Genomic DNA, 55,989 nt, shown 5'->3' with positions numbered 1-55,989 from the left:
GCCGGACACCGCAACACCCACGGCGAGCCGTTCCGCTACATCAACCGGCTGGTGCCCGGGGATCCCGTCGTGGTCGAGACCCGGGACGCCTACTACACGTACGAGACGACCTCGTCGCTCGCGCAGACACCGCCGACGAACGTGGCGGTGATCAAGCCCGTGCCGGAGGGTTCGGGATTCACATCCGAGGGCCGGTACATCACGCTGACCACCTGCACCCCGGAGTTCACCAGCACCTACCGGTTGATCGTATGGGGCAGGATGACCGATGAACGCCCCCGCAGCCAGGGCCCGCCGCCCGCGCTGACCAGTTAAGGACGAATCAGCAGTGTCTCGTGCCCGCCGCCGCGCCGCGGCCCCGCCCGTCGGCAACCGCAGTGTGCTCGCGGGCTTCCTGAGCCTGCTGGGCGAGGTCCTGATCACCGTGGGCCTGGTGCTGGGCCTGTTCGTGGCCTACTCGCTGTGGTGGACGAACGTGCTCGCGGACCGGCAGGCGTCGGCGCGCGGGGACGAGATCCGCCGGCAGTGGCAGGCCCCGTCCCCGCAGGCCGCCCCGCCGGGGGCGCTGGACACCCAGGACGGCGTCGGCTTCCTGCACGTACCGGCGATGAGGAACGGCGAGGTGCTCGTCAAGGCGGGGACCGACCCCGACACCCTCGACGACGGCGTGGCCGGGTACTACACGGAGCCGGTGAAGTCGGCGCTGCCGTGGGACGAGAAGGGCAACTTCTCGCTCGCCGCGCACCGGGACGGCCACGGGGCGAAGTTCCACAACATCGACAAGGTGAAGAACGGCGACGCGATCGTCTTCGAGACCCGCGACACCTGGTACGTCTACAAGGTCTTCGCGGAGCTGCGCCAGACCTCGAAGCTCAACACCGACGTGATCAACGCGGTCCCCAAGGACTCGGGGAAGACCGCCCCCGGCCGGTACATCACGCTCACCACCTGCACGCCGGTCTACACCTCGAAGTACCGGTACATCGTGTGGGGCGAGCTGGTCCGCACGGAGAAGGCGGACGCGAAGCGGACCCCGCCGGCCGAGCTGCGCTGAGCGGGCGGGACCTGATCGGCCTGGCGCCGTCAGGGCCCCGGAGGGCCCTTCTGGGAGGCGCCGGCGCCTCCTGGGCCCCACGAGACCCACCCGTCCCGGATACGGCCGCAGGCGGCCGTACAGCGGCGGGACGCACGAAGGTCCGGCACGCACGAAGGTCCGGCACGCACGAAGGTCCGGCCTCCTTCCCGGGAACGGGGAGGAGGCCGGACCTTTCGGTCGCTCCGGTGGCCGGGGCCACCAGGGCGGTCGCGTCAGCGGTTGTCGCCCAGGCCGCCGATCAGGCCGCCGTTGTTGTTGCCGCCCTGCTGCTGGCCGCCACCGCCGAGGGCGATGACGTTCACGGTCTGGCCCGTGGCGACCGGGGTACCCGGCAGCGGGTCGGTGCGCACGACGACCGCGTTGCCGTCCGTCGAGCCGTTGACGACGCCGAGCCGGAGGTTGGCGCGCCGCAGCTCTTCCTTGTACTGGTCCACGGTGAGGCCGTTGAAGTTGGGCACCGTGGTCTGCGCCGAGGCCTTGGCGATGGTGATGTTCACCGTCTTGCCCACCTCGATCTCCTGGCCCGCCTCGAACTGCTGGCTGACGACCGTGCCGGGAGCGGCTCCGGGAGACTCGGTCTCCGTCACGCTGCCGAGCCGGAGCTTGGCGTCCGTGAGGGCCTTGACCGCCTCGTCCTTCTTCTTGCCCCTGAGCTCCGGCACCGTGGCCTTGGAGATCTCCTTGGCGACGGTCAGCATGACGACGCTGTTGCGCTCCGCCTCGGTGCCGCTCTTCGGGCTCTGCTCGAGGACGGTCCCGGCCGGCCGGTCGGACTCCTGCGGCTTGCGGTCGACCTGGAAGCCCTTCTCCTTGAGCTGCTTCTCGGCCTCCTCGAAGCTGAGGCTCTGCACGTTGATGACCGTCACCTTGGGCGCGCCCGAGGAGATCGTCACCGTGACGGTCGATCCGTTGTCGACCTTGGTGTCGGCCGCGGGATCCTGCTTGCAGACGTTGCCCTTGGGCTGGTCGTCGCAGGGTGCGTCGGGGCCCTTGACCACCTTGAGGCCGACGTTGTCGCCGCTCTTCTGCGCCACATCGAAGGTCTGGCCGATGAGCTTGGGCACGGCGGGCCGGTTGTCGGCGCCCTCTCCGAAGAGGGAACGACCGATGAGGATCGCACCGACCAGGACGAGGATGCCCGCCGCGACGAGCAGGACGGTGGACGCCTTGCTCTTCTTCTGGCGGCGGCCCGGGCCCTGGTCGTAGCCGCCGTGGCCGTATCCGCCGTCGCCCGGGGGCATGGGCGGCATCATCGACGTCTGGGCACCGGGATCGGTGGTGCGCAGGGCGGTGGTGGGCTGGTCGTAGCCCTGGTGCCCGTAGCCGCTGCCCGGGTCGGGGTAGCCGTAGCCGCCGGCCGCGCCCATGGTGGCGGCGGCGGCGACGGGCTGGCCGTCGAGGCAGGCCTCGATGTCGGCGCGCATCTCGTCGGCCGACTGGTAGCGGTAATCGGGGTCCTTGACCAGTGCCTTGAGGACGATGGCGTCCATCTCGGGCGTGATCTCGGGGTCGAAGTTCGACGGCGGCTGCGGCTCTTCCCGTACGTGCTGGTAGGCGACGGCCACGGGGGAGTCGCCGACGAACGGGGGCCGGACGCTGAGGAGCTCGTAGAGCAGGCAGCCCGCGGAGTAGAGGTCGGAGCGCGCGTCGACCTGCTCGCCCTTGGCCTGCTCGGGCGAGAGGTACTGGGCGGTGCCGATGACGGCGGCCGTCTGCGTCATGGTCATGCCGGAGTCGCCCATGGCGCGGGCGATGCCGAAGTCCATGACCTTGACCTGGCCCGTGCGGGTCAGCATCACGTTGGCGGGCTTGATGTCGCGGTGCACGATGCCGGCGCGGTGCGAGTACTCGAGGGCCTGGAGGATGCCGATGCACATCTCCAGCGTGCGTTCGGGCAGCAGCTTGCGGCCCGAGTGCAGCAGCTCACGCAGCGTGGAACCGTCGACGTACTCCATCACGATGTACGGGATGGAGATGTTGTCGACGTAGTCCTCGCCGGTGTCGTAGACCGCGACGATCGCCGGGTGGTTCAGCGACGCGGCCGACTGGGCCTCGCGCCTGAACCGGGCCTGGAAGGACGGATCACGGGCGAGATCGGCACGCAGGGTCTTGACGGCGACGGTACGGCCGAGCCGGGTGTCGTGGGCGAGGTATACCTCGGCCATGCCACCACGGCCGAGCACGTGGCTCAGCTCGTACCGGCCGCCGAGGCGACGCGGCTCTTCCATAACGTTGCAGCCCTCTCCGTCAGTCCCGACCGCACCTGTGTGTGGTCCGGCGGTGTGCTGTTCGCGCAAAGGCTACCGGCCGATCGTCCGTGATCGGTTCGTGGCCACAGGCTGATACTGGACCGGTACCGTACGCTCGGACCCGGCCGAAATTCTGTGATGTGAGTCACTGAACTCCGGGCCGTGATCCCTCGGTCACTTCTGGCTGTTCAGCACCGCTTCCATGACCGCCTTGGCGACGGGAGCGGCCAGACCGCCACCGCTGATGTCCTCGCGGTCCGCCTCGCTGTCCTCGATCACGACGGCGACGGCGACGGGCGAGGTGCCGTCGGCGTTATCGGCGTAGGAGATGAACCAGGCGTACGGGCGCTTCTTGTTGCCCTCGCCGTGCTGGGCGGTGCCGGTCTTGCCGCCGACCGTCACACCGTTGATCCTGGCCTTCTCGCCGGTGCCCTTCGCGACGACGTTGACCATCATCTGCTGGACCTTCTGCGCGTTGCCCGCGGACAGCGGCCGGCTCATCTCCTGCGGCTCGTGCTTCTCGATGACGTCCAGGTTGGGCGCCTGGAGCATGTCGACCATGTACGGCTTCATCAGCTTGCCGTCGTTCGCGATCGCGGCCGTGACCATGGCCATCTGCAGCGGGGTGGCGGCGGTGTTGAACTGACCGATGGAGCTCTGGGCGTTGCCGTCCTTGCCCATCTTCTTGTCGTAGATGCTGGCGAACGCGCGGATCGGAACGTCGATCTTGTCGTTGTTGAAGCCGAACTTCTCCGAGGTCTCCACCATCTTGTCGCGGGTGACCTTGTCGCCCATGTTCGCGAAGACCGAGTTGCAGGAGATGCGCAGCGCCTCGTTGAGGCTCGCCTTCTCGCAGCCCTTGGCGTGGTTGACCATCTCGGTCTTGGTGCCCGGCAGGAAGTACGGGTCCGGGGTGTCCGTCGGAGCGTTGATGTCCTGGACGACGCCGTGTTCGAGGGCGGCCGCCGCGGTGACCACCTTGAAGGTGGAGCCCGGCGGGTACGTCTCGCGCAGGGCGCGGTTCACGAGGTTCTTGTCCTCGCTGTCCTTCAGCTCGACCCAGGCCTTCTCGTCGTCCTTGGAGTTGCCCGCGAAGCGCGAGGGGTCGTACGAGGGCGTGGAGACCAGGGCCAGGATGGCGCCGGTGCGCGGGTCGATGGCCGCGACGGCGCCCTTGTTCTTGCCGAGCTTCTCGAAGGCGGCCTTCTGGGCCTCGGGGTTGAGCGTGGTGACGACGTTGCCGCCCTGCTTCTTCTCCCCGGTGAACATGCCGATGGTGCGGTCGAAGAACAGCCGGTCGTCGTTGCCGGTGAGGATGCCGTCCTCGAGGGATTCCAGCTGGGTGGAGCCGAAGGCCTGCGAGGCGTACCCGGTGACGGGAGCCCAGAGCTCACCGTTCGTGTAGGTCCGCTTGAACTTGTAGTCGCTGCCGTCGGTCACCTTGGAACCGGTGATCGGGTCGCCCTTGACGATGATGTTGCCGCGCTCGGTCGCGTACTGGGCGATCTGGACCCGGCGGTTCTCCTTGCGCGTGCTGAGCTCCTCCGCCTGCACGTACTGCAGCCAGTTGGTGCGGATCAGCAGGGCGAGGACGAGCAGCCCGCAGAACAGCGAGATGCGGCGCAGGGGCTTGTTCATGACGGACGGACCACCTGGGTCATCTCGGAGTCGGGGGACGGGGCGGGGGCCGGTGCGGGGCGGCGTGCGGTGTCGCTGATCCGGATGAGGATGGCGATGAGGATCCAGTTCGCGAGGACGGAGGAACCGCCGGAGGCGAGGAAGGGCATCGTCATGCCGGTGAGGGGGATGAGGCCCATGACTCCGCCGGCGACCACGAAGATCTGGAGCGCGAAGGCGCCGGAGAGGCCGATGGCGAAGAGCTTGCCGAAGGGGTCGCGGGCGGCGAGGGCGGTGCGCACGCCGCGCTCGATGATGAGCCCGTAGAGCAGGAGGAAGGCCATCACTCCGGCGAGGCCGAGTTCTTCGCCGACGGTGGAGAAGATGAAGTCGGAGTTGGCGGCGAAGCCGATCAGGTCGGAGTTGCCCTGGCCCCAGCCGGCGCCGAGGACCCCGCCGGAACCGAAGCTCATGATCGACTGGCCGACCTGCTCACAGGCGCCCGAGGTGGTGTAGCAGGCGAAGGGGTCGAGCCAGGCGTTGACACGGGCCTGGACGTGGCTGGCGAAGGTGCCGACGACCACGGCGCCGCCCACCGACATCAGCAGGCCGATGACGATCCAGCTGGTGCGCTCGGTGGCCACGTACAGCATGATCACGAACATGCCGAAGAAGAGCAGCGAGGTGCCGAGGTCGTTCTCGAAGACGAGGACGAGCAGGCTCATCGCCCAGATCATCAGGATCGGGCCGAGGTCGCGGCCACGCGGCAGGTAGAGGCCCATGAAGCGGCGGCTGGCCAGCGCCAGCGCGTCGCGCTTCACCATCAGATAGCCGGCGAAGAAGATCGCGATGACGATCTTCGCGAACTCACCGGGCTGGATGGAGAAGCCGCCGACGCTGATCCAGATCTTGGCGCCGAAGACGTCGGCGCCCAGGCCCGGGATGACGGGCAGGATCAGCAGGACCAGGGCGCCGGCCATGGAGATGTACGTGAACCGCTGCAGGACGCGGTGGTCCTTGAGGACCAGCAGGACGGCGGCGAACAGGGCGATGGCGACCGCCGTGTACATCATCTGGCGGGGCGCGGAGGGGGAGAACCCGCCGAAGGCCCGCTTCGCCAGGTTCTGCAGGCGCTCGGACTGGTCCAGGCGCCAGATCAGGACGAGGCCGAGCCCGTTGAGGAGCGTGGCGAGGGGGAGCAGGAGCGGGTCGGCGTACTTGGCGTACCGGCGCACGACCAGGTGCGCGATCCCGGCGAGGGCGCCGAGGCCGAGGCCGTAGAGCACCATGCCGGGGGGCAGGGAGCCGTTGATCGCGAGGCCCACGTTGGCGTAGGCGAACATCGGGATGAGCACGGCGAAGCCGAGCAGCAGGAGCTCGGTGTTCCGCCTGCTCGGCAGCTCGATGGCGCCGATGGTGGTGGTATTGGTGACAACGCTCATGGTGTGGCAGGCCCCCTGCGCCCGCGTATGTCTACTACTTGCCGCACAGCCCGACCAGTTGCTGCTCCTCGGGAGTCAGACTGGGGGCGGGCGTCTGGCTGTTCTGCGCCTCGGCTTTGCGGCGTTCCTCGTCCTTCTTGCAGGCGGACGTCTGGACGCCGAGATCATCGAGCTTCTTGCGCGCCGCGTCGAAGCTGTTCTCGCTGATGGTGGCCTCGACCAGCTTCCGCTTGAAGGGCGGCAGGTACTTCAGTTCGATGTCGGGGCGGTCGGTCTCCACCTTGGAGAGCTCCAGCGGCCCCAGCTTCGGGCTGATCCCGCGGAAGAGCGCGACGTGCTCACCCTTCACGCCCACGTAGAACTGGGTCTGGGTCCAGCGCCAGCCGGCGTAGAGGCCACCGCCGACGACACCGGCGACGATGAGCAGGGTCAGCGTACGCGTGGTCCACTTGCGCCCTTTGCTGCGGCGCCTGCGGGGGTGGTCGTACGTGTCCTCGTAGCCGGGGTCGGCGGTGTAGGCGTCGGCTTCGCCGAAGGTGCCGTACGCGCCGGCGCCCTTGCCCTGGTCGGCGGAGTACCCGTAGCCGGTGGCGTCGCCGCTGCCGGGGGGGCCGAAGGCGCCGGCGGGGGGCCGGCCCTGGCGGCCGAGGCCCGAGGCCCGGCCGGCCGGGGTCTGCATGGCGTTGCCGCCGTCGAAGAGCTGGTGCTGGTTCTCGGCGACCGCGCCGACGACCACCGGGGTGTCGCTGACCTGGGCGGCGAGGGTGTCACCGCTGTCGGTGTCGAGGACGTCGGCGACGATGCAGGTGATGTTGTCGGGTCCGCCGCCGCGCAGGGCGAGCTGGATCAGCGCCTGCACGGTCTCGCGCGGACCGTGGTAGTCGGCGAGGGTCTCTTCCAGGGTCTGGTGGGAGACGACGCCGGAGAGCCCGTCGGAGCAGATCAGGTAGCGGTCACCGGCCCGGACCTCACGGATGGAGAGGTCGGGCTCGACGATGTCGCCGCTGCCGAGCGCGCGCATCAGGAGGGAGCGCTGCGGGTGGGTGGTGGCCTCTTCCTCGGTGATGCGCCCCTCGTCGACGAGGCGCTGCACCCAGGTGTGGTCCTGGGTGATCTGGGTGAGGACGCCGTCGCGGAGCAGGTAGGCGCGGGAGTCGCCGACGTGGACGAGGCCGAGGCGCTGGCCGGTCCACAGCAGGGCGGTCAGGGTGGTGCCCATGCCCTCGAGCTGCGGGTCCTCCTCGACCATCACGCGCAGCTGGTCGTTGGCGCGCTGCACGGCCGTGGCCAGCGAGGTGAGGATGTCGGAGCCCGGGACGTCGTCGTCGAGCTGCACGAGGGTGGAGATCACCTCGGAGCTCGCGACCTCGCCGGCGGCCTGGCCTCCCATGCCGTCGGCGATCGCGAGGAGCCGGGGACCGGCGTAGCCGGAGTCCTCGTTCCCCTCACGGATCATGCCCTTGTGTGATCCGGCGGCGAACCGCAAGGACAGACTCATGCGCACCTGCCCTGTCGACGAAGCTGCCTCCGGGTACAACCGGTCTCGAGCCACACTGCCCACCCTCCGGTCGGGAACGCGCTCGGGTCCGTGCCCTCGGTGGGACGGATCGCCGCCGCGCGCTCGCTCCGCTCGCTCATTCTCGTACTACTTCCGCAGCTCGATGACGGTCTTGCCGATGCGGATCGGTGCGCCCGGCGGAATGGGCGTCGGGGTGGTCAGCCGGGTCCGGTCGAGATACGTGCCGTTGGTGGACCCGAGATCCTCGACGATCCACTGGCCGTCACGGTCGGGATAGATCCTGGCATGGCGGCTGGACGCGTAGTCGTCGTCCAGCACGATCGTGGAGTCGTGCGCGCGGCCAAGCGTGATCGTCTGGCCGGCGAGGGCCACCGTGGTTCCCGTGAGGATGCCCTCGGAGACGACGAGTTTGGTGGGTGCCCCGCGCCGCTGGCGCTGCTGCGGAGGCGTGGCCTGCCGGCCACCCGCCTGCTGCGGGGCGCCGCCGGCGCCTCCGCCACCACGACGGGAGCCGCGTTGGGTCACGCGCGTCCCGAAGAGATCGCTACGGATGACCTGGACGGCCACGATGACGAACAGCCACAGAACGGCCAGGAAACCCAACCGCATGACCGTCAGGGTCAGCTCTGACATTGCCCCCGCTTCACCCTTCGGCTTGCCGGTAAATGATGGTGGTGCTGCCCACGACGATCCGCGAGCCGTCGCGGAGCGTAGCGCGGGTGGTGTGCTGCCCGTCCACCACGATGCCGTTGGTGGACCCGAGATCCTGGATCGTCGAGGGCGTTCCGGTCCGGATCTCACAGTGCCGGCGCGATACGCCGGGGTCGTCGATCCGCACGTCGGCTTCCGTGCTTCGGCCGAGTACGAGCGTGGCGCGCGAGATCTGGTGGCGGGTGCCGTTGATCTCGATCCAGTGGCGCCGGGGGCCACCCGGGCCGGCCGCGGGGGCCGGTCCGGCGGGTCCGCCCGGAGCGGGCCGCCGAGCGCCGGATCCGCCCGGGGGCGGGGCGCTGGGCATGGGCGGGGCCGCGACCGGGGGGTATCCGTAGCCGCCCGGGGCCGCCTGACCGCCCTGCTGCCCGCCCTGAGGGGCCTGCGGCTGGGAGGTGCTGGAGGCGAGGGTGCGGCTGCGGACCCGGTAGAGCCCGGTGTCGAGGTCGTCGGCCTTCTCCAGATGGACCTTGATGGGGCCCATGAAGCTGTAGCGCTGCTGCTTGGCGTAGTCGCGGACGAGGCCCGCGAGCTCGTCGCCGAGCTGCCCGGAGTAGGGGCTCAGGCGGTCGTAGTCGCCGGCGCTGAGCTCGACGATGAAGTCGTTGGGGACGACGGTCCGCTCGCGGTTCCAGATGGTGGCGTTGTTGTCGCACTCCCGCTGGAGGGCTCCGGCGATCTCCACCGGCTGGACCTCGGACTTGAACACCTTGGCGAAGGTGCCGTTCACCAGACCTTCGAGTCGCTGCTCGAACCGCTTCAGAACTCCCATGGGGCACCTCCTCCGTCGCTGTCGCCCTGTACTGCTTACTGATCGTATCCACGCGTGGCGGATTCGGGTGGTTCCCCATCGTTCCTGTGAGGACGAGTGTTGGTCCTCACAAGGGATCGTAGGGGCGCTCCAGGGACAGTGTCCCGCACCGGGAGCGGAGTGCGGGAGGGGCCGTCCACGGCGGGGTGCGGGGGTGCCGGGAAAGCGATGTGAATCCACCCCGTTCCCCGTGCTAATGTTTCGACGTCGCCAGGGGAAAGGCCCGAAAGGGAAGATCCACTGGGGCGCTGCTCGGGCGAGTGGCGGAACGGCAGACGCGCTGGCTTCAGGTGCCAGTGTCCTTCGGGACGTGGGGGTTCAAATCCCCCCTCGCCCACATCGACGAGACGGTCGTCACTGCGAAAGCGGTGGCGGCCGTTTCGTGTTTTCCCGCCCCGGTCGCGGGTGTGACGTACGTCCCTGTTCGGTGCCCCTGACCTGTGGTCCTGTCGGACGACAGGGTTAGGGTGAGCCAACTGTCCGAATTGTGAGACCAGTTGTGGCCGCCGGATGTGCGCGATCGTGCTCGCCGGTCGGTGCGAGGAGTCGTGCGTGGGTTTCGACGAGGAGTGGGGGCGGCTGCGCGCCGCCGCGACGGAGCGGGCGGACACCGGGACGCCGCCGGCGCCGGCCGAACCGGTGCGTGAGCCGGATCAAGCCGGCGAGGTGGACGTGGAGGCGGCCCGCGAGGCGGTACTGGAGCGGCTGGCGGATTTCCGCAGCCGGGTGGTGCTGGTGCCGCTGGACGACCGCGGCGGCCTGTGGACGGCGGAGCTGGGCGGTCTGGACTGGATCTGCGCGTTCTCGGAGCCGGCGACGCTGGCCCGGTTCGCCGACGCGCGGGGTGAGGCCGAGCGGGAGTGGCCGTACCGGCGGATCGTCGGCGCGCGACTGCTGGACGAGGTGATCCCGGCGCTGGACTTCCCATGCGGGGTGGCGCTGGACGCGGCGGGGCCGGACGGGATCGTCCTCCCGCCGGTGCGGGGGCTGGTGCCGGACGGCGCGGCGCTCGACGGGGACGGACGGGAGGAGCAGGTGTGAGCGGGGACGGGGCGGACGTAGATGTCTCGAAGCAGGCGCTGGGACAGATAGCGAAGGGCATCACCGACACGCTGGGTGAGCTCAAGGAGCTCGGGATGGTGGGCTCGGCGAGCATGGGCCGGGGCTTCACGGATCTGGCGCTGTCGGGGATGGAGAGCGGGAACGAGGGCCTGACGGCCTCGATGAAGACGTTCTGCGAGCGCTGGGAGTGGGGCGTACGGGCGCTCGTGCAGCAGGGGAACCAGTTCGCGTTCGACGTCGGTCTGTCGGCGGGTGTGATGCACGAGCAGGACCAGTACATCCAGGGCAGCTTCAAGGTGCTGACGAACTCCGCGATGGGCAATCCGTACGCGTCGGAGAAGGACGTCATCGACAAGGACTGGGGCGAGGTCCTCTCCGACAACCCGTACACGCAGATCCGGGACGCGGACTACAGCGACGAGTCCTTCGAACGGGCGCGCGAGAACAGCAAGGAGGCCTGGAAGGGCGCGGTGCGGGACGTCAACAGCTCGGACATGCTCCTCGGCAACCAGATCATCAACGCGACGGGGATGCGGGACGAGGTGGACGCGGCGGTCGACGACTGGGTCGGCCCGGCGCCGCAGCCGCAGGTGCAGCCCTCGGGCGGTGAGCGCTGATGGCGGACTGGGGCGGTCTCCTGGACAAGGGTCTGGAGAAGCTGGACGACGGCTGGGAGGGTGCGAAGAAGGTCGTCGGTCAGGGCGTCGACAAGGCCACCGACGGGATCGGCGCCGGCCTGGAGTACGTCGGCGCGGACGACTGGGCGGACAAGGTCGAGGACTGGGGCGACGACTTCGCCTCGGACATGGGTGCTTCGGTCGGCGAGCAGCAGCTCGGCCAGACCGAGCAGGCGAACGAACTGGTGCACGGCAAGCCCGCGAAGATCCGGGAGTCGGCGAAGCACCTGAACGACTTCCAGGGGGCGTTCGACCGGGTCGGCCAGGGCATGCGGGCGCTGGACTCGGGTCACTGGAAGGGGCAGGCGGCCGACGCGTTCCGCGAGAAGTTCGCGATGCACCCCACCGACTGGCTGCACGCCTCCGACGCCTGTGAGGCGGCGGCGGGCGCGCTGACCCGGTACGCGGAAACGGTGGAATGGGCGCAGAAGCAGGCGCAGCAGGCCATCGACCTGTACAAGGCGGCGGTCAAGGCCGCCAAGGACGCCCACGAGTCGTACGCCGCGAAGGTCGAGACCTACAACGCGACGGCGAAGGCCGGCCGGGATCCCGGACCGGAGCCGCAGAAACCGGTCGACGTCGGCAAGGCCGACGGCACGCGGGCCCACGAGATCCTGAAGGAGGCCCGCAGGCAGCGCGACGAGGCCGCAGGGGCCGTGGCCAAGGCGATGGAGGCGGCGCTGGAGCACGCCCCGAAGGAGCCCTCGGCGACGGACCGGGCCCTGGCCGGGCTCACGGACTACTACGGCGGCCAGGCGGTGGAGCTCAACCACTTCGTCGGCGGCGTGGTCAAGGGCACGGCGGGGCTGCTCAACTTCGCGCGCGGCCTGAACCCGATGGACCCGTACAACCTCACCCACCCCGCCGAATACCAGCAGAACCTCAACATGACGCTGGCCGGACTGGTGTCGACGGCCGCCCACCCGGAGCGGATCCCGGGCGCGCTGATCGACAGCTTCAAGAACGACCCGTCGGAGGGCCTGGGCCGGCTCGTGCCGGAGCTCATCGGCACCAAGGGCTTCGGCGGTGCCCGGGCGGGGGTGCGGGTCGCGGAGGCTGCGGCGGCGAAGCCGTCGGCCTGGTCGCATCTGGCGAAGCCGACCAAGGGCGTGACGGAACGGCCCTCGATCCACGCCGACTCGGTCGGGAAGAAGGACGCCCAGAAGTTCATCGACGACCAGTACCCGTGGCTCAAGGACATGAACAACACGAACATGCCGGGCTACCAGTACAACTGCACCAACAACGTGGTCACGCTGGACCGCAGGCTGGACGGTGTGGAGGTGTCGGCCGCGCCGAAGACCGGGCCGGGCGACATCCCGTACAAGGAACTGGGTGTGGAGCCGAGCGCGAAGAAGGTCGTCAGCAGCTACGACGACATCGTCAAGGACCTGGAGGCGCGGGGGCCGGATTCGCGCAGTGTGGTCGCCATCTCGCGCCACGGGACGGCCGGCCACGTCTTCAACGCGGTGAACACGCCCCATGGGGTCGTCTTCCTGGACGGCCAGACGGGGAAGCTGGCCACACTCGAGACACACAACATCAGCGAGATCGCCCATGTCCCCTACCGCTAGCGTCGTCAGGAATCAGAAATGCTCACGTTGAACGAGGCCCTCGAAGCGGCCCGGGCCCGCCTGGAGCAGGCGTTCGCCTCGGAGCCGTGGACGATCGTGCTGAAGCCGGAGCTCACCCAGGAGCACGAGCTGGCCTGGATCGTCCGGTACGACACCCAGGAGAGCATCGACGCCGGGGACCCCATGGTGGGTCCGTTCAACAAACTGGTGATCGTGCCCAAGGACGGGTCCCGGGTCGACTTCCCCCCGACGCACCTGCCCCTCGACGAATACCTGGCCTACGTCCGCCACGGCGGCTGGCAGCGGGCGGGCCTGGCGAAGACCTCGAAGGCCGAGCCGTGGCAGACCGCGCTGGAGTGGCTGCTGTCCACGTACAACGGGCTCGTCGAGCTGGTGAGCATCGAGCCCGTCACGGAGGACGCCGGGACCTGGCTGTTCGCCTGCCGGACCACCGAGCAGCCGGGCTATCCGCGCACGCCGATGCTGGCGGCGTCGCTCGTGGTGCCCAAGGACTACGGGGAGCCGTTCCACCCCGCCTCGTACGATCCGTGGGGCGACGCCTCGGCGTACACGCGCGAGCCGGTCGAGCGCGACCCGCAGGCGCAGGCGAGGCGGCTGAACGCGCGCGGCTGCGTGGTCACGACGGCCGCGGCGATCGCGGGCGGCCCCTCCTCGCCGCTGCCCTGGCAGCCCGCGCACGAGGCGCCCGGCTGGTGGGAGCTGCTGTTGCGCCGCTACTTCCCTGCCGCGCGCGAGCTGCGGTGCGCGAGCTGGGACGAGGTGATCACGCGGGCCGAGGAGACCGGACCGGACACCCAGGGCGTGGTGTGGGTGCGGCGCGTCATCGGCGGCACCGAGGTCAGCGGGCACCTGCTCTACGCGCACAACAACAACGGTCAGGTGGTGTTCCTGGACGGGATGACCGGCGGGCTGGCACGGCTGGACCAGGTCGGTGTGCTGCAGCTGGTCTTCGCCCGGGTCGAGCCCGGGGATCGGGTGCCGCCGGCCGCACCCGATCTGAGGACCGCCCGGCACAAGGCCGAGCGGTGGCTGAGGGACACGTTCGCGGATCCCGTCGAGCTGGTCGAGCCGGCCGCCGAGGACGAGACCGCCCGGGGGTGGCTGTTCGCCTGCCAGACCACCGCCGCGCTGCGCACCGGTGACTGGCGCCACGCGATGCTCGACGCCGCGGTGGTCGTGCCGAAGGGGCCGCAGGAGCCGTTCCTGCTGCCCAACGCCGACCCCTGGGGGTTCCTGGCCGCCTGGGACCGGAACGAGCCCGCGGGGCCGGTGCCCGCGCCGGACAAGGCCGACTGGTTCAGCTCCACCATGGCGGAGCTGGGCCCGGTGCTGTCCGTCTCGGAGCATCCGACCGTGGCCGCGGCGGTCGGGGGCCTCAGGGCCCTGCCGGCCGGGGGCCGGGCCCTGGTGTGGGTGAGGCGGCTGGACGCGCGGGGGCGGGAGAGCACCGGAGTGCTCCTCGCGGGACTGCACAGCGAGTCGGGGATGGTGGGGCTGATCGACTCCTCCGCCGAAGAGCTGCGGGACCTGGACGGTTTCCGCGAGTCCGGTGTCCGGGTGGTCCGGTACCGGTGAGGGAAGGCCGCGGTGGGGCCGCGGTCGACTTTCGTCGTGCGGGGCGAGACGAAAGAGGGCGGCCGGGCCGGGGTGCGGGTGTCTAGGGTCGGGCGCGTGGATGCGAAGGCGAAGACGCGGGCCGGCTGGGACTGGCTGAGGGGCCCGGAGCCGTGGACCCGGCGGATGCTGGCGGGGGACCTGGCGCTCGGCGGTGTGCTGGCCATCCTCGGCCTGGGCGTCGAGGAGGTCAGCAACGCCTCCTGGCGGCGCATGCTGCTCGGAGCCGTGGTCGCGGTCGTGTTGACGTTGACGCGCCGCAGGCTGCCGGGGAGCACGCTCGTGTTCGCCTCGGGCGTGGTCACCTTCCTGCCCGGTGCCTTCTTCGTCCTGCCCCTGCTGGGCTGGTCGGCCGGCCGGCGGATCGTCGGGGTGGGCCGGGCGCTGGCCGCCTTCACGCTGGCCTTCGTGGCGGCGATCGGCTGCAGCGTGGTGGACCAGCGGGCACAGATGCAGCCGCTGCTCGTGATCGTGTTCTCCACGCTGATGTTCCTGGCGACGACCGTGATGCCGGGTCTGGCCAGCCGGTACTGGTCGCAGCGGCGCACCCTGCTGCGCGCGCTCCAGGAGCGCAACGGGCAGCTGCTGCGCGAGCGGGCCATGGTCGCCGGGCAGGCGCGGCTGCGCGAGCGTCAGCGCATCGCCCAGGACATGCACGACAGCCTCGGGCACCAGCTGGCGCTGATCTCCGTGCACACCGGTGCGCTGGAGGTGGATCCGAAGCTCACCGACCGTCAGCGTGAGGCGGTGGGCGTGCTGCGGCAGGCCTCGGTGGCCGCCATGCACGAGCTGCGCGAGGTCGTCGGCATCCTGCGCGACGGGGTGGAGGCGTCCGCGCCCGTGGAGGAGGCCCAGCCCGCGGCGCGCGGGGTGGCCGGTATCGCGGGGGTGGTGGAGGCGGCTCGGGGCTCGGGGACCGACGTCCGGATGACCACGGCGGGCCGGCCGAGGCCACTGGTCGCGGCGTGCGACCACGCCGCGTACCGGATCGTGCAGGAGGCCCTGACGAACGCGTACAAGCACGCGCCGGGGGCGCCGATCGCGGTGGAGCTGCGCTTCGAGGACGACTCGCTGGTCGTGGAGATCGCCAACGGGCCGTCGGCGGGTCCGGCGGCCGACGAGGTGGTGTCGGGCGGGCAGGGTCTGACGGGGCTGCGCGAGCGGGCCCGGCTGGTCGGCGGGATGGTGCACGCGGGCCCCGTCGAGGGCGGCGGGTTCCGGGTGGCCGGGGTCCTGCCGTACGGGGCGGAGCCGGCCGGCGTGGTGGACGTGGCCGACGACTTCGGGCAGCAGGCGCACGCGTACGCGGGCGGTCCGCCGCCGGGGCGGGGCGGCGAGCAGCCGATGGACTGGCAGGCGGTGGACCGGGAGCTGGCCGTCCGTATGCCCAGCCGGTCCGGTGGGGTCGCGGTGGGCTGTGGGATCGCCTTCGCGGCGGTGGTGCTGCTGGTGATCGTGTTCGGGGCCGGGGTGGTGCTGCTGATCGACTCGGCGAGCGACGCGATGATCGACCGGGACGAGTTCGACGCCGTGCACGTGGGCGAGACGGAGCAGTCCGTCCGCGACCGGCTGCCGACCGGGGAGAACTTCATGACCGCCGGGGCCGCCCGGAAGGGGCCGCCCAGGCCCGCGGGCTCGGACTGTCTGGCCCTGCTGGCCGAGGACCAGCCGGGCGCCCTGGGAACGGACCGGATCTTCCGGTTCTGCTTCAGGGACGGCAAGCTCGTGGAAAAGCAGGAGTACGAGGTCGAGCAGTAGGAGCGCGGGGTGACAGCCGAAGTGATCAGAGTGGTGATCGCCGATGACGAGCCACTGATCCGGGCCGGGATCAGGATGATCCTGACCTCGGCGCCGGACATCGAGGTCGTCGCGGAGGCGGCGAACGGCAAGGAGGCGGTGGACCTGGCCCGCTCGCACGCGCCCGACGTGATGCTGCTCGACATCCAGATGCCGGTGATGGACGGGCTGTCGGCGCTGGGCGAACTGCGGCGGGCCGTGCCGGAGGTGCGGGCGCTGATCCTGACCACCTTCGGCGAGAAGGAGAACGTGCTGCGGGCGCTCGGCGAGGGCGGCGCGGGATTCCTGTTGAAGGACTCGGCGCCGGGCGAGCTGATCGGGGCGGTCCGGGCGGCGGCCGCCGGGGACGCGTACCTCTCGCCGGGGGCGACCCGGCACGTCGTGGACCAGCTGGCTTCCGGGAAGGCCGCCGCGCGCGGGGAGGTCGCCCGGCGTCAGGTGGCGGAGCTCAGCGACCGGGAGCGCGGTGTGCTGGCGCTGCTGGGCGAGGGCCTGTCCAACGCGGAGGCGGGCCGACGGCTGCACATGAGCGAGGCCACCGTGAAGACGTACGTGAGCCGGATCCTGGCGAAGCTGGACTGCGAGAACCGGGTGCAGGCGGCGCTGCTGGCCAGGGACGCCGGGCTGTAGATACGGTCAGCCCGTTCGAGAAGCGATCAATGAAGTGAACGGGTGGGGGCGGCGTCGATGGCGGCGATTGCGGGTCAGCGGATTCCGGACGTGGCGGGCTTCGCTCCGAGGGTGGCGGCCGGTTCGCCGAAGGAGGAGGGCAAGGCCCTGCGCGCCCGCCTGCCGCGGTCGGCGCACGCCGCCTTCGTGGCGCCGGCCGGGCGGCCGGACGCCGTGCGGGCGGTGGAGGAGTCGAACGCCGGGCGGGTCGCCGAGCTGACGCCGATACGGGTCGGCCGGATGGCCGCGAACCCCTTCGCGTTCCTGCGGGGCGCGGCGGGGCTGATGGCCCACGACCTGTCCGGTGGTCCGGTGACCGGGGTCGGCGCGCAGATCTGCGGCGACGCGCACGCGGCGAACTTCGGTCTGTACGGGGACGCGCGCGGGCGGCTCGTCATCGACCTCAACGACTTCGACGAGACCGTGTTCGGCCCGTGGGAGTGGGACGTGAAGCGGCTGGCGGCCTCGCTGGTGCTGGCGGGCCGGGTCGCGGGCGCGGACGAGGACACCTGCCGGGCGGCCGCACTCGACGCGGTCGGCGCCTACCGGCGCACCATGCGACTCCTGGCCAAGCTGCCCGCGCTCGACGCGTGGAACGCCATCGCCGACGAGGAACTGGTCTCGCACACCGACGCCCGCGATCTGCTGGGCACGCTGGAGCGGGTCTCGGAGAAGGCCCGCAACAACACCTCCGCGCGGTTCGCCGCCAAGTCCACGGAGATAGGGCCGGACGGCGGCCGCCGCTTCGTCGACGCGCTGCCCGTGCTGCGCCGGGTCGGGGACGGGGAGGCGGCCGCCGTGGCGGCCTCGCTCGGCCCCTACCTGCAGACGCTCCAGGGCGACCGGCTGCCGCTGCTGGCCCGGTACGCGATCCAGGACGTGGCCTTCCGCGTGGTGGGCACCGGGAGCGTCGGCACCCGCTCGTACGTGGTCCTGCTGCTGGACCACCGGGGCGAGCCGCTGGTGCTCCAGGTCAAGGAGGCGCGGCCCTCGGTGCTGCTGCCGCACCTGCCCGGGCTGGGCTTCGCGCCGGCCCCGGAACAGCACGAGGGCCTTCGGGTGGTGGCCGGGCAGAAGCGGATGCAGGTGGTCTCCGACATCATGCTGGGCTGGACCACGGTGGAGGGCCGGCCCTTCCAGGTGCGGCAGTTCCGCAACCGCAAGGGCAGCGTGGACCCGGCGGCTCTGGCCGTCGACCAGATCGACGACTACGGGCGGATGACCGGCGCCCTGCTGGCCCGGGCGCACGCGCACAGCGTCGACCCGCGGCTGCTGGCCGGGTACTGCGGGAAGAACGACGAGCTGGACGAGGCGATGGCGACCTTCGCCGTGGCCTACGCCGACCGTACCGAGGCCGATCACGCCGACCTGGTGGCGGCGGTGCGGGCCGGCCGGATCGCGGCGGAGATCGGGGTCTGACAGTGCTCCACGGATCTTCCGCGGGTGCCCGCGGGTGCTCCGACCAGGGCCTGAGCGGTTCGGTCGGAGCCGTGGCGGGCCCTGCCGCGGCGGGCGATGTTCCACGTGAAACATCGCCCGCGCGGGTGGGCCGTAGGCTGGCCGGGTGAGCGAGCAGACCGAGCAGCCTGAGCAGACAGTCCCCGGTGATTCCGGTGACTCCTCCGTCACCGGTGGGGAGCGCCCGGAGGCGCGCCTGGAGCGGGCCGTGCGGGCCGCCGAGCAGGCGCTGATCGAGTTCGAGATCGCGGTGGAGACCTTCCGGGTGGAGGTGGAGAACTTCTCCCGCCTGCACCACCAGAAGCTCGGCCCCATGTACACGAGGCTCGACGAACTGGACGCCCTGATCGCCGAGGCGAAGGCGTCCCGCAGCGGCGATCCCGAGGACCTGCGGCGGGCGAGGGAAGCGCGCTCGCTGGTCATGCCGATGCCCGGGGTGGACGAGCTGTTCCACGACTGGCTGGGCTCGGACGGGATCTCCGACGACGCCTCCGCGATGCTGACCGACCGGCCCGTGCGGCCGCCGGAGCGGGTGCGGCCCGCGGAGGAGGTGCGCCGCCTCTACCGCGAGCTGGTCCGTCAGGCCCACCCCGACCTCGCCCAGGAGGAAGGCGAGCGGGAGCGGCGCGACGCGTTCATCGCGCGGGTCAACGCGGCCTACGGGCGCGGTGACGAGGGGCTGCTGCGCGAGCTGGCCGAGGAATGGGCGGCCGGACCGGCGCCCGAGGCGGCGGTACCGGGCGAGAGCGACGAGCTGTACGCCCGGCTGGAGTGGCTGGCACGCCGCAAGGAGCTGCTGTCGCTCGTGGCCAAGGAGCTGGAGGACAGCGCGATCGGGTCGATGCTGAGGATGGCGCCCGAGGACCCCGACCGGCTGCTGGAGGAGATCGCGGAGCAACTGCTCGCGCAGGTCTCCGAGCGCGAGACGGAGCTGGCGGCGGAGCTCGCCGCCGAGTGAGCCCGGTCCGCCCGTACCGGGTGGTCGGATAGGTTGGCAGCAGATTCGTGAAGAGAGAAGGCGACAGCTATGAACTTCGGACCGCTTCCCTCGGTGGACGCCACCGCGGTGCCCTCCGAAGGCTTTGTCCTCGACGTCCGTGAGGACGACGAATGGGCGGCCGGCCACGTCGAGGGTGCTCTGCACATCCCGATGAGCGACTTCGTGGCCCGCTTCGGTGAGCTGACCGAGGCTGTCGAGGACGGTCGCCGGGTGTACGTGATGTGCCGGGTCGGCGGGCGTTCCGCGCAGGTCACCCAGTACCTGGTGCGCCAGGAGATCGACGCGGTGAACGTCGACGGCGGGATGCAGGCCTGGGACGGTGCCGGGCGCCCGATGGTGGCGGACAACGGGAACCCGGCCTTCGTCCTCTGACGAGGAGCCGGTTCAGCCGAGGGGGTGGGCGGCCAGCAGGTCGCCCAGGGCCTCCTCGTGCGCGGCGGCCGGGCCGAGCTGGAGCTCCAGCTGCTTGGCCCATGCGTGGTAGCGGTGCAGCGGGTAGTCGGTGTCGGCGCCGAACCCGCCGTGCAGGTGCTGGGCGGTCTGTACGACCCGGCGCACACCCTCCGCGGCCCAGATCTTGGCGACCGCGACGTCACCGGAGCTCGGCAGCGGACCACCGGCGCCGCCGGTCGCCGCGTCGAGCCGCCAGGCGGCCTGCCACAGGGTGACCTCCATGGCGCGCAGGTCGATGTACCGGTCGGCGGCCTGGACGGCGACGGCCTGGAAGGTGGCCACCGGGAAGCCGAACTGCTCGCGCTTGCCGGTGTATTGGCTGGTCATGGTGAGGACGTTCTCGCCGAGTCCGAGCGCCAGCGCGCAGGTCCCGGTGGCGAGGAGCTGACGTAGCCGCTCCCAGGCTCCCGGGGCTTCGATGAGGTGCGTCGCGTCCACCCGCACGCCGTCGAGGGCGAGTTCGGCGAGTCGCTCCCCGCTCGTGGAGACCTGCTCGGCGAGGGCCAGCCCTTCGGCGGCCCGTGGGACGAGCGCGAGGACGGCCTCGCCCTCGCCGGTGTGCGCGGGTACGGCGATCCAGTCCGCGCCGTGCGCCCAGGCGACCGCGGTCTGCGTACCCTCCAGGACCCACGCCTCGCCCTCGCGGCGGGCGATGACGGCGAGTTCGGCCGGGTCGTGGCCGGAGCGTCCGTGGGCGGCGGCGGTGAGCACGAGCGTGCCGTTCCCGGCGCCGGGCAGCAGGGCGGCGGCCAGTTCCGGGCTGCCGTGGGCCTGCACGGCCATGGCGGTGGCGCAGTGCTCCAGCAGCGGGACCCGCGCCAGCACCCGGGCGGCCTCGCGCAGCACCAGGCACAGGGCGACGGCGTCCAGGCCCGCTCCGCCGTGCTCCTCGGCGAGCACCAGGCTCAACAGGTCCGATGAGGCGAGCTTGGCCCACAGCGGGCGGTCGAAGTCGTCGGCGACGGCCCCCGGGGTCAGCGCGGGGCTGGGCACGCCGTCGGGCGCGACATCGGCGAAGACGGCCCGGGCCGCCTCGACGGCGGCTTGCTGCTCCTCGGTGAAGGTGAAGTCCACTGCCTGTCCTCCCGCGCGTTCAGGTCTGACGGTGTCGCGTCTGACGGTGCGTCAAGATAGAACAGGTTCTGGAAAATGGACAGGCCTTGTGGACGGACAGGCAGTGAAGACGGGCAGGCTGTGAAACGGTCAGGCCCCTGTCCTGGGACAGGGGCCTGACCGAAGGGGACGTCGTTCCGCTCAGCGGTCGAAGTCGATCTCCACTTCCTCGGTGACCGGGTGCGACTGACAGGCCAGGACGAACCCGGCCTCGGTCTCCTCGGCCTCCAGCGCGAAGTTCCGCTCCATCCGGACCTCGCCCGAGACCACGAACGCCCGGCAGGTGCCGCAGACCCCGCCCTTGCAGGCGTACGGGGCGTCCGCGCGGTTGCGGAGCACCGCGTCCAGCAGGGACTCGCCGTCCTGGACCGGCCAGGTGCCCGAGCGGCCGTCGAGCCGTGCGGTGACCCGTCCGTGCGCGGGGGCCGCGGAACCGGCCGGGCGGGCCGTCGGCGCGGTGTCCTCGACGTGGAAGATCTCCTCGTGCACCCGGGTCCGCGCGACGCCGAGTGCGCCCAGGGCCCGCTCCGCGCCCTGCACCAGACCGTACGGGCCGCACAGGAACCAGCCCGTCACCTCCGTCACCGGCAGCAGCGCCGGCAGCAGGGACACCAGCCGCTCCTCGTCCAGCCGCCCGGAGGGCAGCCCGGACTCCTGCTCCTCCCGGGAGAGGACCGTCACCAGCTGGAACCGTGCCGGATACCGGTCCTTGAGGTCGGCGACCTCCTCCAGGAACATCGTCGAGGCCGCCGTACGGTCGCTGCGCACGAGGCAGAACCGGGCGTCGGGCCGGGCGGCCAGCAGGCTCGCCGCGATCGACAGCACCGGCGTGATGCCGCTGCCGCCGACGATCGCCGCGTAGTGCCCCGAGGTCGGGGCGGCGGTGGGCTCCAGCACGAAGCGCCCGGCCGGGACCATGACCTCCAGCACGTCCCCGGCGGCGATCTCCTTGTGGGCGAAGGTGGAGAACTCGCCGCCCTCCACCAGCCGCACCCCGACCCGCAGCCGCTCCGGGCCCGGGCCGGCCGCGGACGGTGCCGGGGAGCAGATCGAGTAGGTGCGGCGGACCTCGGCGCCGCCCTCGGGGGCGGCGCGGCGCAGCGTCAGGTGCTGGCCCGGGGCGTGCCGGTAGTCCTCGCGCAGCTCCTCGGGAACCCGCAGGGTCAGTGCCACCGAGTCGTCGGTGAGCCGGTCGACAGCCGCCACCGTCAGCGGGTGGAACGCGCCGTGGCGGGGGGCGGCCATCTAGAGCTCCTTGAAGTGGTCGAACGGTTCGCGGCAGGCGGTGCAGCGACGCAGTGCCTTGCACGCGGTGGAGGAGAAGCGGCTGAGCAGCTCGGTGTCGGTCGATCCGCAGTTGGGGCAGCGGACCGACAGGGTCACCGGGACCGGCCCGCCGGCCGCGTGCGGCCGGGGCGGGGCGATGCCGAACTCGGCCAGCTTGCGCCGGCCCTCGGCGCTGATGTCGTCGGTCGACCAGGCGGGGGCCAACACGGTCGTCACCGTCACCTCGGGGATGCCGTGGCCGATCAGGGCCCGCTCGATGTCGGCGGACATGGCCTCGATGGCCGGGCAGCCGGTGTAGGTGGGCGTGAGGGTGACCTCGGCATGGCCGTCCTCGTGCATCCGCACCCCGCGCACCACGCCGAGTTCACCGAGGGTGAGCACGGGCAGCTCCGGGTCCGGGACGGAGCCGGCCAGCGTGGCCAGTTCCGCCTCCAGGCGGGTCGTTCCGGCGTCGGCGGTCACCATGAGGCCCCCGGGTGGCTGCGGTGCAGGTGCTGCATCTCGGCGAGCATCCGGCCGAAGGACTCGGTGTGCAGGCCCTGCCGTCCGGCGCCCGCCGCCCAGGCGCCGGTGCGTGGCCCCTGGGGCAGGTCGAGGCCGGCCTGCTCCAGTACGCCGGTCAGCGCGGCCAGCCAGCGCTCCTCCACGGCGGTCAGGTCCAGGCCGCCCTGGCCGTCCACCGGCTGGAACATCTCGCCGGTGAACTTCCACAGCGCGTCGAGGGCGGCCCGCATGCGGCTGCGGCTCTCCTCGGTGCCGTCCCCGAGCCGCAGGGTCCACTGCTCGGCGTGGTCGCGGTGGTACGCGGTCTCCTTGACGGCCTTGGCCGCCAGCGGCGCGAACGGGCCGTCCCCGCGGGCGAGCTCCCCGTAGACCTCGTGCTGGTAGAAGGAGAAGTAGAGCTGGCGGGCGATCGTGTGGGCGAAGTCGCCGTTCGGCTGCTCGACCAGCTGGAGGTTGCGGAAGGCCCGCTCCTCGCGCAGGTACGCCAGCTCGTCCTCGTCGCCGACCAGGGACAGCAGGATCCGGGCCTGGCCGAGCAGGTCGAGGGCGATGTTGGCGAGGGCGACCTCCTCCTCCAGGACGGGGGCGTGTCCGGCCCACTCGCCGAGGCGGTGGGAGAGGATCAGCGCGTCGTCGCCGAGCGCGAGCGCCGCCGCGGCGGTGGCACCCGTGAGGCGCGTGGTGTCGGTGCTGGTCACAGGTGGCTCACGCCCTCCGGGATGTCGTAGAAGGTGGGGTGCCGGTACGGCTTGTCGGCCGACGGCGCGAAGAAGGGGTCCCGCTCGTCGGGCGAGGAGGCGGTGATCTCGGTGGAGGGCACCACCCAGATCGAGATGCCCTCGCCGCGCCGGGTGTAGAGATCGCGGGCGTTGCGCAGGGCCATCTCCGCGTCGGGGGCGTGCAGGCTGCCCGCGTGCGTGTGCGAGAGGCCGCGGCGCGAACGCACGAAGACCTCCCACAGGGGCCAGTTCTGCGTCATACCCGTGCCTCCTCGTTCTGTCCGGCGTGCTTCGCCGCTTGTTGTGCCACCTGCTGTGCCGTCTGCTTGCGCGCGTACGCGGCGGCCGCGTCGCGCACCCAGGCGCCGTCCTCGTGGGCCTTGCGCCGCTGGCCGATCCGCTGCTCGTTGCAGGGGCCGTTGCCCTTGAGGACGTCCCAGAACTCGGCCCAGTCGATGGCGCCGAAGTCGTGGTGTCCGCGCTCCTCGTTCCACTTCAGGTCCGGGTCGGGCAGGGTCAGGCCGAGGGACTCGGCCTGCGGGACGGCGATGTCCACGAACCGCTGGCGCAGTTCGTCGTTCGAGTGCCGCTTGATGCGCCAGGCCATCGACTGGGCCGAGTGCGCCGACTCGTCGTCCGGCGGGCCGAACATCATCAGCGACGGCCACCACCAGCGGTCCACCGCGTCCTGGGCCATCGCGTGCTGGGCCTCGGTGCCGCGGGAGAGGGCGAGGAGCAGCTCGTACCCCTGGCGCTGGTGGAAGGACTCCTCCTTGCAGATCCGGACCATGGCGCGGGCGTAGGGCCCGTAGGAGCAGCGGCAGATCGGCACCTGGTTGGTGATCGCCGCGCCGTCCACGAGCCAGCCGATGGCGCCGACGTCCGCCCAGGTCAGGGTGGGGTAGTTGAAGATCGAGGAGTACTTCTGCTTGCCCGAGTGGAGCTTGTCGAGCAGCTCGTCGCGGCTGGTGCCGAGGGTCTCGGCCGCGCTGTAGAGGTACAGCCCGTGGCCGGCCTCGTCCTGGACCTTGGCCATCAGGATCGCCTTGCGGCGCAGCGAGGGCGCGCGGGTGATCCAGTTGGCCTCGGGCTGCATGCCGATGATCTCGGAATGGGCGTGCTGCGCCATCTGGCGCACCAAGGAGGCGCGGTACTCGTCCGGCATCCAGTCGCGCGGCTCCACCCGCTCGTCGGCCGCCACGGCCGCGTCGAATGCCGCCGCGAGCTGTGCGCCCAGGTCAGCAGTCATGCCTGTCCCGTCCGTCCTGTCTGTCCCGAGAGCCGTGTCCGGCCCCGTCTCCGGGGTCACTGCCACCATTCCGGCCCCCTGCCAGAGTCCGCTGTCCGCCCGACCGACCGATCGTTCGGTTCATACGCTTCAATGGTGAGACGGCGGCCCGTAGGGTGTCAACCTCTGAGGTCAACCCTGTGGACGCCGGACGATCGGGTGGGGATGGATTCGAACGAGCACGAGCCCGCCGGAGGGGCCGCTCCGTCACCCCCGCGGGCGCCCGGAATAGCCGGTCTTTCCACCCCGTACCGGGTCGTGACCGCCCTGGCCCTGGGGGTGGTCGCGGTGGCCGCCTGCACGCACCTCGCGTTCGTCTTCCTGCACGTGGCCCCGAGCAACACGGTCAGCCGGCAGCACGCGAAGACGATCGACAGCTGGATCTACCCGGAGTTCGAACAGAACTGGAAGCTGTTCGCCCCCAACCCGCTGCAGCAGAACATCGCGGTGGAGGCGCGCGCGGATGTCAGGGGCGAGGACGGCGAGCTGGTCACCATCCCCTGGCGCGACCTGAGCGCCGAGGACGGCGAGGCCATCCGGCACAGCCTGCTGCCGAGCCACACCCGGCAGAACGAGCTCCGCCGCGCCTGGGACTTCTTCACCGGCTCCCACGACGAGGACAACAAGCCGAACGGCGAGCGCGGGCAGCTGTCCGAGGAGTACCTCCGGCGCATCGCGGTGAACCGGCTCGCCCCCGGGCTGCGGGAAGGAACCATCCTGCGGATCCAGCTGCGCTCGGCGACCACGGCGGTGCCCGCGCCGAAGTGGAGCACCGAGACCACCGACACCCAGACCTACTACCGGGAGCTGCCGTGGTGGACGCTGTGAGGCGCGCCCGCGAGGCGGCGGGCCGGGCGGTCGCGCGGGTCACCGGGCAGGCGCTGGGCCCGTACCAGAGCGCCGTGGTCCGCATCGGCTTCGCGGCGACCTGGCTGTTCTTCCTGCTGCGCGAGTTCCCGAACCGCGCCGAGCTGTACGGGCCGGACGGGCCGTGGAGCTGGGACCTGGCGGAGCGGCTGATCGACTCCAACCACGCCTTCACGGTGCTGATGTGGTCGGACTCGACGCTGTGGTTCGAGCTCGTCTACGCGGTGTCCGTGCTGGCGAGCGTGGGACTGCTGCTGGGCTGGCGGACGCGCGCGACGTCCGTGCTCTTCATGGTCGGCGTGCTGTCGCTGCAGAACCGCAGCGTGTTCATGGGCGACGGCGGGGACAACGTCATCCACCTGATGGCGATCTACCTGGTGCTGACCCGGTGCGCGCAGGTCTGGTCGCTGGACGCGCGCAGGGCCCGTACGCGCGGCACGGCGACGGCCGGGGCGGCCGGGCCGGTGCTGTGGGGTGTGCTCGCAGTGGTGCTCGCCTTCGGCGCGGCGACCGGCCGGTTCGGCTACGGCTGGACGGCGGCGTTCGCGGCGGTGTGGGTGGTCTGCGGGCTGTGGTGGGCGGCCGACCGCTACGAGCCGCAGGGCGAGGGGCGGGCGGCGCTGGACGTCCTGGCCAACCTGCTGCACAACGCGGGCATGCTGGTGATCATGGCGGAGGTCTGCCTGATCTACGCGACGGCGGGCTGGTACAAGATCCAGGGGTCCCGTTGGCAGGACGGGACGGCCCTGTACTACCCGCTGGGGCTGGACTACTTCACCCCGTGGCCGGCGCTGTCGGCGCTGCTGGCGGGGAGCGGGACGCTGGTGATGCTGCTGTCGTACGGCACGGTGGCGGTGCAGGTGGCGTTTCCGTTCACGCTGTTCAACCGGCGGATCAAGAACGTGCTGCTGGCGTTGATGATGCTGGAGCACGCGGGGATCGCGCTGCTGCTCGGGCTGCCGTTCTTCTCCTTGGCGATGATCGCCGCGGACGCGGTGTTCCTGCCGACCGGGTTCCTGGTGTGGCTGGGAGTACGGGTCGCCGCGCGGCGGCGTGCGGTGGAGCCCGAGGCGGACGCCGCCGAGCCGGTGCCGGTTCAGGTGCCCGCGCCGCGCTGACAGCGCCCTGCGGCGCCGCTCCCGGGGCTCCGCCCCGGACCCCGCGCCTCGAACGCAGGCGGGGCTGAATCATCCGGTCCGCGAGCCGTGCGGCGGACCGTAGGGTCGGGGTATGGACGACACGGTGCGGGAATGGCGGGAGGCCGAGCAGGCGGGGGATCTCGTGCTGCTGGACGGGTTCCACGCGCTGAAGCACGCCCTGCGGTTCGGGGCCGACGTACGGATGGTCATCGCCGAGGACCCCGCCGCGGTACGGGCGCTGGCCCGTGAGCTGGCTCCGGATGTCGAGGCCGCCGTGGTGCGCCTCGCGCGGCGGGCCGACCTCAAGGGGGTGCTGACCCGTGTGCACCCCACCGGGGTCGCGGCCCTCGCGGTCCGCCCCGACCGGGCCGCCGGTATCGCCGGGCTGGGGCGGCTGCCCCGGCCGGCCCCCGTCGTCGTCCTCGACAACCCCCGCAATCTCGGCAACGTCGGCGCCGTCGTCCGGCTCGCCGCCGGCTTCGGCGCCACCGGCGTGGTGACCCGCGGCGACCTCGACCCCTGGCACCCGAACGTGGTCCGGGCCGGGGCCGGACTGCACTACGCCACCACCGTCGAGCGCCTCGCCCTGGACGAGCTGCCCCCCGGGCCGCTCTACGCGCTCGATCCCGAGGGCGCGGACATCCGCGCCCTCACCCTCCCGGACGACGCCCTGCTCGCCTTCGGCTCGGAGCGCCACGGGATCTCACCGGAGCTGCGTGCCCGGGCGGACCACCTCGTCTCCCTGCCGATGCGTCCCCAGGTCTCCAGCTACAACCTCGCCACCAGTGTGGCCATGACCCTCTTCCACTGGGGCGGCCCCCCGGCCCACGAACACGGCGGCGAGAGCTCCTAGGACACCCCCGACCAGGATCGCCGCGGCCGCGCCGAGCGTCGCCCCGTCCGGGTGGACCAGCGCCTGGCCGCGCAGCGCCTGCCAGGTCACCAGCGCGAACACCGCCGCGTAGACCCCGGCCGCGACCAAGGTCAACCGCAGGCGTACCCGCTCGCGGCGCAGCGGGGCGAAGCGCCCCGCGAGGGCGGCGAGCACGAGCACGAGCAGCGGGAGCAGCTGTAGGGCGTGCATGCCGAAGAAGTGCGGGATGCGCAGGTCACCGCCGGTGGTGGACCAGCCGGTCAGCGGCATGGCGGGTCCGCCGTCCGCCACTCCCACGCTGTGGGCGCCCACCACCGGTGCGCCGTCGACCGCGAGCTGCGCCTCGGTGGGGGTGGTCATCAGGAAGCCGAGTCCCGCGCCCGCGAGGGCGAGGACGGCGGCGATCCGGATCGCCCAGGTGGTGGCCCGGTCGACCACGCGGGACCGGAAGAGCAGGACGGCGATGACGAGGGTGGCCGTCCACAGCACGACGACGGTGAGGGCCATGGCGCTGTAGACCTGCGCGTCGAGGGGCGTTCGCTGGTTGAAGTGGCTCTGCCGGCCGCGGACCACCTGACCCGTCATGAGCAGCATTTCCACCATGCTCGCCGCGACGACGACCGTGCCGGCCCACCAGGCGGGCCTCGCCAGGCGGGGACGGGCGGCGACTGCCAGGGAGAGCATCCAGGCCAGGCTGAGCGCGTAGCCGACGAAGGAGACGGCGAACTTGAAGGGCTTGGCCCAGATCGGGGCGCCGACCAGCACCCGGTCGTCGACGGCGAGACCCACGGCCGAGCCGACGGCCCACACGACCATCACGCCGGCGAACACGGTCAGTGGACGGTGCCAGGTACGTAACGCAGACATGGATCCCCCAAGGAATGGATAGTGGAGCTCGCCACTATCTGATAGCGCCACTATCTATGATGGGCGGGGACGGGGCAAGGAGAATCGAGTGAACACGTCATGCGCATCGGAGAGTTGAGCCGCCGTACCGGGGTTCCGGTACCGACGATCAAGTACTACGTCCGGGAGGGGTTGCTGCCGCCGGGGGAGCTGAGCAGCCCCAACCAGGCGAGCTACGACGACGGGCACGAACGGCGGCTGCGGCTGATCCGCGCCCTGCTGGAGGTCGGCGGGCTGTCGGTGGCGGCCATCGGGGACGTCCTCGTGGCCATCGACGACAAGGAGCAGCCGGTGCACAAGCTGCTCGGCGCCGCGGCCCAGCGGCTGGTGCCCGAGTACGGCGACGGCGGCGGTCACGACGACGCCGAGGTGGTGTTGGCCCGGGAACGGGTGACGCGGCTGGTCGAGGAGCGCGGCTGGCGCGTCCACCCCGGGAACAAGGCGTTCGGGGCGCTGGAGGCCTCGCTCGCCTCGCTCGCGCGGGTGGGCCACGGCTCCTTCGCCGAGCTGCTCGACGACTACGCCGACGCGGCCGAGCGGGTGGCCCGGGTGGACCTGGAGTACACGGCCCGCCGGGTGGACCGCGAGGACCTGGTCGAGGCGGTCGTCGTGGGCACGGTGGTGGGCGACGCGATGTTCGCGGCCCTGCGCAGGATGGCCCAGGTGGACGCCTCCTCCCGCCTCTTCGCCGAGGAGCGGGCGGAGTAGGAGGAGGGCGCGGTCCACCCGGGCCGGGTGTCTGCCTGCGGTGACGCGGTGCGCGGTTACGCCTGGCGGCGGACCTCCACCACCCGGAAGCGGTTCGCGACGAAGGCGCCGTCGCACAGGGCCGCGTTGGCCGCCGGGTTGCCGCCGGAGCCGTGGAAGTCCGAGAACGCGGCGGTCTGGTTGACGAACACCCCGCCGGTCAGGTTCAGGGAGAGCTGCGCGGACTCCTCCAGGCAGACCTCCTCGATGGCCCGCTCGGTGTCCGCCGACGTGGTGTACGCGCCCACCGTCATGGCGCCCTTCTCCCGCACCGTACGGCGCAGCAGGTCGAGGGCGTCCGCGGTGGTGTCCACGGCCACCGCGAAGGAGACCGGGCCGAAGCACTCGGAGAGGTACGGCGCCTCCGGGTCCGCCTTGGCCGCGTCCAGCTTGACCATGACGGGGGTACGGACCACCGCGTCCGGGAACTCGGGGTTCACGACCTCCCGGGAGGCCAGCGCGACCTCGCCCAGTGCGGCCGCGGCCTCCAGCCGGGACTTGACGTCCGGGTTCACCAGCGCGCCGAGCAGCGCGTTGGCCCGGGCGTCGTCGCCCAGCAGGCCGCCGACCGAGGCGGCGAGGTCGGCGACGACCTCGTCGTAGGTCTTGTGGCCGGCGTCCGTCGCGATGCCGTCGCGCGGGATCAGCAGGTTCTGCGGGGTGGTGCACATCTGGCCGCTGTACAGGGACAGCGAGAACGCCAGGTTGGACAGCATGCCCTTGTAGTTGTCGGTGGAGTCCAGGACGACGGTGTTGACGCCGGCCTTCTCCGTGTAGACCTGCGCCTGGCGGGCGTGGGTCTCCAGCCAGTCCCCGAACTCCGTGGACCCGGTGTAGTCGATCAGCCTGATCTCGGGGCGGACCGCGAGGGTCTTGGCGATGCCCTCGCCCGGGCGCTCGACCGCGAGCGCCACCAGGTTCGGGTCGAAGCCCGCCTCGGCGAGGACCTCCCGCGCGACCTGGACGGTCAGCGCGAGCGGCAGCACGGCCCGCGGGTGCGGCTTGACCAGCACCGCGTTGCCGGTGGCGAGGGAGGCGAAGAGGCCCGGGTAGCCGTTCCAGGTCGGGAAGGTGTTGCAGCCGATCATGAGGGCGACACCACGCGGGACGGCCGTGAAGGTCTTGCCGAGCTCCAGGGGGTCCTTCTTGCCCTGCGGCTTGGACCAGTCGGCCTGACCCGGGACGCGGGTCTGCTCCTCGTAGGCGTAGGCCACGGCCTCCAGGCCGCGGTCCTGCGCGTGCGGGCCGCCCGCCTGGAACGCCATCATGAAGGCCTGGCCGCTGGTGTGCATGACCGCGTGCGCGAACTCGTGGGTCCGGGCGGAGATGCGGGCCAGGATCTCGATACAGACCAGGGCGCGCGCCTCGGGTCCCGCGTCGCGCCAGGCGCCCATGCCGGCCTTCATCGCGGGCAGCAGCACGTCCGGGTCCACGTGCGGGTACTCGACACCCAGCTCCGGACCGAACGGGGACACCTCGGCGCCCGTCCAGCCGTCGGTGCCGGGCTGGCCCAGGTCCAGCCGCGTACCGCGCAGTGCCTCGAAGGCGGCGAGCCCGTCGGCGGGCGCGGTCTCGCCGTACGCCTTGGGATGTTCGGGGTGCGGGGACCAGTAGGCACGGCTGCGGATCGCCGACAGGGCCTGGTCCAGGGTGGGCCGGTGCTTGGCGGACAGCTGGGGGACGGTGAGCTCGGCGGCCATCAGGGACCAACTCCTCGTTGAGCCGGGCGAAGAAGAGCAGACTGGAGTTAGAGTAACCGAACGATCGGTCGGGACAAGAGGGCCCGGCGGACCTGTGGACAAGTGTGTGCGGGAGGATCAGGGCATGACAGCAATCGAGCGGTCCCGCACTGTGGCGGTCGTCGGCGCCGGCACCATGGGGCAGGGCATCGCCCAGGTCGCCCTTCTCGCAGGTCACCGCGTGCTGATCTACGACATCAACACCGCGCTCGCCGCCGACGGCGTCGGTTTCGTCCAGGACCGGGTCGAGCGGATGGCCGCCAAGGGCCGGCTGGACCGCGCCGAGGCCGAGGAGGCGATCGGCCGGATCGCCGCGGCCGGCGACCTCGCGGACCTCGCCGAGGCCGCCCTCGTCATCGAGGCGGTGGTCGAGAACGTCACCGTGAAGCAGACGCTCTTCGCCGCGCTCGAAGAGGTGGTCGCGCCGGACGCGCTGCTGGCGACCAACACCTCCTCCCTCTCGGTCACCGAGCTCGCCGCCGGGCTCGCGCACCCCGGCCGCTTCCTCGGCCTGCACTTCTTCAACCCGGCCCCGCTGCTCCCGCTCGTCGAGGTGGTCAGCGGTTTCGCGACCGACCCGGCCGCCTCCGAGCTCGCGTACCGCACCGTCCTCGACTGGGGGAAGACGCCGGTCCGCTGCGCCGACACCCCCGGTTTCATCGTCAACCGGATCGCCCGCCCCTTCTACGCCGAGGCCTTCGCGGTGTACGAGGAGCAGGGAGCCGACCCGGCCACCATCGACGCCGTGCTCCGCGAGAGCGGCGGCTTCAAGATGGGCCCGTTCCAGCTGACCGACCTGATCGGCCAGGACGTCAACGAGGCCGTGACCCGCTCGGTGTGGGAGTCCTTCTTCCGCAGCCCGAAGTTCACCCCCTCCCTCGCCCAGCGCCGCCTCGTCCAGTCGGGCCGCCTCGGCCGCAAGACCGGGCACGGCTGGTACCCGTACGGTCCGGACGCCGAGCCCGCGCTGCCGCACACCGCCGCCCCCGAGGAGGCCCCGGCGAAGGTCACCGTCGTCGGTGACCTCGGGCCCGCCGCCGACCTGGTGGACCTGCTGGAGGAGGCCGGGATCGCGGTCGTGGCCACCGCGCAGGGCGGCCCGTACATCCAGCTGCCCGGCGACGGCCAGCTGGTCCTCGCGGACGGCAAGACCTCCGTGGAGTTCGCGGACGTCGTCTACTTCGACCTCGCGTCGGACTACCGGGGCGCCACCCGGATCGCGCTCTCCGCGAGCGCGGACACCAGCGAGCGGACCCTCGCCGAGGCGATCGGCCTCTTCCAGAAGCTGGGCAAGCGGGTCTCCGTGATCGGCGACGTCCCCGGCATGATCGTCGCGCGGACCGTCGCGATGCTGATCGACCTCACGGCCGACGCCGTCGCCCGCGGCGCGGCCTCCGCCGAGGACATCGACACGGCGATGCGGCTCGGCGTCAACTACCCGGTGGGGCCGGCCGAATGGCACGACCGGCTCGGCCGGGACTGGGCCTACGACCTGCTGCACAACCTCGACGAACGCGTCCCCGGCGGCCGCTACGCGCCCTCCCTCGCCCTGTTCAAACTGGGCTACGAGGCCGGCGACGACGAGGGCGACCAGGCCGACGAGGGCGACCAGGCCGACCAGGGCGACCAGGGCGACCAGGACGACACGGGGGAGAACGAATGACGACGGCCAAGCGGGACACCTACACCCCCGAGACCCTGCTGTCCGTGGCCGTCCAGGTCTTCAACGAGCGCGGCTACGACGGCACCTCCATGGAGCACCTCTCCAAGGCCGCGGGCATTTCGAAGTCCTCGATCTACCACCACGTCGCAGGCAAGGAGGAACTGCTGCGGCGGGCCGTCAGCCGCGCCCTCGACGGGCTCTTCGGGATCCTCGACGAGCCGGGCGCGGTCCGCGGCCGGGCGGTCGAGCGCGTCGAGTACGTCACGCGCCGCACGGTCGAGGTCCTGGTCGGCGAGCTGCCGTACGTGACGCTGCTGCTGCGCGTGCGCGGCAACACCCGTACCGAGCGCTGGGCGCTGGAGCGCCGCCGCGAGTTCGACCACCAGGTCGCGGACCTGCTCAAGGCCGCCGCGGCGGAGGGCGACCTGCGGGCCGACGTGGACATACGCCTGGCCACCCGGCTGCTCTTCGGCATGGTCAACTCCCTGGTCGAGTGGTACCGCCCGCACTCGGGCACGGGCACCGACCAGCTCGCGGACGCGGTCGTCCACATGGCCTTCGACGGCCTGCGCACCACCCCCCACCCGCCGACCTCCTGAGCCGCACCCCGGCCGGCCGGGGTGCGAGCATGCAGCACGAGCACCTTCCTCCCCACCCTCACCGAACGCCGCTCCCCCTGGGCCACCCTCACGCGATGGTCGACCGCCTCGGCGACCGGCACGGACCCGGGCACGGCGAACAGGACGTCGCCGTGATCCCCGACGCCGGGGAGATCGTGTCCCGGGACGGGGACCTGCGCGGGGCGGTCGTCGACGGGCGGCCGCTCGCCACCCTGACAAATGACGACCGGCCCGGCGGCGACCCGGTGTGCCCGCCGGTCGGCGGGCCCCGGGCGCCGGCGGCCAGGACTCCCGCGTAGCGCGTTCGGCCCAGCGCGGGCCTACTCCTCCGCGATTGTCGGACCGCTCCCCGGGCCCGGGGAGAGGAGATCCGTTTCCTCGAAGACCAGCAGGGTGCGCGTCGAGAGGACTTCCGGGATGGCCTGGAGCCGGGTCAGGACCAGCTCGCGCAGGGTCCGGTTGTCCGGGGTGTGCACCAGCAGCAGGACGTCGAAATCACCGCTGACCAGCGCGATGTGCGCCGCGCCGGGGAGCTCGCGCAGCTGCTCGCGGACCGTGCGCCAGGAGTTCTGGACGATCTTCAAGGTGATGTAGGCGGACGCGCCCTGACCCGCGCGCTCATGGTTGACGCGGGCCGTGAACCCCCGGATCACCCCGTCGTCGATGAGCCGGTTGATCCGGGCGTAGGCGTTCGCCCGTGAGACGTGTACCTGCTCCGCCACCGACCGTATCGACGCCCGGCCGTCCGCCTGGAGCAGTCGCATGATCGACCGGTCGATCGGATCCAGGGGGCGGGGTGCGACGGGCGGGCCTGACGTGGCTCCCTGGGCGCCCCCCGGCGCAGCCGGTGCGGAACCCGTTCCGGCCATTTGTTCATCCGGCATTGCCCGATGCCTCCCTCTCCTGGACGTCCTGCATCCATCCCAGGGCCCCGGGGCCCGTTTGTCCACAGCCTGGAGCCGCCTGTAGCCAAATTGCGCGGACAACCGAACAATCGGTAGGTGAGGGGCCTCACATCCGGGGCACCCCCTGCCCGCTTCCCACGAGGAGGTGTACGCCGCCATGACGGTCCAAGAGCTGCCCGGTGCCGGTGCGTCCCACCGTTCCACCCAGCCGCCCGCCTGGAGCCCCCGTACGGACGCCGCTCCGCTGCTTCCGGACCCCGAGCCCTACCGGGTGCTGGGCACCGAGGCGGCGGACCGGCTCGACCCGGAGCTGATGCGCCGCTACTACGCCGAGCTGGTGCGCGGCCGGCGCTACAACGCCCAGGCCACGGCGCTCACCAAGCAGGGCCGGCTCGCCGTGTACCCCTCCACCGTCGGCCAGGAGGCCTGCGAGATCGCGGCCGCACTGGTCCTGGAGGACCAGGACTGGCTGTTCCCGAGCTACCGCGACACTCTGGCGGCCGTGGCGCGCGGACTGGACCCCGTCCAGGCGCTGACCCTGCTGCGCGGCGACTGGCACACCGGATACGACCCGCGTGAGCACCGCATAGCCCCGCTCTCGACCCCGCTCGCCACCCAGCTGCCGCACGCGGTGGGCCTGGCGCACGCGGCCCGGCTGCGCGGCGACGACGTCGTCGCCCTCGCCATGGTCGGCGACGGCGGCACCAGCGAGGGCGACTTCCACGAGGCGCTGAACTTCGCCGCCGTCTGGCAGGCCCCGGTGGTCTTCCTCGTGCAGAACAACGGCTTCGCGATATCCGTCCCGCTCGCCAAGCAGACCGCCGCCCCCACCCTCGCCCACAAGGCCGTGGGGTACGGGATGCCCGGCCGGCTCGTCGACGGCAACGACATCGCCGCCATGCACGAGGTGCTGACCGAGGCGGTCCGCCGGGCCCGGTCCGGTGGTGGTCCGACCCTGATCGAGGCCGTCACGTACCGGATGGAGGCCCACACGAACGCCGACGACGCGACCCGCTACCGCGGTGACGCCGAGGTCGAGGCCTGGAAGGCGCACGACCCGGTCGATCTGCTGGAGCGTGAGCTGACCGCCCGCGGGATCATCGACGAAGCGGCGATCCAGGCGGTCCGCGAGGACGCCGAGGCGATGGCCGCGGCGCTCCGCGAGGGGATGAACGCGGACCCGGTGGTGGACCCGATGGACCTGTTCGCGCACGTGTACGCGGAGCAGACGGACCGCCTGCGGGAGCAGGCGGCCATGCTGCGCGCAGAGCTGGAAGCCGAGGATCAGGCGTGACGACGGTGGCGGCGGCGAAGTCCGCGAAGACGGGGGCCAAGCCCGCGACGATGGCGCAGGCGCTGACCCGCGCGATGCGTGACGCGATGGCCGAGGACCCGACGGTCCACGTCATGGGCGAGGACGTCGGGACGCTGGGCGGGGTCTTCCGGATCACGGACGGGCTCGCGAAGGAGTTCGGCGAGGAGCGCTGCACGGACACCCCTCTCGCGGAGGCGGGCATCCTGGGCGCGGCGGTCGGCATGGCCATGTACGGGCTGCGGCCGGTGGTGGAGATGCAGTTCGACGCCTTCGCCTACCCGGCGTTCGAGCAGCTGATCTCGCACGTGGCGAAGATGCGCAACCGCACCCGCGGCGCGATGCCGCTGCCGATCACCATCCGCGTGCCCTACGGCGGCGGGATCGGCGGTGTGGAGCACCACTGCGACTCCTCCGAGGCGTACTACGTGGCCACGCCCGGCCTGACGGTGGTCACCCCGGCGACGGTCGAGGACGCGTACGGGCTGCTGCGCGCGTCGATCGCGAGCGACGACCCGGTGGTCTTCCTGGAGCCGAAGCGGCTCTACTGGTCGAAGGCCGACTGGCGGCCCGAGGCGCCGACGGCCGTGCCGGGCATCGGCAAGGCGCTGGTCCGGCGGGCCGGCACGAGCGCGACCCTGATCACCTACGGACCCTCGCTGCCGGTGTGCCTGGAGGCGGCCGAGGCGGCGCGCGAGGAGGGCTGGGACCTGGAGGTCGTGGACCTGCGCTCCCTCGTTCCCTTCGACGAGCAGACGGTCGTGGAGTCCGTACGCCGCACCGGTCGTGCGGTGGTGGTCCACGAGGCCGGCGGCTTCGGCGGCCCGGGCGCGGAGATCGCCGCCCGCGTCACCGAGCGGTGCTTCCACCACCTGGAGGCGCCGGTGCTGCGGGTGACGGGCTTCGACATCCCCTACCCGCCGCCGATGCTGGAGAAGCACCACCTGCCGGGAGTGGACCGGATCCTGGACACCGTGGCACGCCTGCAGTGGGAGAACTGATGCCGCAGGTAATGGAATTCAAGCTTCCCGATCTCGGGGAGGGCCTGACCGAGGCCGAGATCGTCCGCTGGCTGGTCGCGGTGGGCGATGTCGTCGCCATCGACCAGCCGGTGGTCGAGGTCGAGACGGCCAAGGCGATGGTGGAGGTTCCGTGCCCCTACGGCGGTGTGGTCACCGCCCGTTTCGGGGAGGAGGGCACGGAACTGCCCGTCGGAGCACCGCTGATCACCGTGGCGGTGGGGGCGTCGTCGCTCCCGGAGGCCCCGGCCGCGCCGGCGGCCGAGGCCGAAGGCTCCGGCAACGTGCCCCGGCCCCTGATCGGCTACGGCGAGGACCACTCGCGCCCGGCGCGTCGGCGACGGGTGCGACCCGTCACCGCCGCGGTCTCGGCGCCCGTCGTGGTGGCCCCGGTTGCCCCGGTTGCCCCGGTGGTTCCGGCGGTGCCCGCCGGTCCGGTGCCCGTGATCTCGCCGCTGGTGCGCAAGCTGGCCAAGGACGGCGGGGTCGACCTGCGCGCGCTGAAGGGGTCGGGGCCCGAGGGGCTGATCCTGCGGGCCGACGTCGAGGCGGCGCTGGCCGCGCTGCGGGCGCCCGAGCCGGCCCCGGCCGCCCCGGTGGCCCCGGCGGTGGCGGCGCAGGGCGAGCGGATCCCGCTCAAGGGGGTGCGCGGGGCGGTCGCCGAGAAGCTGTCGCGCAGCCGCCGGGAGATCCCGGACGCCACCTGCTGGGTCGACGCCGACGCCACCGAGCTGATGGCTGCCCGGGCCGCGATGAACGCGGTGGGCGGGCCCAAGATCTCGGTGCTCGCGCTGCTGGCCCGGATCTGCACGGCCGCCCTCGCCCGGTACCCGGAGCTCAACTCCACCGTGGACCTGGCGGCCAAGGAGATCGTCCGGCTCCCGTCGGTGCACCTGGGCTTCGCCGCGCAGACCGAGCGGGGCCTGGTGGTCCCGGTGGTCCGGGACGCGCAGCACCGCAACCCGGAGTCCCTGTCGGCGGAGTTCGCCCGGCTGACGGAGCTCGCCCGGGCCGGGAAGCTGGCTCCGGCCGATCTGACCGGCGGCACCTTCACCCTGAACAACTACGGGGTGTTCGGGGTCGACGGCTCCACGCCGATCATCAACCACCCCGAGGCGGCGATGCTGGGCGTGGGCCGGATCATCGACAAGCCGTGGGTGCACGAGGGCCAGCTGGCGGTCCGCAAGGTCGTCCAGCTGTCGCTGACCTTCGACCACCGGGTCTGCGACGGCGGCACGGCGGGCGGCTTCCTGCGCTACGTGGCCGACTGCGTCGAATCCCCGGCGGTCCTGCTGCGCAGCCTGTAGCCGTGCGGCGCGGGGCGGGTGCGGCGCCGTTGCCGGGGCTCCGCCCGGACCCCGCGCCTCCAACGCCGGCGAGGCTGTTCTTCAGCCCGTCCGGCGTTCGAGGACCGGGGGTTCGGGGGCAGTGCCCCGCAGTGGCGCCGCCCCCGGCCCTCACACCGTGAGCAGCAGCTTGCCCACGTGGGCGCTGGATTCCAGGACCCGGTGGGCCTCAGCGGCATCCCGCATCGGGAACGCCGCGTGGACCACCGGCCGGATCCGCCCCGCGGCCACCAGCGGCCACACGTGCTCGCGTACGGCGGCGACGATGGCGGCCTTCTCCTCCAGCGGGCGGGCCCGCAGCGAGGTGGCGGTGATCGCCGCCCGCTTGGCCAGCAGCGCGCCGAGATTCAGCTCGGCCTTCACCCCGCCCTGGAGCCCGATCACCGCGAGCCGCCCGTTCACGGCCAGGGCGTCCACGTTCCGGGCGAGGTACTTGGCGCCCATGATGTCCAGGATCACGTCCGCCCCGGCCCCGCCCGTCGCCTCGCGCAGCTCGGCCACGAAGTCCTGCTCGCGGTAGTCGATCAGGATGTCCGCGCCCAGCTCCTTGCAGCGCGCCAGCTTCTCCGGGCCGCCCGCCGTCACGGCGACCGTCGCGCCCACCGCCTTCGCCAGCTGGATCGCCATCGTCCCGATCCCACTGGACCCGCCGTGCACCAGCAGGGTCTCGCCGGGCCGCAGTCCGGCCACCATGAAGACGTTGGACCACACCGTCGAGACGACCTCGGGCAGCGCGGCCGCCGTCACCAGGTCCACGCCCGCCGGGACCGGCAGCAACTGGCCCGCCGGCACGGCCACCCGCTCCGCGTAGCCGCCGCCGGCCAGCAGGGCGCACACCTCGTCGCCCACGGACCAGCCGGACACTCCCGGCCCCAACGCGGCGATCCGCCCGGAGCACTCCAGCCCCGGATGGCGCGAGGCGCCGGGCGGCGGATCGTAGAACCCCTGTCGCTGGAGTACGTCGGCGCGGTTCACGGCGCTCGCCGCGACCTCGACGAGGACCTCGCCCTCGCCGGGCACCGGATCGGGTACGTCGGCCCAGACGAGGGCCTCGGGGCCGCCGGGCTGCTCGATGGTGATCGCATGCATGGCCCGGAGGCTACGCCACGGCGCGGCTACTCGGCGGGACCCAGTCGCACCGCGGGCGAGGTGGGCGGTACCGCCCGCACGATGGTGATGAGACGATCCGTCAGCTGGATCGGGCTCGCGTGCGGGTCGTCGTACGCGAGCAGCCGGTGCCCGCGCAGCACGCTCACCACCAGGTCCTCGGTGTCCCGTACCGACTTGCCGACCTCGGCCTTGCGGGCGGGGCGTTCGATGAGGTCGAGCCCGCTGCCCTGCTGGATCAGGTCCTCCATCACGGTGCCCGCGCTCGGGCTGAGCACCGACAGGCCCAGCAGTCGACCGGCCGCGCTCGCGCTCGTGATGACGGCGTCGGCCCCGGACTGGCGCAGCAGCGGGGCGTTCTCCTCCTCGCGCACCGCCGCGACGATCTTCGCCCCGCGGTTGAGCTGACGGGCGGTCAGGGTGACCAGGACCGCCGTGTCGTCCCGCTGGGTGGCGATGACGATCTGACGGGCCTTCTGCAGCTCGGCGCGGAGCAGGACGTCGGAGCGGGTGGCGTCGCCGACCACGCCCGTGAACCCCTCCGCGTTGGCCGTGTCGATCACCTTGGCGCTGGGGTCGACGATGACGACCTGTTCCTTGGAGAGGCCGGTGGCCAGCAGCGTCAGAAGGGCCGAGCGGCCTTTCGTGCCGAAGCCGACGACGACCGTGTGGTCACGCAAGTTCTTCCTCCAGCGCTTGAGCCGCCACTCTTCCCTCGTCCGTTCCGTCAGGACTTCCAGGGTGGTACCGACCAGGATGATCAGGAACAGCACGCGCAGGGGCGTGATCACCAGGATGTTGATCAGCCGGGCGCTGTCGCTGTACGGCACGATGTCGCCGTAACCGGTCGTGGACAGCGTCACCGTCGCGTAGTAGAAGCAGTCGAGGAGATCGACCGTCTCGTTGGCGTTGTCGTGGTAGCCGTCACGGTCCAGCCACACGACGAACACCGTGAGGAAGAGCACGAACAGGGCCATCAGCAGACGCTTGCCGACCTGGCTCAGCGGAGCCTCGACGACGCGTTTGGGCAGCTTGATGCGCCGGGAGACGAGTTTCTCGTCGGCGCCGCGGGCCATGGAGTCCTGGCCGTGCAGTTTCACGTGAAACATCCTCCAGAAGCCCAGGGCAGATCGAGAATCTCCAGTTCCTGTCCCGACCGCGCGCCCTTGGGCGGTACGACGGCCAGCGCGTCGGCGGCGGCCACACCGCGCAGCATCGCAGGTCCGTGGTAGCGCAGCGGCACCGCGTGCTCGTCGCTCAGCAGGACCGGCACCAGCCGGGTGTCGTACGGGTGGCCGGGTACGTCGCCCTGCACCGGCGCCGTGTAGCGGGGGCGCCTGCGACGGCCGGCGAGGGCGCGCAGCAGCGGTTCGGCGAGGGTCAGCAGCCCGGAGACGGCGGCCAGCGGGTTGCCGGGCAGCCCGACCACATGGCGCACCGCGTGTTCCTCGGGCGTCCCGGACCCGATGCGGGCCAGCAGCATGGGGTGCCCGGGGCGCACCGCCACCCCGTCGACCAGCAGTTCGGCGCCGGCCCGGTGCAGTACCGGGTGGACGTGGTCGACGGGTCCGCCGGCGGTGCCACCCGTGGTGACGAGGACATCGGCGGTGCTGGTGGTGACGGCCTCCAGCAGGGCCGCGGCCCCCGCCGGGTCGTCGCCGATCCGCCGGGTGCCGATGACCTCGGCGCCGAGGCGGTCGATCCAGGGCCCGAGCATGGGGCTGAGGGCGTCGCGGACCAGCCCCTCGTGCGGGAGGCCCCCGGTGAGCAACTCGTCGCCGAGGACCAGGATCTCCACGCGCGGGCGGGGCCGGGTGGTCAGCTCGTCGTACCCGGCGGCCGCGGCGAGCCCCAGTACGGCCGGGGTGACCAGGGAGCCGGCGGGCAGCAGCAGGTCGCCGGAGCGGCACTCCTGGCCCCGCGGGCGGATGTCCTGGCCGGTGAGGACGGGCCGGTCGGCGAAGAGCTGGGTGCCGGCCTCGCGGCAGTGCTCGCTGCGGATGACGGCGGTGGCGTCAGCGGGGATCCGGGCGCCGGTGGCGATCCGTACCGCCTCGCCGTCCGTGAGGGGCTCCGGCCGCTCGGAGCCGGCCAGGACGCCGCCGCCGGCGCGCACGCTCCAGGGGCCGGGGCCCGCGACGGCCCAGCCGTCCATGGCCGAGGTGTCGAAGGACGGCAGGTCGGTGAGGGCGTCCAAGGGGGCGGCCAGGACCTCGCCGAGGGCGGCCGCGAGGGGCACCCGGTGGGTACGGGGCCGCACTCCGCTCCCGGCGCGGGTGGCGGTGTCCCGGGCCCGCTGCCAGCCGGTCGCGCGGTGGGCGCCCGTGCCGCCGCCGGCACCGCGGCCCGCATTGCCCGAGCTGTCGCCGGCGCCGCCTTCCGGGGCGCGGCTGACCAGTGCCAGGGCCTCGTCGAGGGCCTGCTCGGCGGAGTTCGTGGGGGTCATCCGGAGCCGTTCTGTTCGGCGGAGTCTGCCGCTGCCTCGTCGGCCCACCGCAGCGCCAGGTCGGCCGCCTTGCGGGAGGCCTCGGCGACGGCCTGGGCGGGGTCGGCGCCGGTGGCGGCGGCGTGGGCGGCCGCGTAGCCGACCAGGAAGGTGGTCAGCGGGGCGGCGGGCCGGGCGACGCCGTGGGCGGCGTCCCGGGCGAGGTCGAGCAGGGTCTTGGTGTCGACGGTGAGGTCGATGCCCAGCTCGCTCTTGACGGCGGTGATCCATTGCTCCAGCACGCTTCCATGCTCCCTGATCCGGGCGCGGGCGGCGGCGAGATCGTTCCAGGTGTCGCAGTCGAAGGAGGCGAGCGGCCGGGAGGTGACGCGGGCGAGGTCCAGTTCGGCGGTGAGCGCGCGCAGCGGGAGCCCGGTGAGGGTGCCGTGCTCGGCGGCGAGCAGGGCGATCTCGCGGCGCAGCGGCTCGGCCCGGTAGGCGGCGACCAGCGGCTGGTCCCGGCCGTCGGGGTCCCGCAGCATCGCCCCGTCCTGGCCGGGGGCCGTGGGCGTGGACGGGGCCTCCAGCAGGGCCCCTACGGTCTCCCGGTCGAGGAACGGCAGGTCGGCGGAGAGTACGAGGACCAGCTCGGCGGTGGTCCGACGCAGCCCGGCGTCCAGTGCGGCCACGGGGCCGCCGCCGGGCGGGTCTTCGCGGGTCCAGTGGACCGGGCGCGCGGTGGTGCGGCGATCGCCGACGACGACGGTGGTCCGGGCGTCCGGGCAGGCGTCGAGGACGCGGTCGAGGAGTGCGCGGCCGCCGACGCTCAGCGCGGGCTTGTCGGCCCCGCCGAGTCGCCGAGCGGCGCCGCCGGCCAGCACGATCGCGTCGTAGCTCATGCCCTTGAGTATGCGGCGGCCATGTCCCTGGCCGGGAGCCGCACCTGGTGGACCGTGCGGTGCCGTGCGGTGCGGTGCCGTGCCGGATGCCTGATGCCGGGTGCGGCGCCGTTGCCGGGGGCGCTGCCCCCGGACCCCCGCGCCTCAAACGCCGGCGGGGCTGAAAGAGCGCCTCGAACGCCGGCGGGGCTGAATGGGCGGGACGAGAAACGGGTCCGGGCCTCGCCGTGGGGCGGGGCCGGACCCGGTTCTTCTGTTGTCCGTCGGAGACTAGAGGTAGGGGCCCGAGCGGATCGCGCCGTGGCCGCCGTCCTCGTCGTCGTCGTGCGGCCCGCCCGGCGGGAGGGCGCGGCGCATCTGCTCCAACTGGGCCCGCGCCGCCATCTGCTGTGCGAACAGGGCCGTCTGGATGCCGTGGAAGAGGCCTTCCAGCCAGCCCACCAACTGGGCCTGGGCGATGCGCAGTTCGGCCTCGGAGGGGATGGCCTCCTCGGTGAACGGGAGTGACAGGCGCTCCAGTTCCTCCACGAGCTCCGGGGCCAGGCCGTCCTCCAGCTCCTTGACCGAGGCGGCATGGATGTCCTTGAGCCGGACCCGGCTCGCCTCGTCGAGAGGCGCGGCACGTACCTCTTCCAGGAGTTGCTTGATCATGCTGCCGATCCGCATGACCTTGGCGGGCTGTTCGACCATTTCCGTCACCGGGACCTCGCGCGACTCGTCATCGGCGTCGCCGACCGCCGTCCCGTCCTGTCCCACGATCAGGACGTGCGGGGGGCTGTCCTGCGACCGTTCACTCCTCGGCATCTCCATGCCGTCATTCTCTCGCACACCTCCGTACTCACACGGTGTGCCCCCGTACAGTCGTGATCCACCCTGTACGGGGGCACCAGCCTGGTACCGGTTCCGGGCCTTGGGGCTACCCCGCGGCCCGGCGGGCCAGCGCGCCGCTGGAGCGGGTGACCAGGGCCGCCAGCAGGGCCGCGCCCAGCGGAACCACGACGAGCAGCCCGCCGAGGGTCTCCCACGGCACGGAGATCGGCACGAACGGCACGGCTTCCGTCACCGCCATGAAGCCCTGCTCGATCGACTCCTGGTGGAGCGCCTCCGCCGCCCGCTGCTCCGTCAGGCGCAGGCCGACGGCGGGCAGGATCCCGGCGACCGAGCCCAGGACGACGCCCATCAGGGCGACCACCCCGCACTGGAAGCCGCTCAGCGTCCGCCGTACCCGCGGCGCGGCGCCCACCGCGGCCAGCGTCTTCAGGTCGGCCTCGGCGTCGGCCTGGGCCAGCCCGGTGGCGATGCCGGCCGCGCCGATGGTGACGATCCCCGCGAAGATGGCGAGGGCGAGCATGACGAGGCTGTTGTCGCCCTCGTAGCCCTTCTCGATGCGCAGGGAGGCCTCGACGCCCATCCGGTCGATCTCCCCGTCCAGCTTCTGCCGCTGCTCGCTGGTCGGGATCCCGTCGAGGCTGAAGTACGAGCCCACGGGCGCGGTGGCCAGTCCGGCGGCCTTGGCCGCCGAGGGCGGCAGGATCAGCTCGACGCCCCAGCCCTCGACCGAGTCGGGTGCCTGGTGGACGGGGAGGACCTTGTCCTCACCGGGCGTCTCGTCGTACCGCCCGCGCATGATGTCGTTCTCCCCCGGGTCGGTGATGACCCGCAGGGTGAGCTTGCCGTCCTTGACCTGGCGCTTGTCGAAGGAGATGGCCTGGCCGGCCTTGAGGGCGGCCACGGAGCCCGGGTCGGTGACCGCGAGCACGCTCAGCACCTTCTCGTCGCCGACGAGGACGGAGTGCTGCGTGCCGTGCCGGGACTCCTTGCAGCGCCAGTCCTGGCGCAGTTCCTTCCGCTGCTCCACCGGGAACGCGTCGTCTTCCTTGCTGTCCTCGTAGAGCGGGCAGCGCTGCTCCTTGGGCGTGATGACCTCGACGCGGCCGCAGCCGGGGTCCGAGGAGAAGGACTCGCAGCTCGGCTTGCCGACGACCAGCCGCTCGATGTCCGCCCGCTGCGCCAGCGGCAGCTGCTTGCCGAGGGCCTCGCGCAGGGCGGGCACCTCCTTGTACGCGCCGTTCTCGTTGGCCGCCAGCAGTCCGGTGCCGTGCGGCAGGTCGGCCCGGTACTCCTGGCGCATCTGGACGTCGTTGCTCTGCTCGTACGTCGCCACGGCGACGGTTCCGGCGACGGCGGCCAGTACGGCGGCCACGGCGGGGGCCGTACGCCCGCGGTTGCGCACGGCGTCGCGCAGCGCGAGCCGCGGCGACAGCGGCAGCCACCGGCCGAGCCGGCCGAACAGGCCGACCAGGACCGGGGTGAGGGCGACGATGCCGAGTTCGGCGAGGGCGCTGCCGCCCGCCACGACGGTGCTGCCGAGCTGTGAGGTGGTGCCGTAGAGGGCGATCGCGGCGCCGACGGCGATGGCGATCAGGCCGAGGACGGGCAGCACCCGGTTGGCCTTGCGGATGCCGCGGCGGCCGGTCAGCGAGGCCAGCACGGTCTGCCGGGACGCGGTGACGGCGGGGACGATCGCGGCCAGCAGGCCGGTGATCACGGCGAGCAGGGCGATGCCGGCCAGTTCCAGGGGGCGGAAGTCGAAGCCGCCGAAGCGGTTGCCGAGGGTCTCCTCCAGCACCGGCCGCAGGAGGACGGTGAGCAGGACGCCGATGACGGTGCCGGTCACGGCCGCGACGGCGCCGAGGACCAGGCCGCCGGAGAGCACGATGGAGCGGATGTGGCGCCGGTCACCGCCGTTGGCGCCGACCAGACCGAGCTGGCGGCGCGAGCGGCGGGCGCCGACCGCGAAGGCCGGTCCGGCGAGCAGGCAGATCTCCAGCATGGCCAGGCCCGCGACGGTGGCCAGGATGGCCGTTTCGACGACCTTGTTGCCGTCGCGCTCGAACATCGCCTTCGGCTCGTCCCGGTAGAGCGGGACCTCGGAGTCGGCGGGCGGGTCGAGGATGACGGCGCGCGAGATGACGAGCAGGCCCTTGGCGTTGGCCGCCTTGACGGCGTCCCAGGTGACACCCGCGCCGCCGACCTTGACCAGGTAGGTGTCGTCGGGGGACACCGCGCGGCCGCCGGACTCCGACACCGCCTTGTTCAGCGGGGCGATCAGCGTCCCGGGCGGAGCGATGATCTCGGGACGTTCGAGTTCGTCCGGCAGCTCGTAGGCGCCGACGATCTTGTACGGGGAGGTGGCGCCGCGCGGGGTGACCGACGAGCCGACGAACAGGCCGGAGTCCCCCAGGAAGGCCCGGGTGGCGATGACCTCGCCCGAGCTCTCGGGCAGCCGGCCGCGGTCGAGCGTGATCATGCCCTTCACCAGGGGGCTGTGCGTGTCGAGTTCACGCAGGTGGGTGTCGAGCAGCCCGTGCGTGGTGCGGACCTTGGCGTAGCCGCCGCTGTCCTTGAGGACCTGGGCCCCGGGCGGGAGCGCGGCCTCCACCGGTGCCGGCTTCTCCCGCGGGGACTTCGAGGGGTCGTAGTCCTTGTAGCCGCCGACGGGCGCGGAGGCCGTGCCGTCGGGGCTCTGGTTGATGGCCCCGGACATGTACGAGGCGTTCACCCGGGCGTCGGCGGCGCCGATCATCCGGGTGAGCGACTGCTCGGGGGAGAGTTCGGCGCTGCGCAGCGTGAGGTCGGCGGCGCTCACTCCGATGATCGGCAGGGCGAGCATCGCGAGGACGAGGGAGCTGCGGCCCTTGGCGCGCCAGGCGTCGCGGCGGGCTATGCGCAGGGCCGCGATCCAGGAGTGGTACCAGCCTTGGAGCGGAGAGGTCACTGGCCGGCCGCCTGCCCGGAGAGGAGCGAGTCGGCGTGGCTGCGCAGGGTCTCGTCGACCACGCTGCCGTCGCGCAGGAAGACCACGCGGTCGGCCCAGGCGGCGAACCGCGGCTCGTGCGTGACGAGGATCCCGGCCGCGCCCGCGTCGCAGCGGGCGCGCAGCAGGGCGAGGACGGACTCGCCGGTCTCGGAGTCGAGGGCGCCGGTCGGCTCGTCGGCGAGGACCAGGCGGCGGTCGCCCACGAGGGCGCGGGCGATGGCCACGCGCTGCTGCTGGCCGCCGGACATCTCGTCGGGGAAGCGGTCGGCGAGCTGACCGAGGCCCATCTCCTCCAGCGCGGCGACCGCGGAGGCGCGGGCCTTGCGGGCGGAGATCCCGTCGAGTTCCCGGGGCAGTGCCACGTTCTCGGCGGCGGTGAGGGCCGGTATCAGGTTGTAGTCCTGGAAGACGTACCCGATGCTGCGGCGGCGCAGGGCGGCCAGCTGCTTGCGGCCGGCGGCGGTGATGTCGGTGCCCTCGACGATCACCCGGCCGCTGCTCGGGGTGTCGAGGCCGCCGGCGAGGGTGAGCAGCGTGGACTTGCCGGAGCCGGAGGGGCCCATGACGGCGACGAGTTCACCGGGGAACACGGAGAGGTTGATCCCCCGCAGGGCGTGCACCTCGGTGGCGCCGCTGCCGTGCGTGCGGACGAGTTGGTCCAACTGCAGTACGGGCTGCTGGGACTGGGGCTGGTCAGGCATGGAGTGTCCCCCCTGGAACGGTGGTTCAGCCACGACGCGTACGAGCGGTACGACGGGGCCGGGCGGTGGTGGGCGGGGCCGGGGTCTCGGCCGCGGCGGCCTGGGGCGGTTCGGGTTCGGCGGCTCTCCGGTCGGCCGGCAGGGAGAGCCGGACCAGCCGGGCTTCGCAGTGGTCGAGCCAGCGGGCCTCGGCCTCGGTCTGGAAGATCAGCTGTTCCAGGACGAGCAGCCAGGCCACGTCGTCGCGCTCGCGGGACCGGCCGCTCTCGACCGCGGCGAGCGCCGTGGCCTTGAGCCGGGTGTAGTCCTGCATCGCCTTGATCGTGGCGTGGCGCTGGGACTGGATGACGGCGCGGATGTCCACGCCGGGTGCGCCCACGGCCATGGCGAGCTTGATGGACAGCTCGTCGCGGGGCGGGTTGGCCCGGTCGACGGGGCGCTCGTACCACTGGAGCAGCTCGGTGCGCCCGGCGTCGGTGATGGCGTAGAGGGTGTGGCCGGCGGCGTCCTCGCCGTCGGGGGCGACGAGGCCGTCCCGTTCGAGACGGGCGAGGGTCGTGTACACCTGCCCGACGTTGAGCGGCCAGGTGGAGCCGGTGCGGGATTCGAACTCGGTGCGTAGCTGGGAGCCGTACCGAGGACCCCGTTCCAGCAGGGCGAGTAGCCCGTGACGGATCGACATACTCGGTATGTATACCGAGTATGTTCACTCCCTGCAACCATCCTGAGATGTACGCCGTACGGGGGACGCGCGCCCGGAGCGGACCCGGAGCGCGCCCGGACCGGGTGGTCCGGGTCGCTCAGATCCCGCGGCGCAGGCGCACGCCGAGGTAGCCGAGGCCGAGGCCCATCAGGGCGAATCCGGTGCCGAGCGGCAGTATGTGCGCGGCCAGGTCGGCGGCCCGGTCGTTGGTTCCGGTGCCGAGGGCGGTGACCACCGACGGCGGCGGGCTCGGGGCGGCGACGGCGGTGCCGGTGGGCGGCCGGGGGGAGGGTTCGGCGCGCGGGCGGACCGGCGCCCGGGGCCGGGAGGCCACCACCAGCTCCGGGTTGGCGGGCTCGCCCACAGGCCGCCCGGGGTGCTCGCGGCCGACCCCGGCGAGGCTGCCGGCCAGTTCCTCGTGGGGGTCGTCGGGCGAGGAGGGCGAGGAGGGCGCCGCGACGTGCCGGGACGGGGTGAGGAAGGGGCCGGCGTACGCGGAGGCGGTGGGCGCGAGCGCGGCGGCCGCCAGAGCCGCGCAGGCCAGCCAGTGCGGCGGGCGGAAGCCTTGGATCACGGGGAGCCCCTCCCGTCCCGAGCCACGAGCTGCTCGCTGCGCGTCAGAGATATGCGCCCAGATTTACACAGCGGGGCAAAAGCGGCATCCCGGACACCCCATCGGGTGCCCGGGATGCCGGGGTGTCGGACCGCGGAGCCTGCCGCGCCGCCGCGTGGCGGTGCCTGTCGCGCTATTCGGGGTTGCCGCTCGACACGGTCAGCGTGAACTCCGTGCCTTCCTTGTCGATCTTGTCGCCGGCGGCCGGGGTCTGGAACAGCACCGTGTCCTTGCCGTACACGGCTTCGTCCTTCGTCTCGATCTTGTACCTGCCGCCCGAGGCCTGGATGCACTCCTTCACCGAGAGCAGGTTCTTGTACTTGAAGTCCGGCGCCATGAACTTGCCGGTCTCGCTGTAGTGCTTCACCGGCTCCGTGCACTTCTTCGGGTCGATCGTGCGCGTGGTGTCCGGCCCCTTGAACCCGGCCTTGGCGGAGGCGCCGGCGGACGCGGAGGCCCCCGGGTCCGCGGTCGTGCCCTTGTCCTTGTCGCCGTCGTTCATCGAGAGCGCCGCGATCAGACCGCCGACGGCCAGCAACGCCACCGCGATCGCGCCCACGAGCACCGGCATGTTCCGCTTGCCGCCGCCGGACGCCGCGGTCGTGCCCGCCGTGGACGGGGAGATCGTGTACGGCGGCGGGGTCTGCGGCGCGTACTGCTGCGGCGCCGGCGTGTGCGGGTAGGCGTAGCCACCCTGCGCGTGCTGCTGCGGGGCCGGCGTCGGCGCGTACGGGGCCGGCGTCGGGGTGTGCGGAGCCTGGTACGGCTGCTGCACCGACTGCGGGGGCGCCTGGTACCCGGACTCCACCGGCGGGAACACGGCCGAGGCCACGCCCGCTCCGCTGCTCAGGGGCGACTGGCCCTGGATGATGACCGGCGCACCGGTCTGCCCGGAGCCCAGCACCCGCGCGACCTCGTCGCCCATGGCCGCGGCCGTGGGGAAACGCTCATTCGGGTTCTTCTTCAGGGCCCGCGCCACCAGCGCGTCCATCGCCGGGGTCAGCGACCGGTTGACGGAGGACGGGGCGACCGGCTCCTCCTGCACGTGGGCGTACGCGATGGCCAGCGGCGAGTCCGCGTCGAACGGGATGCGTCCGGTCAGCAGCTGGAACAGCATGATGCCGACCGAGTAGAGGTCGGAACGGGCGTCGACCCCGCGCCCCAGCGCCTGCTCGGGCGAGAGGTACTGGGGGGTGCCGACGACCATGCCGGTCTGCGTCATCGAGGTGACCCCCGACTGCATGGCGCGGGCGATGCCGAAGTCCATCACCTTGACCACGCCGCGCTTGTTCACCATGACGTTGCCGGGCTTGATGTCGCGGTGGACGAGCCCCATCTCGTGGCTGGTCTCCAGCGCGGCCAGCACATCGGCCGTCACCTTCAGCGCCTTGTCGGCCGGCATGGCCCCGTACTGGCGGATGTCCTCCTCCAGCACCGAGCCCAGCGGCCGGCCCTCCACGTACTCCATGACGATGTACGGCATCACCGCGCCGTCACCGGCGGCGGCGCCGCCGAACGTCACTTCGCCTTCGCCCGTATCGAATACCGAGACGATGTTCGTGTGCGACAGTTTCGCTACAGCCTGGGCCTCGCGGCGGAACCGTTCGCGGAAGGACTGCTCGCGGCCGAGGTCGCTGTGCAGCGTCTTGATGGCGACCTGCCGGTCGAGGGCCGAGTCGTACGCCAGGTACACGGACGCCATGCCGCCCGCACCGAGCAAGTCCCTTAGCTGGTAACGGCCACCGGCCAGAGAGCCGCCCGCGTACTGGCCCTGAGTGCCGTCCTGGCTCATGACTGTTGCTTCCCCTCGGGATGTGTCCCCACGCCGCTGGCCGGGCGCATATGGCGCCCAGTCTGCCGCAGGGCAAGCACACGTCAAGCCAGGTACCCGTTCCGTGACCACACGTGCACAGGCGGCCTTGTCCGAACGGTGACCGGTTCCGAGGCTGTAGCGTTCACCGGAGCACCGACGAAGAGGACGACCGCTGAGCGGCGACCGAGAGATACGACGGCGAGGACTGATGGCACCCGAACCCGATGGAAACGGCGCCGGGATGACCGATGGTCCTGAGCACTGGGGCGCCGGCGGCCTGGTGGGAGACGGCCGTTACCGGATGACGCACCGGCTGGGCCGCGGCGGCATGGCCGAGGTGTTCGCGGCCGAGGACGTCCGCCTGGGCCGCACGGTCGCCGTGAAGCTGCTGCGCGCGGACCTCGCCGAGGACCCGGTGTCCAAGGCCCGCTTCACGCGCGAGGCGCAGTCCGTCGCCGGACTCAACCACCATGCCGTCGTCGCCGTGTACGACTCGGGCGAGGACAAGGTTGGTCCGAACACCGTCCCGTACATCGTCATGGAGCTCGTCGAGGGCCGCACCATCCGCGACCTCCTGCTCAGTGCCGAGGCCCCGGGCCCCGAGCAGGCGCTCATCATCACCTCGGGCGTGCTCGAAGCCCTCGCGTACTCGCACCAGCACGGCATCGTGCACCGCGACATCAAGCCCGCGAACGTCATCATCACCGAGACCGGCGCGGTCAAGGTGATGGACTTCGGCATCGCCCGCGCCCTGCACGGCGCCCAGTCGACGATGACCCAGACCGGCATGGTCATGGGCACCCCGCAGTACCTGTCGCCCGAGCAGGCCCTCGGCAAGGCCGTCGACCACCGCTCCGACCTGTACGCGACCGGCTGCCTTCTCTACGAACTGCTCGCGCTGCGTCCCCCGTTCACCGGTGAGACCCCGCTGTCGGTGGTCTACCAGCACGTCCAGGACGCGCCGGTGCCGCCCTCGCAGCTGCCGGAGGGCCGGCACCTCCCGCAGGAGCTCGACGGCCTGGTCATGCGCTCCCTCGCCAAGGACCCGGACGACCGGTTCCAGAGCGCCGAGGAGATGCGCGGGCTGGTCCAGTACGCGCTCCAGATGCTGCACGACCAGGGACCGAACACCGGCACCTGGAGCACCGGTCCGGTCACCATGACCCTGCCGCACGGGCGGGGCGGCGCCTCCGCCACCACGGCCATGCCCCTGCCCGGGAACGGCGCCCAGCAGCAGTACGGGGCGCACGCCTCGACCTCGCAGTTCCAGCAGCCGATGGTGCCGTCGCTGAACCCGGACGACGGCTCGGCCTTCCCCGGCGGCCACGGCCAGGCCGGCAACGGCGGCTACGACGGATACGACGCCTACGAGGAACGCGGCGGCAGCCGCTGGAAGGGCTGGCTGTTCGCGGTCCTCGCGATCGTGGCGGTCATGGGCGGCGTGGCCTACGCCGTCAACACCGTGGGCCAGGGCGACAAGAAGAAGCCGGAGACCACCCAGAGCACCCCGGGCGGTCAGCCGAGCCAGTCCGCGGCCCCGAACGTCACCCAGCCGCCGCAGACGCAGGACAACACCCAGCCCACCAACGACAGTTCGCCCACGGCGACCCGTAGCCGTCAGCAGAGCTTCAGCCCGACGCCGACGCCCACCGCGACGCAATCGCCGACGGGTACGGCCTCGCCGAGCGCCTCGTCGTCGGGGAAGCCCTCGACGAGCCCGTCGACGAAGCCCTCGACGAGCCCGTCGACGAAGCCCACGGACGCGGGCCCCGGCGGCGCCGGCGGCCCCGGCGGTGGCGGCACCACCAACTCGGAGGAGTGAGGCGGATACGGGGACGGGCCCGGCGGAATCAATTCCGCCGGGCCCGTCCCCGTATCCCCACACCGCTGTATCCCCACACCGCTGTATCCCCATGTATCCGCGTGAGCGCGGGTCAGAGCGCGTGCTGGTACTGCCGGTCCGGATTCCGGGCGAGCGAGTGCACGGTGACGAACTGGGGTTCGATACGCATGTAGACGGGGTCGAAGACCTGGCCGTCGATGAAATGCGGAACGGGACCGAAGAGCTCCAGTTCGGCGTTGGTGGGCTCGATGACCTGCGCCGTTCCGGTGAACTGGACCGACCAGAGTTCCACTTCCGGCGAATGGGAATTGTCGGCCCCGTACGCCACCACACTGCCGTTGCAGGCCTGGTGGTAGCCGAAACCGGAATGCATTCTCAGGACCACCCTGCCGTCCACCACGATGTGGCGGGCGAGCGCGAGGAACGGCAGCGCGCGCATGCTGGTGGCCACGCGGCCGTACGGCACCCGGCGCAGCAGTTCGACGGCGTGGAGTTCCTCGGGGGACATGGCGTCCACTCTCGGTCACCGACACCCCGTCGGGGAAGAGCAGCCCGCCCCGAGGGCAGGGGACCTCGGTCCCGCGTGGGGTGTGGGGTCAGCGGCGCTCGGCCTGCAGGCGGGCCACGTAGGCGGCGGCCTGGGAGCGGCGCTCCATGCCCAGCTTGGAGAGCAGGCTGGAGACGTAGTTCTTGATCGTCTTCTCGGCCAGGTGCAGCCGCTCGCCGATGACGCGGTTGGTCAGGCCCTCGCCGATCAGGTCGAGGATCTTCCGCTCCTGCTCGGTGAGGTTCGCCAGGCGGTCGTCGCCCCGGCCGGTCCTGCCGCCGTCGCGCAGCCGCTCCAGCACGCGGGCGGTGGCGATCGGGTCGAGGAGCGACTTGCCGGCGGCGACGTCGCGTACGGCGCTCAGCAGCTCATTGCCGCGGATCGCCTTGAGCACGTAACCGGAGGCGCCGGCCATGATCGCGTCGAACAGTGCCTCGTCGTCGGCGAAGGAGGTCAGCATCAGGCATTTGACGTCCTCGTCCTGCGAGCGGACCTCGCGGCAGACCTCCACACCGCTGCCGTCGGGGAGGCGGACGTCGAGGACGGCCACGTCGGGACGGGTGGCGGGGATCCGTACCAAGGCGTCCGCGGCGGTACCGGCCTCGCCGACGATCTCGATGTCCTCTTCGACCGACAAGAGCTCGTGGACGCCCCGACGTACCACTTCGTGGTCGTCCAGGAGGAATACCTTGATTTTTCCGTCTTCGCGCACGAAGTCAGTTTCACACACTCACCCCTTCCCTGCCGGAGTTACCCGGGATAACGTGCCGTTGTTCCCGGCCCCTGCAAGGCTGTGACCAGTGGTTGTTCCCGTTGCTGCGTTTTTACTAGGAAATCCAAGCAAAAACGCAGGTCAAACGGGGTTTCGCAGTTATGCGGCGCACTGGGTAACGTGCATTGCGCAGGGCACTCGCCGGGACACCTGTCACGCCTGAATCCCCGTACGCGACGCGCACCCACCCCGTGCGCTCGTTACGGATACAGGTGAGCCGCACTGGACCCCGGAGAACCCGGGTGCCGGACCGACGGAGGAGCACACGTGACCGTGGAGAGCACTGCCGCGCGCAAGCCGCGACGCAGCAGCGGCACCAAGCGGGCGGCAGGCGCGGCGAACGCCGCCGCCAAGCCCGCCGCTGCCACCGCGCAGACGCAGGATGTCGTACCTCAGCTCGTACAGCTGCTGACGCCCGAAGGGGACCGCGTCGAGAACGCGGAGAACGCCGAGTTCGCCCCCTTCGTCGCAGACATCACCACCGAGGACCTGCGCGGGCTGTACCGCGACATGGTCATGACCCGCCGCTTCGACGGTGAGGCGACCGCCCTGCAGCGTCAGGGTGAGCTGGGCCTGTGGGCCTCGCTCCTCGGGCAGGAGGCCGCCCAGATCGGCTCCGGCCGGGCGCTGAACGACGAGGACTACGTCTTCCCGACCTACCGCGAGCACGGCGTGGCCTGGTGCCGCGGGGTCGACCCGACCAACCTGCTCGGCATGTTCCGCGGCGTGAACCACGGCGGCTGGGACCCGAACACCAACAACTTCCACCTTTACACGATCGTCATCGGCTCGCAGACGCTGCACGCGACCGGTTACGCGATGGGTGTGGCCAAGGACGGCGCGGACTCCGCGGTCATCGCCTACTTCGGCGACGGCGCGTCCAGCCAGGGCGACGTCGCGGAGGCGTTCACCTTCTCCGCCGTCTACAACTCCCCCGTGGTGTTCTTCTGCCAGAACAACCAGTGGGCGATCTCCGAGCCGACCGAGCGCCAGATGCGCGTGCCGCTCTACCAGCGCGCGCAGGGCTTCGGCTTCCCGGGCGTGCGCGTCGACGGCAACGACGTGCTGGCCTGTCTGGCCGTGACCCGCTGGGCCCTGGACCGGGCCCGCCGCGGCGAGGGCCCGACCCTGGTCGAGGCGTTCACGTACCGCATGGGCGCCCACACCACCTCCGACGACCCGACGAAGTACCGGCGGGACGAGGAGACGGCGGCCTGGGAGGCGAAGGACCCGATCCTGCGCCTGAAGGCCCACCTGCTGGCCACCGGGGGCGCCGACGAGGCGTTCTTCACGGAGCTGGAGGCGGAGAGCGAGGCGATGGGCAAGCGCGTGCGCGAGGCTGTGCGTGCCATGCCCGACCCGGACACCATGGCGATCTTCGAGAACGTCTACGCGGACGGGCACGCGCTCGTCGACGAGGAGCGCGCCCAGTTCGCCGCCTACCTCGCGTCCTTCGAGGAGGGTCACTGATGGCTGTCGAAAAGATGTCGATCGCCAAGGCGCTCAACGAGTCGCTGCGCAAGGCGCTGGAGCAGGACCCCAAGGTCCTGATCATGGGTGAGGACGTCGGCAAGCTCGGCGGCGTCTTCCGGATCACCGACGGCCTGCAGAAGGACTTCGGCGAGGAGCGGGTCATCGACACCCCGCTCGCCGAGTCGGGCATCGTCGGCACCGCCATCGGTCTGGCCCTGCGCGGGTACCGGCCGGTCGTGGAGATCCAGTTCGACGGGTTCGTCTTCCCCGCGTACGACCAGATCGTCACGCAGCTCGCGAAGATGCACGCCCGCGCCCTGGGCAAGGTCAAGATGCCCGTCGTCGTGCGTATCCCGTACGCGGGCGGCATCGGCGCGGTCGAGCACCACAGCGAGTCCCCCGAGGCGCTCTTCGCGCACGTGCCGGGCCTCAAGGTGGTCTCCCCCTCGAACGCGAGCGACGCCTACTGGATGCTCCAGCAGGCGATCCTCAGCGACGACCCGGTGATCTTCTTCGAGCCGAAGCGCCGCTACTGGGACAAGGGCGAGGTCGATTTCGACGCCATCCCCGGTGAGCTGCACAAGGCGCGGGTGAGCCGGGAGGGCTCGGACGTCACCCTGGCCGCCTACGGCCCGATGGTGAAGGTCTGCCTGGAGGCCGCCGCCGCGGCCGCCGAGGAGGGCAAGTCGGTGGAGGTCCTCGACCTGCGCTCGATGTCCCCGGTCGACTTCGACGGGATCCAGGCCTCGGTCGAGAAGACCCGCCGGCTCGTGGTCGTCCACGAGGCGCCGGTCTTCCTCGGCGTGGGCGCGGAGGTCGCCGCTCGCATCACGGAGCGGTGCTTCTACCACCTGGAGGCGCCGGTCCTGCGCGTGGGCGGTTTCCACGCCCCGTACCCGCCGGCCCGCCTGGAGGACGAGTACCTGCCCGGCCTGGACAGGGTGCTCGACGCCGTCGACCGCTCGCTGGCGTACTAGGAGACCCGCGTCATGACCATCCGCGAATTCAAGATGCCCGATGTGGGCGAGGGCCTCACCGAGGCCGAGATCCTCAAGTGGTACGTCCAGCCCGGTGACACGGTCACCGACGGTCAGGTCGTGTGCGAGGTCGAGACGGCCAAGGCCGCCGTGGAACTGCCGATCCCGTTCGACGGTGTCGTGCACGCGCTCCTCTTCGAGGAGGGCACCACGGTCGACGTCGGCCAGGTCATCATCTCGGTGCAGACGGGCGAGGCGGAGGCCCCGGCCCCCGTCGCCGCCGCGGTGGAGGCGGCCCCGGCCGCCGCCGAACCGGCCCCGGCCGCCCGCCAGCCCGTGCTGGTCGGCTACGGGGTCTCCGAGGCCTCCACCAAGCGCCGCCCGCGCAAGGCCGCCCCGGCGCCCGCCGTGGCCGCGCAGAACGGTACGGCGGCCCCGGTGGCCGCCCCCGCGGCTCCGGCCGCACCGGCGCCGCTCC

At 72.0% G+C, this 55,989-nt stretch carries 50 protein-coding genes, 1 tRNA gene and 2 pseudogenes (1 of these 53 only partly in view); 26 read left to right on the top strand and 27 right to left on the bottom strand.

Annotated elements, in window-relative coordinates:
- Positions 1 to 315, top strand: a pseudogene (locus tag AB8A24_RS26805) (class E sortase) (its annotated part extends 372 nt beyond the left edge of the window); the annotation flags it as partial.
- A gap of 13 nt (positions 316 to 328) precedes the next feature.
- Positions 329 to 1,054: a class E sortase gene (locus tag AB8A24_RS26800; RefSeq protein ID WP_328962500.1), complete on the top strand. Its 726-nt coding sequence runs from the start codon at positions 329 to 331 to the stop codon at positions 1,052 to 1,054.
- Positions 1,055 to 1,308: 254 nt separating this feature from the next.
- Here the strand turns inward: AB8A24_RS26800 and pknB are convergent, their stop codons facing one another.
- The 6 genes from pknB to AB8A24_RS26770 all read right to left on the bottom strand — a co-directional run bounded on the left by pknB (position 1,309) and on the right by AB8A24_RS26770 (position 9,406).
- Positions 1,309 to 3,324, bottom strand: coding sequence for a Stk1 family PASTA domain-containing Ser/Thr kinase (gene pknB / locus AB8A24_RS26795; RefSeq protein WP_328962499.1), 2,016 nt, complete (start codon positions 3,322 to 3,324; stop codon positions 1,309 to 1,311).
- Positions 3,325 to 3,519: 195 nt separating this feature from the next.
- A complete protein-coding gene (locus AB8A24_RS26790) occupies positions 3,520 to 4,983 on the bottom strand; it encodes a penicillin-binding transpeptidase domain-containing protein (RefSeq protein ID WP_328962498.1) in 1,464 nt (487 codons plus the stop codon).
- Positions 4,980 to 6,404: an FtsW/RodA/SpoVE family cell cycle protein gene (locus AB8A24_RS26785; RefSeq protein ID WP_033214872.1), complete on the bottom strand. Its 1,425-nt coding sequence runs from the start codon at positions 6,402 to 6,404 to the stop codon at positions 4,980 to 4,982. Before AB8A24_RS26785 ends, AB8A24_RS26790 begins: the two co-directional genes overlap by 4 nt.
- A gap of 34 nt (positions 6,405 to 6,438) precedes the next feature.
- Entirely contained in the window at positions 6,439 to 7,956 is a 1,518-nt protein-coding gene (locus AB8A24_RS26780; RefSeq protein WP_328962497.1) for a PP2C family serine/threonine-protein phosphatase, read from the bottom strand.
- Between the two features lie 93 nt (positions 7,957 to 8,049).
- Positions 8,050 to 8,556, bottom strand: coding sequence for an FHA domain-containing protein (locus AB8A24_RS26775; RefSeq protein WP_266382994.1), 507 nt, complete (start codon positions 8,554 to 8,556; stop codon positions 8,050 to 8,052).
- Between the two features lie 10 nt (positions 8,557 to 8,566).
- The gene (locus AB8A24_RS26770) at positions 8,567 to 9,406 is read right to left on the bottom strand and encodes a DUF3662 and FHA domain-containing protein (protein WP_328962496.1); all 840 of its coding nucleotides are present in this window, start codon (positions 9,404 to 9,406) and stop codon (positions 8,567 to 8,569) included.
- A gap of 293 nt (positions 9,407 to 9,699) precedes the next feature.
- Between AB8A24_RS26770 and AB8A24_RS26765 the strand changes: the two genes are divergently transcribed.
- The 10 genes from AB8A24_RS26765 (at position 9,700) to AB8A24_RS26720 (ending at position 19,689) form a co-directional block, all read left to right on the top strand.
- A tRNA-Leu gene (locus AB8A24_RS26765) sits at positions 9,700 to 9,782 on the top strand.
- 215 nt (positions 9,783 to 9,997) lie between these two features.
- Complete coding sequence (locus AB8A24_RS26760; RefSeq protein ID WP_328962495.1) at positions 9,998 to 10,486, top strand: hypothetical protein; 489 nt, start codon at positions 9,998 to 10,000, stop codon at positions 10,484 to 10,486.
- Positions 10,483 to 11,124, top strand: a complete 642-nt coding sequence (locus AB8A24_RS26755; protein ID WP_328962494.1) for a hypothetical protein — start codon at positions 10,483 to 10,485, stop codon at positions 11,122 to 11,124. Before AB8A24_RS26760 ends, AB8A24_RS26755 begins: the two co-directional genes overlap by 4 nt.
- Positions 11,124 to 12,758 (top strand): putative T7SS-secreted protein, encoded by a 1,635-nt coding sequence (locus tag AB8A24_RS26750; RefSeq protein WP_328962493.1) that lies wholly within the window; start codon positions 11,124 to 11,126, stop codon positions 12,756 to 12,758. Before AB8A24_RS26755 ends, AB8A24_RS26750 begins: the two co-directional genes overlap by 1 nt.
- A gap of 18 nt (positions 12,759 to 12,776) precedes the next feature.
- Positions 12,777 to 14,354 carry a YrhB domain-containing protein gene (locus AB8A24_RS26745; protein WP_369477826.1) on the top strand — a complete coding sequence of 526 codons (1,578 nt, stop codon included), beginning with the start codon at positions 12,777 to 12,779 and terminating at the stop codon, positions 14,352 to 14,354.
- Between the two features lie 96 nt (positions 14,355 to 14,450).
- Entirely contained in the window at positions 14,451 to 16,151 is a 1,701-nt protein-coding gene (locus AB8A24_RS26740) for a histidine kinase (RefSeq protein ID WP_328962491.1), read from the top strand.
- Positions 16,152 to 16,160: 9 nt separating this feature from the next.
- The gene (locus AB8A24_RS26735) at positions 16,161 to 16,820 is read left to right on the top strand and encodes a response regulator transcription factor (protein ID WP_328962490.1); all 660 of its coding nucleotides are present in this window, start codon (positions 16,161 to 16,163) and stop codon (positions 16,818 to 16,820) included.
- Positions 16,821 to 16,877: 57 nt separating this feature from the next.
- Positions 16,878 to 18,278 (top strand): DUF2252 domain-containing protein, encoded by a 1,401-nt coding sequence (locus AB8A24_RS26730; RefSeq protein ID WP_328962489.1) that lies wholly within the window; start codon positions 16,878 to 16,880, stop codon positions 18,276 to 18,278.
- A 235-nt stretch (positions 18,279 to 18,513) separates the two neighbouring features.
- Complete coding sequence (locus AB8A24_RS26725; RefSeq protein ID WP_369477829.1) at positions 18,514 to 19,275, top strand: hypothetical protein; 762 nt, start codon at positions 18,514 to 18,516, stop codon at positions 19,273 to 19,275.
- Between the two features lie 69 nt (positions 19,276 to 19,344).
- Positions 19,345 to 19,689, top strand: coding sequence for a rhodanese-like domain-containing protein (locus AB8A24_RS26720; RefSeq protein ID WP_266382968.1), 345 nt, complete (start codon positions 19,345 to 19,347; stop codon positions 19,687 to 19,689).
- Between the two features lie 12 nt (positions 19,690 to 19,701).
- On the opposite strand, the gene AB8A24_RS26715 is transcribed toward AB8A24_RS26720, so the two are convergent.
- The 6 genes from AB8A24_RS26715 to paaA form a co-directional block, all read right to left on the bottom strand.
- Complete coding sequence (locus tag AB8A24_RS26715; protein WP_369477825.1) at positions 19,702 to 20,844, bottom strand: acyl-CoA dehydrogenase family protein; 1,143 nt, start codon at positions 20,842 to 20,844, stop codon at positions 19,702 to 19,704.
- Positions 20,845 to 21,024: 180 nt separating this feature from the next.
- Positions 21,025 to 22,128, bottom strand: coding sequence for a 2Fe-2S iron-sulfur cluster-binding protein (locus AB8A24_RS26710; RefSeq protein WP_328962487.1), 1,104 nt, complete (start codon positions 22,126 to 22,128; stop codon positions 21,025 to 21,027).
- A complete protein-coding gene (gene paaD / locus AB8A24_RS26705; protein WP_328962486.1) occupies positions 22,129 to 22,635 on the bottom strand; it encodes a 1,2-phenylacetyl-CoA epoxidase subunit PaaD in 507 nt (168 codons plus the stop codon).
- Positions 22,629 to 23,372 carry a 1,2-phenylacetyl-CoA epoxidase subunit PaaC gene (paaC, locus tag AB8A24_RS26700; protein WP_328962485.1) on the bottom strand — a complete coding sequence of 248 codons (744 nt, stop codon included), beginning with the start codon at positions 23,370 to 23,372 and terminating at the stop codon, positions 22,629 to 22,631. The genes paaD and paaC overlap by 7 nt, the downstream gene beginning before the upstream one ends.
- Complete coding sequence (gene paaB, locus AB8A24_RS26695) at positions 23,369 to 23,653, bottom strand: 1,2-phenylacetyl-CoA epoxidase subunit PaaB (RefSeq protein WP_030009045.1); 285 nt, start codon at positions 23,651 to 23,653, stop codon at positions 23,369 to 23,371. The genes paaC and paaB overlap by 4 nt, the downstream gene beginning before the upstream one ends.
- Positions 23,650 to 24,642 (bottom strand): 1,2-phenylacetyl-CoA epoxidase subunit PaaA, encoded by a 993-nt coding sequence (gene paaA / locus AB8A24_RS26690; RefSeq protein WP_051762410.1) that lies wholly within the window; start codon positions 24,640 to 24,642, stop codon positions 23,650 to 23,652. Before paaA ends, paaB begins: the two co-directional genes overlap by 4 nt.
- A 132-nt stretch (positions 24,643 to 24,774) precedes the next feature.
- On the opposite strand from paaA, the gene AB8A24_RS26685 reads away from it, so the two are divergent.
- From AB8A24_RS26685 to AB8A24_RS26675, 3 genes are all read left to right on the top strand, one after another.
- Entirely contained in the window at positions 24,775 to 25,509 is a 735-nt protein-coding gene (locus tag AB8A24_RS26685; RefSeq protein ID WP_328962484.1) for a DUF5819 family protein, read from the top strand.
- Positions 25,506 to 26,666 carry an HTTM domain-containing protein gene (locus AB8A24_RS26680; RefSeq protein ID WP_328965914.1) on the top strand — a complete coding sequence of 387 codons (1,161 nt, stop codon included), beginning with the start codon at positions 25,506 to 25,508 and terminating at the stop codon, positions 26,664 to 26,666. The genes AB8A24_RS26685 and AB8A24_RS26680 overlap by 4 nt, the downstream gene beginning before the upstream one ends.
- Before the next feature lie 112 nt (positions 26,667 to 26,778).
- Complete coding sequence (locus AB8A24_RS26675) at positions 26,779 to 27,540, top strand: TrmH family RNA methyltransferase (protein WP_323184822.1); 762 nt, start codon at positions 26,779 to 26,781, stop codon at positions 27,538 to 27,540.
- 12 nt (positions 27,541 to 27,552) lie between these two features.
- On the opposite strand, the pseudogene AB8A24_RS26670 reads toward AB8A24_RS26675, so the two are convergent.
- Positions 27,553 to 28,428: pseudogene (locus AB8A24_RS26670) on the bottom strand (hypothetical protein); the annotation flags it as partial.
- Between the two features lie 99 nt (positions 28,429 to 28,527).
- Here AB8A24_RS26670 and AB8A24_RS26665 point away from each other — a divergent pair.
- Positions 28,528 to 29,175, top strand: a complete 648-nt coding sequence (locus AB8A24_RS26665) for a MerR family transcriptional regulator (RefSeq protein ID WP_328962483.1) — start codon at positions 28,528 to 28,530, stop codon at positions 29,173 to 29,175.
- A 56-nt stretch (positions 29,176 to 29,231) separates the two neighbouring features.
- Here the strand turns inward: AB8A24_RS26665 and paaN are convergent, their stop codons facing one another.
- Positions 29,232 to 30,914, bottom strand: a complete 1,683-nt coding sequence (paaN, locus tag AB8A24_RS26660) for a phenylacetic acid degradation protein PaaN (protein ID WP_328962482.1) — start codon at positions 30,912 to 30,914, stop codon at positions 29,232 to 29,234.
- 124 nt (positions 30,915 to 31,038) lie between these two features.
- Between paaN and AB8A24_RS26655 the strand changes: the two genes are divergently transcribed.
- From AB8A24_RS26655 to AB8A24_RS26645, 3 genes are all read left to right on the top strand, one after another.
- The gene (locus AB8A24_RS26655) at positions 31,039 to 32,616 is read left to right on the top strand and encodes a 3-hydroxyacyl-CoA dehydrogenase (protein WP_328962481.1); all 1,578 of its coding nucleotides are present in this window, start codon (positions 31,039 to 31,041) and stop codon (positions 32,614 to 32,616) included.
- Positions 32,613 to 33,215, top strand: a complete 603-nt coding sequence (locus tag AB8A24_RS26650; protein WP_328962480.1) for a TetR/AcrR family transcriptional regulator — start codon at positions 32,613 to 32,615, stop codon at positions 33,213 to 33,215. The genes AB8A24_RS26655 and AB8A24_RS26650 overlap by 4 nt, the downstream gene beginning before the upstream one ends.
- 95 nt (positions 33,216 to 33,310) lie before the next feature.
- On the top strand, positions 33,311 to 33,535 hold the full coding sequence (locus tag AB8A24_RS26645; RefSeq protein WP_328962479.1) for a hypothetical protein: 225 nt from the start codon (positions 33,311 to 33,313) through the stop codon (positions 33,533 to 33,535).
- Between the two features lie 21 nt (positions 33,536 to 33,556).
- Here the strand turns inward: AB8A24_RS26645 and AB8A24_RS26640 are convergent, their stop codons facing one another.
- Positions 33,557 to 34,105 carry an Lrp/AsnC family transcriptional regulator gene (locus AB8A24_RS26640; RefSeq protein ID WP_328965913.1) on the bottom strand — a complete coding sequence of 183 codons (549 nt, stop codon included), beginning with the start codon at positions 34,103 to 34,105 and terminating at the stop codon, positions 33,557 to 33,559.
- 193 nt (positions 34,106 to 34,298) lie between these two features.
- On the opposite strand from AB8A24_RS26640, the gene pdhA (AB8A24_RS26635) reads away from it, so the two are divergent.
- Genes pdhA (AB8A24_RS26635) through AB8A24_RS26625 form a run of 3 tightly spaced genes read left to right on the top strand, consistent with a single transcriptional unit; the run spans position 34,299 to position 37,779 of the window.
- Positions 34,299 to 35,435, top strand: a complete 1,137-nt coding sequence (gene pdhA, locus AB8A24_RS26635) for a pyruvate dehydrogenase (acetyl-transferring) E1 component subunit alpha (RefSeq protein ID WP_030714188.1) — start codon at positions 34,299 to 34,301, stop codon at positions 35,433 to 35,435.
- A gap of 50 nt (positions 35,436 to 35,485) precedes the next feature.
- Positions 35,486 to 36,454 carry an alpha-ketoacid dehydrogenase subunit beta gene (locus AB8A24_RS26630; protein WP_266384953.1) on the top strand — a complete coding sequence of 323 codons (969 nt, stop codon included), beginning with the start codon at positions 35,486 to 35,488 and terminating at the stop codon, positions 36,452 to 36,454.
- Positions 36,454 to 37,779, top strand: a complete 1,326-nt coding sequence (locus tag AB8A24_RS26625) for a dihydrolipoamide acetyltransferase family protein (RefSeq protein ID WP_369477824.1) — start codon at positions 36,454 to 36,456, stop codon at positions 37,777 to 37,779. The genes AB8A24_RS26630 and AB8A24_RS26625 overlap by 1 nt, the downstream gene beginning before the upstream one ends.
- Before the next feature lie 150 nt (positions 37,780 to 37,929).
- On the opposite strand, the gene AB8A24_RS26620 is transcribed toward AB8A24_RS26625, so the two are convergent.
- From AB8A24_RS26620 to AB8A24_RS26575, 10 genes are all read right to left on the bottom strand, one after another.
- The gene (locus AB8A24_RS26620; protein ID WP_328962477.1) at positions 37,930 to 38,907 is read right to left on the bottom strand and encodes an NAD(P)H-quinone oxidoreductase; all 978 of its coding nucleotides are present in this window, start codon (positions 38,905 to 38,907) and stop codon (positions 37,930 to 37,932) included.
- Between the two features lie 26 nt (positions 38,908 to 38,933).
- Positions 38,934 to 40,034 (bottom strand): potassium channel family protein, encoded by a 1,101-nt coding sequence (locus AB8A24_RS26615; RefSeq protein WP_328962476.1) that lies wholly within the window; start codon positions 40,032 to 40,034, stop codon positions 38,934 to 38,936.
- Positions 40,022 to 41,371 (bottom strand): molybdopterin molybdotransferase MoeA, encoded by a 1,350-nt coding sequence (locus tag AB8A24_RS26610; protein WP_328962475.1) that lies wholly within the window; start codon positions 41,369 to 41,371, stop codon positions 40,022 to 40,024. The genes AB8A24_RS26615 and AB8A24_RS26610 overlap by 13 nt, the downstream gene beginning before the upstream one ends.
- Positions 41,368 to 42,249: an NTP transferase domain-containing protein gene (locus AB8A24_RS26605; RefSeq protein ID WP_328962474.1), complete on the bottom strand. Its 882-nt coding sequence runs from the start codon at positions 42,247 to 42,249 to the stop codon at positions 41,368 to 41,370. Before AB8A24_RS26605 ends, AB8A24_RS26610 begins: the two co-directional genes overlap by 4 nt.
- A 270-nt stretch (positions 42,250 to 42,519) precedes the next feature.
- Positions 42,520 to 43,059 carry a bacterial proteasome activator family protein gene (locus AB8A24_RS26600; protein WP_030014634.1) on the bottom strand — a complete coding sequence of 180 codons (540 nt, stop codon included), beginning with the start codon at positions 43,057 to 43,059 and terminating at the stop codon, positions 42,520 to 42,522.
- 106 nt (positions 43,060 to 43,165) lie between these two features.
- Positions 43,166 to 45,922, bottom strand: coding sequence for an ABC transporter permease (locus AB8A24_RS26595; RefSeq protein ID WP_328965912.1), 2,757 nt, complete (start codon positions 45,920 to 45,922; stop codon positions 43,166 to 43,168).
- Between the two features lie 101 nt (positions 45,923 to 46,023).
- Complete coding sequence (locus AB8A24_RS26590; RefSeq protein WP_328962473.1) at positions 46,024 to 46,770, bottom strand: ABC transporter ATP-binding protein; 747 nt, start codon at positions 46,768 to 46,770, stop codon at positions 46,024 to 46,026.
- Between the two features lie 25 nt (positions 46,771 to 46,795).
- Positions 46,796 to 47,452 (bottom strand): PadR family transcriptional regulator, encoded by a 657-nt coding sequence (locus AB8A24_RS26585; protein ID WP_030714217.1) that lies wholly within the window; start codon positions 47,450 to 47,452, stop codon positions 46,796 to 46,798.
- Between the two features lie 118 nt (positions 47,453 to 47,570).
- Complete coding sequence (locus tag AB8A24_RS26580; protein ID WP_328962472.1) at positions 47,571 to 48,047, bottom strand: hypothetical protein; 477 nt, start codon at positions 48,045 to 48,047, stop codon at positions 47,571 to 47,573.
- A gap of 172 nt (positions 48,048 to 48,219) precedes the next feature.
- A complete protein-coding gene (locus tag AB8A24_RS26575) occupies positions 48,220 to 49,878 on the bottom strand; it encodes a protein kinase (RefSeq protein WP_328962471.1) in 1,659 nt (552 codons plus the stop codon).
- A gap of 229 nt (positions 49,879 to 50,107) precedes the next feature.
- Here AB8A24_RS26575 and AB8A24_RS26570 point away from each other — a divergent pair, with 229 nt between their 5' ends.
- Positions 50,108 to 51,721 carry a protein kinase gene (locus tag AB8A24_RS26570; RefSeq protein WP_328962470.1) on the top strand — a complete coding sequence of 538 codons (1,614 nt, stop codon included), beginning with the start codon at positions 50,108 to 50,110 and terminating at the stop codon, positions 51,719 to 51,721.
- Positions 51,722 to 51,833: 112 nt separating this feature from the next.
- Here AB8A24_RS26570 and AB8A24_RS26565 read toward each other — a convergent pair whose 3' ends face one another.
- Both AB8A24_RS26565 and AB8A24_RS26560 read right to left on the bottom strand, forming a co-directional pair.
- On the bottom strand, positions 51,834 to 52,250 hold the full coding sequence (locus tag AB8A24_RS26565) for a pyridoxamine 5'-phosphate oxidase family protein (protein ID WP_328962469.1): 417 nt from the start codon (positions 52,248 to 52,250) through the stop codon (positions 51,834 to 51,836).
- An 88-nt stretch (positions 52,251 to 52,338) separates the two neighbouring features.
- Positions 52,339 to 53,001: a response regulator transcription factor gene (locus AB8A24_RS26560; protein ID WP_266382904.1), complete on the bottom strand. Its 663-nt coding sequence runs from the start codon at positions 52,999 to 53,001 to the stop codon at positions 52,339 to 52,341.
- Positions 53,002 to 53,328: 327 nt separating this feature from the next.
- On the opposite strand from AB8A24_RS26560, the gene pdhA (AB8A24_RS26555) reads away from it, so the two are divergent.
- From pdhA (AB8A24_RS26555) to AB8A24_RS26545, 3 genes are all read left to right on the top strand, one after another.
- Positions 53,329 to 54,531, top strand: coding sequence for a pyruvate dehydrogenase (acetyl-transferring) E1 component subunit alpha (gene pdhA / locus AB8A24_RS26555; protein ID WP_266382901.1), 1,203 nt, complete (start codon positions 53,329 to 53,331; stop codon positions 54,529 to 54,531).
- Positions 54,531 to 55,511, top strand: coding sequence for an alpha-ketoacid dehydrogenase subunit beta (locus AB8A24_RS26550; protein WP_030010542.1), 981 nt, complete (start codon positions 54,531 to 54,533; stop codon positions 55,509 to 55,511). The genes pdhA (AB8A24_RS26555) and AB8A24_RS26550 overlap by 1 nt, the downstream gene beginning before the upstream one ends.
- Positions 55,512 to 55,523: 12 nt before the next feature.
- A partial coding sequence (locus AB8A24_RS26545; protein WP_369477823.1) for a biotin/lipoyl-containing protein occupies positions 55,524 to 55,989 on the top strand: 466 nt, incomplete at its 3' end.

The organism is Streptomyces sp. BF23-19, from assembly GCF_041106355.1.
GTDB classification, from domain to species: Bacteria; Actinomycetota; Actinomycetes; order Streptomycetales; family Streptomycetaceae; genus Streptomyces; species Streptomyces virginiae_A.
Note: the sequence above shows the minus strand (reverse complement) of the source record. Positions and strands in the feature narration are given on the sequence as shown.

Bases quoted from the DNA above. Each gene is read 5' to 3' on its own strand.
- paaA (WP_051762410.1), bottom strand. From the start codon at position 24,642: ATGACTGCTGACCTGGGCGCACAGCTCGCGGCGGCATTCGACGCGGCC.
- paaD (WP_328962486.1), bottom strand. From the start codon at position 22,635: ATGGTGACCGCCGACGCCGGAACGACCCGCCTGGAGGCGGAACTGGCC.
- AB8A24_RS26730 (WP_328962489.1), top strand. From the start codon at position 16,878: ATGGCGGCGATTGCGGGTCAGCGGATTCCGGACGTGGCGGGCTTCGCT.
- AB8A24_RS26595 (WP_328965912.1), bottom strand. From the start codon at position 45,922: ATGCTCGCCCTGCCGATCATCGGAGTGAGCGCCGCCGACCTCACGCTG.
- AB8A24_RS26685 (WP_328962484.1), top strand. From the start codon at position 24,775: ATGGTGAGACGGCGGCCCGTAGGGTGTCAACCTCTGAGGTCAACCCTG.
- paaN (WP_328962482.1), bottom strand. From the start codon at position 30,914: ATGGCCGCCGAGCTCACCGTCCCCCAGCTGTCCGCCAAGCACCGGCCC.
- AB8A24_RS26620 (WP_328962477.1), bottom strand. From the start codon at position 38,907: ATGCATGCGATCACCATCGAGCAGCCCGGCGGCCCCGAGGCCCTCGTC.
- AB8A24_RS26655 (WP_328962481.1), top strand. From the start codon at position 31,039: ATGACAGCAATCGAGCGGTCCCGCACTGTGGCGGTCGTCGGCGCCGGC.
- AB8A24_RS26630 (WP_266384953.1), top strand. From the start codon at position 35,486: ATGGCGCAGGCGCTGACCCGCGCGATGCGTGACGCGATGGCCGAGGAC.
- AB8A24_RS26590 (WP_328962473.1), bottom strand. From the start codon at position 46,770: ATGCCTGACCAGCCCCAGTCCCAGCAGCCCGTACTGCAGTTGGACCAA.
- AB8A24_RS26790 (WP_328962498.1), bottom strand. From the start codon at position 4,983: ATGAACAAGCCCCTGCGCCGCATCTCGCTGTTCTGCGGGCTGCTCGTC.
- AB8A24_RS26605 (WP_328962474.1), bottom strand. From the start codon at position 42,249: ATGAGCTACGACGCGATCGTGCTGGCCGGCGGCGCCGCTCGGCGACTC.
- AB8A24_RS26785 (WP_033214872.1), bottom strand. From the start codon at position 6,404: ATGAGCGTTGTCACCAATACCACCACCATCGGCGCCATCGAGCTGCCG.
- AB8A24_RS26570 (WP_328962470.1), top strand. From the start codon at position 50,108: ATGGCACCCGAACCCGATGGAAACGGCGCCGGGATGACCGATGGTCCT.
- AB8A24_RS26775 (WP_266382994.1), bottom strand. From the start codon at position 8,556: ATGTCAGAGCTGACCCTGACGGTCATGCGGTTGGGTTTCCTGGCCGTT.
- AB8A24_RS26585 (WP_030714217.1), bottom strand. From the start codon at position 47,452: ATGTCGATCCGTCACGGGCTACTCGCCCTGCTGGAACGGGGTCCTCGG.
- AB8A24_RS26650 (WP_328962480.1), top strand. From the start codon at position 32,613: ATGACGACGGCCAAGCGGGACACCTACACCCCCGAGACCCTGCTGTCC.
- AB8A24_RS26665 (WP_328962483.1), top strand. From the start codon at position 28,528: ATGCGCATCGGAGAGTTGAGCCGCCGTACCGGGGTTCCGGTACCGACG.
- AB8A24_RS26745 (WP_369477826.1), top strand. From the start codon at position 12,777: ATGCTCACGTTGAACGAGGCCCTCGAAGCGGCCCGGGCCCGCCTGGAG.
- AB8A24_RS26710 (WP_328962487.1), bottom strand. From the start codon at position 22,128: ATGGCCGCCCCCCGCCACGGCGCGTTCCACCCGCTGACGGTGGCGGCT.
- AB8A24_RS26565 (WP_328962469.1), bottom strand. From the start codon at position 52,250: ATGTCCCCCGAGGAACTCCACGCCGTCGAACTGCTGCGCCGGGTGCCG.
- paaB (WP_030009045.1), bottom strand. From the start codon at position 23,653: ATGACGCAGAACTGGCCCCTGTGGGAGGTCTTCGTGCGTTCGCGCCGC.
- AB8A24_RS26550 (WP_030010542.1), top strand. From the start codon at position 54,531: ATGGCTGTCGAAAAGATGTCGATCGCCAAGGCGCTCAACGAGTCGCTG.
- AB8A24_RS26720 (WP_266382968.1), top strand. From the start codon at position 19,345: ATGAACTTCGGACCGCTTCCCTCGGTGGACGCCACCGCGGTGCCCTCC.
- AB8A24_RS26675 (WP_323184822.1), top strand. From the start codon at position 26,779: ATGGACGACACGGTGCGGGAATGGCGGGAGGCCGAGCAGGCGGGGGAT.
- AB8A24_RS26645 (WP_328962479.1), top strand. From the start codon at position 33,311: ATGGTCGACCGCCTCGGCGACCGGCACGGACCCGGGCACGGCGAACAG.
- AB8A24_RS26575 (WP_328962471.1), bottom strand. From the start codon at position 49,878: ATGAGCCAGGACGGCACTCAGGGCCAGTACGCGGGCGGCTCTCTGGCC.
- AB8A24_RS26640 (WP_328965913.1), bottom strand. From the start codon at position 34,105: ATGGCCGGAACGGGTTCCGCACCGGCTGCGCCGGGGGGCGCCCAGGGA.
- AB8A24_RS26600 (WP_030014634.1), bottom strand. From the start codon at position 43,059: ATGGAGATGCCGAGGAGTGAACGGTCGCAGGACAGCCCCCCGCACGTC.
- pknB (WP_328962499.1), bottom strand. From the start codon at position 3,324: ATGGAAGAGCCGCGTCGCCTCGGCGGCCGGTACGAGCTGAGCCACGTG.
- AB8A24_RS26750 (WP_328962493.1), top strand. From the start codon at position 11,124: ATGGCGGACTGGGGCGGTCTCCTGGACAAGGGTCTGGAGAAGCTGGAC.
- AB8A24_RS26770 (WP_328962496.1), bottom strand. From the start codon at position 9,406: ATGGGAGTTCTGAAGCGGTTCGAGCAGCGACTCGAAGGTCTGGTGAAC.
- AB8A24_RS26625 (WP_369477824.1), top strand. From the start codon at position 36,454: ATGCCGCAGGTAATGGAATTCAAGCTTCCCGATCTCGGGGAGGGCCTG.
- pdhA (WP_030714188.1), top strand. From the start codon at position 34,299: ATGACGGTCCAAGAGCTGCCCGGTGCCGGTGCGTCCCACCGTTCCACC.
- AB8A24_RS26615 (WP_328962476.1), bottom strand. From the start codon at position 40,034: ATGTTTCACGTGAAACTGCACGGCCAGGACTCCATGGCCCGCGGCGCC.
- AB8A24_RS26610 (WP_328962475.1), bottom strand. From the start codon at position 41,371: ATGACCCCCACGAACTCCGCCGAGCAGGCCCTCGACGAGGCCCTGGCA.